At 29.6% G+C, this 57,671-nt stretch carries 50 protein-coding genes and 3 pseudogenes (1 of these 53 running past the window's edge); 3 read left to right on the forward strand and 50 right to left on the reverse strand.

What is annotated here, in order from left to right; translation table 11 throughout:
- Window positions 1–246: 246 nt before the first annotated feature.
- From VIM70_RS00800 to VIM70_RS00855, 12 genes are all read right to left on the reverse strand, one after another.
- A complete protein-coding gene (locus tag VIM70_RS00800; RefSeq protein ID WP_331943144.1) occupies window positions 247–738 on the reverse strand; it encodes an NUDIX hydrolase in 492 nt (163 codons plus the stop codon).
- Between the two features lie 256 nt (window positions 739–994).
- Window positions 995–1,471 (reverse strand): hypothetical protein, encoded by a 477-nt coding sequence (locus VIM70_RS00805; protein ID WP_331943146.1) that lies wholly within the window; start codon window positions 1,469–1,471, stop codon window positions 995–997.
- A gap of 487 nt (window positions 1,472–1,958) precedes the next feature.
- Complete coding sequence (locus VIM70_RS00810; RefSeq protein ID WP_331943148.1) at window positions 1,959–2,135, reverse strand: hypothetical protein; 177 nt, start codon at window positions 2,133–2,135, stop codon at window positions 1,959–1,961.
- A gap of 37 nt (window positions 2,136–2,172) precedes the next feature.
- On the reverse strand, window positions 2,173–2,409 hold the full coding sequence (locus tag VIM70_RS00815; RefSeq protein ID WP_331943150.1) for a hypothetical protein: 237 nt from the start codon (window positions 2,407–2,409) through the stop codon (window positions 2,173–2,175).
- Between the two features lie 398 nt (window positions 2,410–2,807).
- Window positions 2,808–3,392, reverse strand: coding sequence for a GNAT family N-acetyltransferase (locus VIM70_RS00820; RefSeq protein ID WP_331943152.1), 585 nt, complete (start codon window positions 3,390–3,392; stop codon window positions 2,808–2,810).
- Between the two features lie 580 nt (window positions 3,393–3,972).
- On the reverse strand, window positions 3,973–4,131 hold the full coding sequence (locus VIM70_RS00825; protein ID WP_331943154.1) for a hypothetical protein: 159 nt from the start codon (window positions 4,129–4,131) through the stop codon (window positions 3,973–3,975).
- A 140-nt stretch (window positions 4,132–4,271) separates the two neighbouring features.
- On the reverse strand, window positions 4,272–4,463 hold the full coding sequence (locus VIM70_RS00830) for a hypothetical protein (RefSeq protein WP_331943156.1): 192 nt from the start codon (window positions 4,461–4,463) through the stop codon (window positions 4,272–4,274).
- A gap of 181 nt (window positions 4,464–4,644) precedes the next feature.
- Window positions 4,645–4,893 (reverse strand): hypothetical protein, encoded by a 249-nt coding sequence (locus tag VIM70_RS00835; protein ID WP_331943158.1) that lies wholly within the window; start codon window positions 4,891–4,893, stop codon window positions 4,645–4,647.
- Window positions 4,894–5,411: 518 nt separating this feature from the next.
- Entirely contained in the window at window positions 5,412–5,834 is a 423-nt protein-coding gene (locus VIM70_RS00840) for a GNAT family N-acetyltransferase (protein WP_331943160.1), read from the reverse strand.
- Between the two features lie 118 nt (window positions 5,835–5,952).
- Window positions 5,953–6,342, reverse strand: coding sequence for a carboxymuconolactone decarboxylase family protein (locus VIM70_RS00845; protein WP_331943162.1), 390 nt, complete (start codon window positions 6,340–6,342; stop codon window positions 5,953–5,955).
- A 258-nt stretch (window positions 6,343–6,600) separates the two neighbouring features.
- On the reverse strand, window positions 6,601–8,700 hold the full coding sequence (locus VIM70_RS00850) for a hypothetical protein (protein ID WP_331943164.1): 2,100 nt from the start codon (window positions 8,698–8,700) through the stop codon (window positions 6,601–6,603).
- A 75-nt stretch (window positions 8,701–8,775) separates the two neighbouring features.
- Complete coding sequence (locus tag VIM70_RS00855; RefSeq protein WP_414648638.1) at window positions 8,776–9,687, reverse strand: glycosyltransferase family 2 protein; 912 nt, start codon at window positions 9,685–9,687, stop codon at window positions 8,776–8,778.
- A 355-nt stretch (window positions 9,688–10,042) separates the two neighbouring features.
- Between VIM70_RS00855 and VIM70_RS00860 the strand changes: the two genes are divergently transcribed.
- Window positions 10,043–10,627, forward strand: a complete 585-nt coding sequence (locus tag VIM70_RS00860; protein WP_331943168.1) for a flavodoxin family protein — start codon at window positions 10,043–10,045, stop codon at window positions 10,625–10,627.
- A gap of 90 nt (window positions 10,628–10,717) precedes the next feature.
- On the opposite strand, the gene VIM70_RS00865 is transcribed toward VIM70_RS00860, so the two are convergent.
- The 5 genes from VIM70_RS00865 to miaB all read right to left on the reverse strand — a co-directional run bounded on the left by VIM70_RS00865 (window position 10,718) and on the right by miaB (window position 18,664).
- Entirely contained in the window at window positions 10,718–11,611 is an 894-nt protein-coding gene (locus VIM70_RS00865) for an MYG1 family protein (protein WP_331943170.1), read from the reverse strand.
- Window positions 11,604–12,560, reverse strand: coding sequence for a tRNA (adenosine(37)-N6)-dimethylallyltransferase MiaA (gene miaA, locus VIM70_RS00870; RefSeq protein WP_331943172.1), 957 nt, complete (start codon window positions 12,558–12,560; stop codon window positions 11,604–11,606). The genes VIM70_RS00865 and miaA overlap by 8 nt, the downstream gene beginning before the upstream one ends.
- A gap of 14 nt (window positions 12,561–12,574) precedes the next feature.
- A complete protein-coding gene (gene mutL / locus VIM70_RS00875) occupies window positions 12,575–14,512 on the reverse strand; it encodes a DNA mismatch repair endonuclease MutL (RefSeq protein ID WP_331943361.1) in 1,938 nt (645 codons plus the stop codon).
- A 44-nt stretch (window positions 14,513–14,556) separates the two neighbouring features.
- Window positions 14,557–17,247, reverse strand: a complete 2,691-nt coding sequence (mutS, locus tag VIM70_RS00880; protein WP_331943174.1) for a DNA mismatch repair protein MutS — start codon at window positions 17,245–17,247, stop codon at window positions 14,557–14,559.
- A gap of 79 nt (window positions 17,248–17,326) precedes the next feature.
- Entirely contained in the window at window positions 17,327–18,664 is a 1,338-nt protein-coding gene (miaB, locus tag VIM70_RS00885; protein ID WP_331943176.1) for a tRNA (N6-isopentenyl adenosine(37)-C2)-methylthiotransferase MiaB, read from the reverse strand.
- A 275-nt stretch (window positions 18,665–18,939) separates the two neighbouring features.
- Here miaB and VIM70_RS00890 point away from each other — a divergent pair, with 275 nt between their 5' ends.
- Both VIM70_RS00890 and VIM70_RS00895 read left to right on the forward strand, forming a co-directional pair.
- Entirely contained in the window at window positions 18,940–19,098 is a 159-nt protein-coding gene (locus tag VIM70_RS00890; RefSeq protein ID WP_331943178.1) for a hypothetical protein, read from the forward strand.
- A gap of 36 nt (window positions 19,099–19,134) precedes the next feature.
- Window positions 19,135–20,331, forward strand: coding sequence for a pyridoxal phosphate-dependent aminotransferase (locus VIM70_RS00895; protein WP_331943180.1), 1,197 nt, complete (start codon window positions 19,135–19,137; stop codon window positions 20,329–20,331).
- Between the two features lie 49 nt (window positions 20,332–20,380).
- Here VIM70_RS00895 and VIM70_RS00900 read toward each other — a convergent pair whose 3' ends face one another.
- The 33 genes and pseudogenes from VIM70_RS00900 to VIM70_RS01060 form a co-directional block, all read right to left on the reverse strand.
- On the reverse strand, window positions 20,381–21,250 hold the full coding sequence (locus VIM70_RS00900) for a GNAT family N-acetyltransferase (protein ID WP_331943182.1): 870 nt from the start codon (window positions 21,248–21,250) through the stop codon (window positions 20,381–20,383).
- A gap of 126 nt (window positions 21,251–21,376) precedes the next feature.
- A pseudogene (locus VIM70_RS00905) lies at window positions 21,377–22,213 on the reverse strand (4-hydroxy-3-methylbut-2-enyl diphosphate reductase); the annotation flags it as partial.
- A gap of 41 nt (window positions 22,214–22,254) precedes the next feature.
- The gene (cmk, locus tag VIM70_RS00910) at window positions 22,255–22,917 is read right to left on the reverse strand and encodes a (d)CMP kinase (RefSeq protein WP_331943184.1); all 663 of its coding nucleotides are present in this window, start codon (window positions 22,915–22,917) and stop codon (window positions 22,255–22,257) included.
- 40 nt (window positions 22,918–22,957) lie between these two features.
- Complete coding sequence (locus VIM70_RS00915) at window positions 22,958–24,184, reverse strand: NAD(P)/FAD-dependent oxidoreductase (protein ID WP_331943186.1); 1,227 nt, start codon at window positions 24,182–24,184, stop codon at window positions 22,958–22,960.
- Between the two features lie 231 nt (window positions 24,185–24,415).
- The gene (locus tag VIM70_RS00920) at window positions 24,416–25,297 is read right to left on the reverse strand and encodes a MurR/RpiR family transcriptional regulator (RefSeq protein WP_331943188.1); all 882 of its coding nucleotides are present in this window, start codon (window positions 25,295–25,297) and stop codon (window positions 24,416–24,418) included.
- Window positions 25,298–25,532: 235 nt separating this feature from the next.
- The gene (locus tag VIM70_RS00925) at window positions 25,533–26,243 is read right to left on the reverse strand and encodes a pseudouridine synthase (RefSeq protein ID WP_331943190.1); all 711 of its coding nucleotides are present in this window, start codon (window positions 26,241–26,243) and stop codon (window positions 25,533–25,535) included.
- 215 nt (window positions 26,244–26,458) lie between these two features.
- Window positions 26,459–26,935 carry a peptide-methionine (S)-S-oxide reductase MsrA gene (msrA, locus tag VIM70_RS00930; protein WP_331943192.1) on the reverse strand — a complete coding sequence of 159 codons (477 nt, stop codon included), beginning with the start codon at window positions 26,933–26,935 and terminating at the stop codon, window positions 26,459–26,461.
- A 163-nt stretch (window positions 26,936–27,098) separates the two neighbouring features.
- On the reverse strand, window positions 27,099–27,428 hold the full coding sequence (locus VIM70_RS00935) for a single-stranded DNA-binding protein (protein ID WP_331943194.1): 330 nt from the start codon (window positions 27,426–27,428) through the stop codon (window positions 27,099–27,101).
- 277 nt (window positions 27,429–27,705) lie between these two features.
- Window positions 27,706–28,950: a UV DNA damage repair endonuclease UvsE gene (gene uvsE, locus VIM70_RS00940; RefSeq protein ID WP_331943196.1), complete on the reverse strand. Its 1,245-nt coding sequence runs from the start codon at window positions 28,948–28,950 to the stop codon at window positions 27,706–27,708.
- Between the two features lie 293 nt (window positions 28,951–29,243).
- Window positions 29,244–30,221: a tyrosine-type recombinase/integrase gene (locus VIM70_RS00945; RefSeq protein ID WP_331943198.1), complete on the reverse strand. Its 978-nt coding sequence runs from the start codon at window positions 30,219–30,221 to the stop codon at window positions 29,244–29,246.
- 92 nt (window positions 30,222–30,313) lie between these two features.
- Window positions 30,314–30,574, reverse strand: a complete 261-nt coding sequence (locus VIM70_RS00950) for an HPr family phosphocarrier protein (RefSeq protein WP_331943200.1) — start codon at window positions 30,572–30,574, stop codon at window positions 30,314–30,316.
- Between the two features lie 101 nt (window positions 30,575–30,675).
- The gene (locus VIM70_RS00955) at window positions 30,676–31,866 is read right to left on the reverse strand and encodes a pyridoxal phosphate-dependent aminotransferase (RefSeq protein WP_331943202.1); all 1,191 of its coding nucleotides are present in this window, start codon (window positions 31,864–31,866) and stop codon (window positions 30,676–30,678) included.
- A 110-nt stretch (window positions 31,867–31,976) separates the two neighbouring features.
- Window positions 31,977–33,533 carry a ribonuclease Y gene (gene rny / locus VIM70_RS00960; protein WP_414648635.1) on the reverse strand — a complete coding sequence of 519 codons (1,557 nt, stop codon included), beginning with the start codon at window positions 33,531–33,533 and terminating at the stop codon, window positions 31,977–31,979.
- Between the two features lie 207 nt (window positions 33,534–33,740).
- Window positions 33,741–34,796, reverse strand: coding sequence for a recombinase RecA (gene recA, locus VIM70_RS00965; RefSeq protein WP_331943204.1), 1,056 nt, complete (start codon window positions 34,794–34,796; stop codon window positions 33,741–33,743).
- Between the two features lie 162 nt (window positions 34,797–34,958).
- Window positions 34,959–35,504, reverse strand: a complete 546-nt coding sequence (pgsA, locus tag VIM70_RS00970; protein ID WP_331943206.1) for a CDP-diacylglycerol--glycerol-3-phosphate 3-phosphatidyltransferase — start codon at window positions 35,502–35,504, stop codon at window positions 34,959–34,961.
- Complete coding sequence (rimO, locus tag VIM70_RS00975) at window positions 35,491–36,825, reverse strand: 30S ribosomal protein S12 methylthiotransferase RimO (RefSeq protein WP_331943208.1); 1,335 nt, start codon at window positions 36,823–36,825, stop codon at window positions 35,491–35,493. Before rimO ends, pgsA begins: the two co-directional genes overlap by 14 nt.
- A gap of 97 nt (window positions 36,826–36,922) precedes the next feature.
- Window positions 36,923–39,220 carry an FtsK/SpoIIIE family DNA translocase gene (locus VIM70_RS00980; protein WP_331943210.1) on the reverse strand — a complete coding sequence of 766 codons (2,298 nt, stop codon included), beginning with the start codon at window positions 39,218–39,220 and terminating at the stop codon, window positions 36,923–36,925.
- Between the two features lie 193 nt (window positions 39,221–39,413).
- Window positions 39,414–40,100, reverse strand: a complete 687-nt coding sequence (locus VIM70_RS00985; protein ID WP_331943212.1) for a ClpP family protease — start codon at window positions 40,098–40,100, stop codon at window positions 39,414–39,416.
- Between the two features lie 56 nt (window positions 40,101–40,156).
- On the reverse strand, window positions 40,157–41,347 hold the full coding sequence (dapG, locus tag VIM70_RS00990; RefSeq protein ID WP_331943214.1) for an aspartate kinase: 1,191 nt from the start codon (window positions 41,345–41,347) through the stop codon (window positions 40,157–40,159).
- A gap of 15 nt (window positions 41,348–41,362) precedes the next feature.
- Entirely contained in the window at window positions 41,363–41,638 is a 276-nt protein-coding gene (locus VIM70_RS00995; RefSeq protein WP_331943216.1) for a YlmC/YmxH family sporulation protein, read from the reverse strand.
- 85 nt (window positions 41,639–41,723) lie between these two features.
- A complete protein-coding gene (locus VIM70_RS01000; protein ID WP_331943218.1) occupies window positions 41,724–42,998 on the reverse strand; it encodes a pitrilysin family protein in 1,275 nt (424 codons plus the stop codon).
- 97 nt (window positions 42,999–43,095) lie between these two features.
- Window positions 43,096–45,222 carry a polyribonucleotide nucleotidyltransferase gene (locus VIM70_RS01005; protein WP_331943220.1) on the reverse strand — a complete coding sequence of 709 codons (2,127 nt, stop codon included), beginning with the start codon at window positions 45,220–45,222 and terminating at the stop codon, window positions 43,096–43,098.
- A 93-nt stretch (window positions 45,223–45,315) separates the two neighbouring features.
- Complete coding sequence (rpsO, locus tag VIM70_RS01010; RefSeq protein ID WP_331943222.1) at window positions 45,316–45,579, reverse strand: 30S ribosomal protein S15; 264 nt, start codon at window positions 45,577–45,579, stop codon at window positions 45,316–45,318.
- Window positions 45,580–45,710: 131 nt separating this feature from the next.
- The gene (locus tag VIM70_RS01015) at window positions 45,711–46,634 is read right to left on the reverse strand and encodes a bifunctional riboflavin kinase/FAD synthetase (protein WP_331943224.1); all 924 of its coding nucleotides are present in this window, start codon (window positions 46,632–46,634) and stop codon (window positions 45,711–45,713) included.
- Between the two features lie 11 nt (window positions 46,635–46,645).
- The gene (gene truB, locus VIM70_RS01020) at window positions 46,646–47,515 is read right to left on the reverse strand and encodes a tRNA pseudouridine(55) synthase TruB (protein ID WP_331943226.1); all 870 of its coding nucleotides are present in this window, start codon (window positions 47,513–47,515) and stop codon (window positions 46,646–46,648) included.
- Entirely contained in the window at window positions 47,512–48,474 is a 963-nt protein-coding gene (locus VIM70_RS01025; RefSeq protein ID WP_331943365.1) for a bifunctional oligoribonuclease/PAP phosphatase NrnA, read from the reverse strand. Before VIM70_RS01025 ends, truB begins: the two co-directional genes overlap by 4 nt.
- 55 nt (window positions 48,475–48,529) lie before the next feature.
- Window positions 48,530–48,886, reverse strand: a pseudogene (gene rbfA / locus VIM70_RS01030) (30S ribosome-binding factor RbfA); the annotation flags it as partial.
- Between the two features lie 21 nt (window positions 48,887–48,907).
- Entirely contained in the window at window positions 48,908–50,983 is a 2,076-nt protein-coding gene (gene infB / locus VIM70_RS01035; protein WP_331943228.1) for a translation initiation factor IF-2, read from the reverse strand.
- Between the two features lie 98 nt (window positions 50,984–51,081).
- Window positions 51,082–51,381, reverse strand: a pseudogene (locus VIM70_RS01040) (ribosomal L7Ae/L30e/S12e/Gadd45 family protein); the annotation flags it as partial.
- A complete protein-coding gene (gene rnpM / locus VIM70_RS01045; protein ID WP_331943230.1) occupies window positions 51,374–51,640 on the reverse strand; it encodes an RNase P modulator RnpM in 267 nt (88 codons plus the stop codon). The gene rnpM and the pseudogene VIM70_RS01040, both read right to left, overlap by 8 nt.
- 11 nt (window positions 51,641–51,651) lie before the next feature.
- A complete protein-coding gene (gene nusA / locus VIM70_RS01050) occupies window positions 51,652–52,767 on the reverse strand; it encodes a transcription termination factor NusA (RefSeq protein WP_331943232.1) in 1,116 nt (371 codons plus the stop codon).
- A 13-nt stretch (window positions 52,768–52,780) separates the two neighbouring features.
- A complete protein-coding gene (rimP, locus tag VIM70_RS01055) occupies window positions 52,781–53,242 on the reverse strand; it encodes a ribosome maturation factor RimP (RefSeq protein WP_331943234.1) in 462 nt (153 codons plus the stop codon).
- 203 nt (window positions 53,243–53,445) lie between these two features.
- A protein-coding gene (locus VIM70_RS01060; RefSeq protein ID WP_331943367.1) for a PolC-type DNA polymerase III crosses the window boundary here: on the reverse strand, window positions 53,446–57,671 show its 3' portion. The gene runs 76 nt beyond the window's last position; the window shows 4,226 of its 4,302 coding nt (coding positions 77–4,302); the start codon falls outside the window, past its right edge — the gene reads right to left on this strand; it ends in the stop codon at window positions 53,446–53,448.

The raw sequence follows: 57,671 nt of genomic DNA on the forward strand, positions 1-57,671 counted from the left end.
TATATAATATTTTACAGCATCTTCTTTAAATTGTTTATCGTGTTGTTTTCTCATGATTAAGTCCCTCCATCTATTATTTTCATTGTAATACTTATTAGGAACTTTCTCAATTTCTATTGTACTATTTTTATTCTATCACCAAGTTTATCTGATTTCTTTAGTAATTCTAATCTTGTTTATGACGAACTTTAAGAATAATCCTTATATATTAATAGAGTATATTAATATATAAAATTTACAAACTCATTATAAATTTTTCGATTTAATTTCAATTATGTGTTCCATAGTATTAGGTAACTTCATAATCTTTTCTTTCAAAAAAAGAGGATAAATGAATAAATTCTTAATGTCTTCTAAAGGCTTCCAAGTAAACATAAGCGTGTGCTTTCCACCTTCGTCCATGACAAATTCACTACCATTTCCAAGAACATTCTCATCTTTCAACTCTAGCAGATAATATAATCCTAATTCATGAAACTTCTCACCACTTTGTTCCTCAGTAAAGAAATTCTCAACTATCCAAAGCAATCTCTTTACATTAACATCTATTTCTACCTCTTCTCCAATTTCTCTCATTATTGCATCTTCACTTGTTTCATTCATTGCTACTCTACCACCAGGAATATAATAATATGGAGAATTTTCATCTTTCATTACAAGTAATTTATTATCATGAATTAAAATCCCTGCAACTCTATAATTAAAGCGACCAATCTCTGTATTAAATGTAATATCCATTAATACACCTCCAATCAAACTCATATAGGTAATCTCTACCTCACCCTTTAGGAAACATGCGAACTATTGATGCTCTACTAATCATTTTATATATATTCTTTTGAATTTTTAAATTGTATATTAGTTATACTCTCCTTTTTTATAAGCTCCTCAAATTGGTTTAAATCTAGACCAGGCTATATTTAATAATAATGTTGAAAATACAATGATTTTTAAGAGAAGCCAAATAGCTTCTCTTAATTCAATTATCCCCAAATTATTTTCTCATCATAAGTACTTCCTTATAATTTATCTCCTTATATATTCTCTCCAATTCATTAATAAGTTTTGGGTCCTTATAGTCGTATATAGATATAGCAGTGTTTGTACCCCTTCCATAGAAACAAAGCTGATTTTTAGATACTTGAATTGAATATATATATTTACCCTTGTCATCTCTTAAACGAATCGAGTAATCACCATCGTTTGCTTCTTGAGTACTTTCTGTACAACTTAGGGTCTTAATATACTTCACTATATTTCCCATGTCTTGTTTTTTTGTGACTGTTTTTATCCTACCTAATTCTTTATTTTCACTTCTTATGGTGTAATTTGTAAATTCAATACTTTTAGCTGAAGCTATTGGAATATTCTCAAATGGTATTACCATTTGTTTAATCTCTTGTTTTGCACATGCAGTGAGTAATAAAATTAACCAAGCACTAATTACAAGAAGCGTATACCTCTTTTCCAAAATAACCTCCCCTCAATTTTGTATTTTTGAGTAACCTTATTCAATTATAGAGTATATTAATATAATTATTCAAATATTTAACATAATTATATATAAATTGCTTCCCCTATATTAAAATCCTTTAACTTTGTGTTACTAAAAGATGCATGTGTCTGAACTAACAAATGCTTGGTTTTCACAGTATCCTTCTCTGTCTTGAAGAACTCTAACCATTTAAAACAGTACATGTTTATCAATACCTAATTTAAAATAATAAAATAAACACCCCTGGAGTGTTTGTGAGGGCTTGCCTGAGCTTGCTAAAATCCATAGAATTATATGCAATTTAACACCTCCTAGGTACAAAGTAAAAAAAGAACTTCTCAGCATACCTACTGGAGTAAATTAAAATCCTATAATTAAACAGTGCATATTACATCAATAGTACTTCTTCGGAAATCATAGCCTTTATTTGTAATTAATAATATAATTTTCTTATCACATGCAATTACTCTGGTATTACACCAATTTTTTTTAATGCTACTAATAGTGCCACTATTATTATTGATATTACTAAAAATAATAATCCTAATTTCAGATTAAAAGCTTGTCTTTCATCTGCTGTCTTCATGTAATTAATTGAACAGACAATAATGAAACACATAACAATAATTAAACCAAACATTAGAATGTACCCTCTAAATTTTAACAACTCAGGATATTTATATAAAATAAACTGTTCCGTACGTATCTTTTTCTAAATCGGGAAATTGTATTTTGGTGAAAGTAACTTGTTTTTCACTTACTTTAGTTGCCTCACCAATAATTCCAATACTTAACGCCCCAATATCATACTGATTTGTTTTTACTGATTGTGGTTTACTACAAGCTGTAAGTATAATAAGCATTGTGAGTATACTTATTATACTTAACAAAAAATAACCTGGAATTCTTTTCATACTCAAAACTACCCCCTAAATTATTTCCATTTTTCGTTTAAATAAGGTGTAAACCAAATTATTCCTTCTATTGCATACTTTTGAATTGTTTTAAACCCTACTTATTCAACTTCTTTTTGTAATCCGATATCGCTGATATGACCTAACCCTATCAAGTTTTACACATCTTTTGACTTCCAATTATAGGCAAACTCAGTATATGGATAATGTAATACTGATTAATTCTTTGTTTTTTAAATATTTCTCTTATATATAGCTCTATTACACTTATACTTAATCCTTAACTATCGTTTGCATTAAATCTATAAACAACATTTTCAAAATGGTACCTGTATAATCACTGACAATTCTTTATTTGCAAATGAAGAATTGTCAGTTAATATATCATAAGCTATATATCATAGGTAATATCTCATAATAGGTTTAGAATTTGATCTCCTTTCTGCAACAACAAATCCTACTTTTTCAAAGGTAGTTGGCATTCCTTTCCACATAAATGCATCTGGAACCTTGCTACTATATGGTACAACTGGGTATGCTTCTATTATTGTAGCACCATTTGTTTTACAATAATTAATAGCTCCCTTGATTAATAAAGCTGATATCCCTTTTCTTCTGTACGCCTTTGTTATAAATAAACAAGAAATTGACCATACCGGTTCGTCATCAATTCTTTTTAACACTCTAGATTTTTCTAGCCTTAAATATACCTCTCTAGGCGCTACTGCACACCAACCAATTACATCTCTACCTATATATGCTAGCACACCTATACTCTCATTTTGTTCAACCAATCTTTTCATTGCTTCTTTGTTCATAGTTCCCTTTTGTTTTTCAAACTCTGACTTCCTTAACCTCCAAGACATGCACCAACATCCTCCGCAAGCTCCTCTTTCTCCAAACAGTGTCTCAAAATCCTTCCACCTTGTAATATCCAAAGTGTAAATATCTATATTTTTCTCCTTATTACTATATAATTTCATTTTATATCTCCTTTTCTAAAAAATTTATAAAAATCTATACAACCACACTTACTACAAATGTTAAATAAAAGATACTATTAATCTGCTTTAACAAACTGAAATTCTTCATATTTCATATAATGTCCAGCACTCAAGATACCCACATTGTTCTTGTCATTTTATATGATATGCCAACTTTACATACTTCACATTATTTAAATAACCTGTCCAGTTTATCTTATTTATTTAATAATTCTTAACGTTATTTATGACGCCATTAAACATGGGTTTGACATATCCCCGTTATTTTTTAACCAAGAGAGATCTATACGTTCCCCTTACATAATTCAACAAACATTTATAATTTTCCTTTTACCTTGTAGCAAAAAGTATAAAACCGCTTTATATAGGCTGTATAAGTGGATCATGTTATTTGATATACTCAATGATACACTTTATAATAAAGCCAAGGTAAGTCTATTTTTATTCAAACAAAAATCACAGGTTATATATAAAATCACCTGTGATTCTTCTTAGTAATGAAACTTAATAAAAAAGGAACCGTTATCTAAAAGATCGGTTCCTTTACATTAACTTTCTATTATCCTACTTTTACAACAGTTACTGTTGTGTCTATGAATCCCATAATTTGCACGCTTGTACTTATTAAAGTTAAGGATAAGTTTCTAGTAGTTACGAGAACAAGAACTGTCTTAGCTAAATTTGATTTTTGGTTTTCCACAGGCTGTGGTGTTAACACTTGAACTCTAGTTTCTGAACCATCTAATAGCGTTTGATTAAGCTTTAATTGGATTATCGCCTCGTTGGTTCCATAGGGAAGTGTGGTCCATACTGCAGATGAGCTATAAGTTACTAAATATAGCCCTGGTGCACTGAAAATTAATCTATTTCCAGTTGTATATTCCTACCTGTTTTTGTTCCATCAACTATTGAACCTAAAAATATTGGATTATTTGAAACTATATTCTGTAGACCTGGATATGATGTTTCTATTGTATCCAGGGATCTATAATGTCTATCGTTACAGTGCTTATCATAACCTAAACATTCATAAGAACTTGAAGTACCCATTTATTTCTACACCCATTAAATTTAGAAGATTTAGTAGTCACTGTAAAGTATGCGACATTGCTAATATTGGTTACATATAAAGCAACCTAATTACATTTCTTATAAACTAAATCGTGTAGAGTAGGTAGAGATCCCTTAATTAATGTGAAGCTCTTTAATTATATCTTGTTTTGATCTTTAACTATAGAGATTCGTCTGAAACATTAATTTCGCCCTTATACTCTATGAGAGCTACGTTACAACCTGTACCTATTGTAATATTGTTTCCTCTTACTATTTTCACATTGGTGTTTTGAATATATATATCATCCCCTTCTATTAGCTCTGTATTTAACTCACCTCTAGAATTAAAAATTTTATCAATTACTTTTCTATATATAGAATTATCAATAGGGTTAAAGATGCCGGCTAAAAGTAGTTTACCCTTCAATAATTTTTTTCTGTAAGTAAACAATTAAATTATTTTGCAAAAAAACACCCTAGAACAAAGTTATAGCTTTGTTCTAAGGTGCATAAAGAACTTGAAAAGAAATTTAATTATATATATTATCTATTTACTGCTTACAAATAAAGATATTATAAACCCTAATACAAAAATAGGGAAATAAGAGAAAATTGATACTTTCAAAAATGTTAGAAAATTATTCCCAAATTGTTTTGAATATTTTATATTAAAAATTGAACAACAAATAAAAGGTAATATACTAAAAATCAAAGCACATGAAAGTCGTGATAACCATATATTTTGTATATAAAACGATATAAAAAACATAGAAATTGCACCAATAGTTATAGAGATACATATAGAGATAATTAGTATAATAAAAAATAATATATTCCTTTTATAAGCTTTAAAAAGTTCTTTAATTCTAATCACCTACTTTTTATATTTTACAAATGTTATATATAAAAGTTAACAAAGATATGCTATAAGTAATTATGCAGCATCTAATTTTCAACATATTTCGATTCAAATGGATATTTTGAATAAGCGGTTTTATGCTTTTTAAATCCTAATTTTTTATAAAATTCTTCGTTTCCAAATGTTGAAGTTAGGTGAATAGTCATAAGTTCTTCCTCTTTTAATAATAAATTCATTAACCCTTTCCCAACACCTATTTTCTGATATTCAGGTAACACTGCTACATCAAACACAGCACCATAACATATACCATCAGATAACATTCTGCAAGAACCTATCAACCTTTCTCCGTCACATGCTGTAACGACCTTATAGCTTTTTTGAAATGCTGATTGGATCTTGTCAAATTCTCTATTTTCTATAAAACGTTTTAACATTCCTACCTTTTTATACAAATCAAAAAGTTCAGACCAATTAATATATTCTAATCCGAGTTTATAAGAAATCATTTCTATCTACCCCTTATTTAGATTTATAGTACGCGCTTTTTATAAGTACGACATAAAATAAATATTTTGCATTGCAACATTTTACTAATTCGATATAACATACACAGTTAACAATTTTTTATTGTTGGTCCTCTTTAGGTAAACTCATCTCATAAAATCTTTTCTCTGCTTCTTTTATTGCTTCAACACCCGTTTTGCACAACACATTAACACCTTTAACAATAGTTACAATTACAAAAGCTTCTACTAATTCTTCCATGGTTAACCCTGCTTCTATGGCAGCAACAGCGTGTGCCTTTGCACCAATTACCTCATCATCTAAACTATCCAATATTGTAAAAATTAATTCACTTGTCTTTTTAGGCAAATGTCCTTCCTGAACTGATTGCCGCATTCCCAAATATCCCTTTAATCCTTCTGGTGAATATTTAGAAAGTATTTCCGCAAAAGGCGGATTCCACTTTAATTCGTCCTTATAATATTTAAGTATACTTTTAGAATCATCCACAGCTAAATTTAACCTCCCTTTTTTCTAACTAATTATATTTCAATTTGAATTAATTCTACTTCTGTTTTACTATTCAGAACTAGAGTACTTATATTTCTACATTTATCTTATATTAATTCAATATAAACCTATCTTTTCCTTTAATATCTGTAAAAGTAGGTAAAAATAAAACCCTGAGATTATCCCAGAGCTTCATTAACTTTTCTTTAACTTTCTAACTACTGCTTTAATTATAAATGTCTGTAAATATAATAAAAATCAATTTACCTTATAAATGACCATATCTGAGTTTTCATAAACTTTATTAAAATAAGAAAAATCATCATTAATTTTATAATCACTGAATTTTGAAACTAAAATATAGTTTATTTTATATTTATTGACCACAATTATTTTTTCTTTTAAACTACCTTCATATAACTTTTTATTATATGCTTTTCGTGAATTTATTTCTTCCTTTGATATCGTTCCATAAGAGTAATTATATCCCTCGATAAAAAAATTTCTTTCTGATATTGCTGAATAATAAAAAAATCTAGCAGAATTATCGCTTATAATTTTAAATAAATATACCCTATTTGAAGAACATACATCATTTATAGTTGTATTATTCTTAAGCCATATAAGTGCGTCATATTCTTTTCTTGAAATCCCATTATAGTGAATATCTTTTGCACTACTTTTAGCTTTAGTTATATATAATTTTTGATTTCTATACGTCTTTAACCCAGTTTGAGCATAAATTTTGCAACCATTATAGGTTGTTAAAATTCCAATAATTACACCTACAATTAAATATGTAGTAAGTATAATTTTATTTTTATGCATATTTATATATACCAAACTCAAATATACAATAAATGGTATAGCTATAAATAAAAAATACATTTGTGAACTACCTGCTTGGTAAACTATATAATATCCAAAACATCCGATAATAGATATAAGTGATGTAAATAATATATCATAATCAAGTTTCTTTATACTTGAGCCTAATAATGACCCAATAAAATACCTAATAAAATAAAAGATCATTAAAATAAATGGAATAGCTACAACCCCAAGAGCTATTAGGAAATGAAATGATATTCCTAGTATATAATAATAATTAGGTATATCCCCAAACATAGGAATCGTAAGTTTGCCCACTATCGACATTTTAACCACTTGAAATATTGTGTTTAAAGTAATACTTGCAGAAGTTGCACTACTACTTAATAAAAACTTATATACAAATAAAAAGGAACAACCTGTACATAATCCCAGTATAATTTTATCATTAGTTAATTCCCTATTAATAGCAATAATTATTAGTGTTCCAATTAGTGCTGCAACTAATACAACTGCAAACGGACCCTTTAATCCAGTTGCTAATGCAGTTAAAACGCATATTGCAATTAGCATTTTTTTCTTATTATTCTTCAATGTAAAATAATGTCTTATACATATATAAAGAATTAATATGCATGGCAATGCTACTGTAACCCCATTTACATTTGTAACAACCTGTGTAAAATAAGTATTTACAGATGGATAAAGAGATGTATTTTTAAATATATAGTCATAATTACCAACAAGTGTACACAAAAGTGTAAATGCTAATGCTAATTTGGTACTTTTTAAAAGCTCTAATCCAAAATAATACATAGAATATACAAAAATAAATATATTAACAAAAGCGGAATAATAATAAATCAAACTAAAACCATCTATCCCAGTTATTACTTTCGCAATAGCATACAATAAATCATTAAAATAGTGATAATTAAATATTGAATTTAGTAACCTTGGATCTTGTACTGGAAATGTTTGCGAAAGTGTATTTATATTTCCTATATGCCATATAAAATCTTGACGATTTATACTATAAGCAGAAATTGCTGGATGTGGATTTGCAATCATAGTTGCCATAAATGCTATTGCTAAAAAAACAAATCCTATATCTAATGTTACTAAATTAACATTACATAGCAACTTTCTAATTTTAATTTGTTTTATTTTTCTTATAAATATAGCTAAATACAATATAGAAATACCTATTGAAATATATTTTATCAAAAAAAATAACTTTAATAAGTTTAATAAATAATATTGTATAATAAGCGTAGAATATCCAATAAAATACGCTACTAAAAACCTTAATCCTAATTTTTTAATATTTATTTTTAATAATTTAATATAAAATAATCCGGGCAAAGTTAAATAAATTATTATAAAAGCTATGTATTTAACCTGCTTAATTATACTGTACTTATATATGTCCTTAATATAAATTCCTGCTAAAATAGAAATAAATATTATGGCTAAAAAACTTAATAAATTTAATGTTTTATTTTTGTTCTTCTTGTGAATTTTCATAAATCTCCTTATTTAAAGCTAAACTATTATCGGCACTTGAAAGCTTATTTCTAATTGTTTATTTTAATTTTAAAACTAATCCCTCTCCCTAAAATTTATCTTTTGCTTTACAATATAAAGTGGCCTATTCTTACTCTCATCGTATATTCTAGATATATACTCTCCTAGTATTCCCATGCATAATAATTGAACACCACTAAAAAAAGTTAGTGTAACCATTAATGAAGTCCACCCTGGAACAGTATACTTTCCAGTTAGCTTTACATATAATGAATAGATAAAAATTATTATAGCAATTACTATGGTAACGCTACCCAATCCTAACAGAAATCTTAGAGGTTTAGAAGAGAAAGAAATTATTCCATCTGAAGCAAACTTCAACATCTTAAATAATGGATATTTTGTATTACCTGCAAATCTCTCCTCTCTCTCATATTCAATATAAGTTTGTTCAAAACCAACCCAACTAATCATGCCTCGTATAAATCTATTTCTTTCAGGCATACTTTTAAAAGCTTCTACCACTTTTTTGTCTATAAGTCTGAAATCTCCAGTGTCCGTTGTTATATTCACTTCAGACATTAATTGCAAAAATTTATAAAAATATTTAGCAGTAAATAATTTAAATAAGGTTTCACCTTTTCTATTCTTTCTCTTGGCATAAACTACATCAAAACCTTGTTTCCATTTATCTTTCATATCAATTATTAGTTCTGGAGGATCCTGAAGATCTGCATCTATTATTACAACAACATCCCCACTTGCATTATACACTCCGGCAGAAACTGCAACTTGATGTCCAAAATTTCTTGCAAAATCAATTATTTTAACATTGTTATCTTGATTAGCAATTTTCTTTAATATTTCTAAAGTTTTATCCTTACTTCCATCGTTAATAAAAATTAATTCATAATTTAAATTGTTGTCGGTAAGAACCTTCTTTATTCTGCTATAACATTCATTAGCAACTTCTTCTTCAAAATACATAGGAATTACCACAGAAATAAGATTTACATTAGTCAAAGAATAGCCCCCTAAAATATTATATGTTTTTTACACCTCATTTCCAAACATTTTATAATCACAAAAAACATTACATTTAAATATTACCATATAATGGGTATAGAATCTACTAACTCTAATAAATTTTATATTGTGTATGAATCCGAGGATTGTTATAAACCTAGAAGATACATAGTATTGACTTAAACACATTGAAATCCTATAAAAAATATAGTGTGTTGTATTATGAAATATATATATAGATATAAAATGGTTGAAATCTCAGGGTAAGAGATGTATATTAAATATTAGGAAAATAAAACAAAAGGGGATAAACTATATGAAATTATGTATTTTGATGGGAAGCCCAAGGGTTAATGGTAATACAGTTTCTTTGGTTGAACCGTTCGTTGATGAGCTTAAGAGACAAAACGTAGAAGTAAAATTAATTAATCTTTTTGATAAAAGTATTAAACCATGTATTGCTTGTAGAATATGCCAAGATACTGCTAATGTATTTGGCTGTCCACAGAAAGATGATATGCAATATATCTTTGATTCAGTATTAGAAGCAGATTGCTTTGTTCTTGCAACTCCTATTTATTCTTGGTATTGTACCCCACCTATGAAAGCTGTATTAGATAGACTAGTTTATGGTATGAACAAATTTTATGGCGAAACGTTAAAAAAAGAGTCTCTTTGGGAGAATAAAAAATGTGCTATTATTTCAACCTGTGGCTATAAAATTGAAAATGGAGCTGACTTATTTGAACAAGGCATAAAAAGATATTGTAAACATTCTAATTTAATTTATGGTGGTATGATTTCGGTTAGAGATAAAGGTTATAAAGTAAAATTCATGAATGATGAAAGAATTGATCAAGCAAAAACATTTGCAAACAAAATTATTGATTTGTTGAAATAAATAAAAGAGAGTTCAAGAGCATTTTTCTGCTTAATGAATTCTCTTTTATTTTTAAAAATATTTTTTTAAAATTTCTTTATTAATTAGATTTTAGATTGATAATTTTGCTATTTTCAAAGCACTTTCTATACTTTTAGCTGAAGCTATAAACCCTGCTTTATGACAAAAGATAGCATCATCTATTTTTATTATAGAATTTATTTCTTCACTTGATTTTCCTCTAATTGATTCTAATATATCTTTCCTTGCCTCAAAAGTATCAGCGGTTTTCTTTACAGTAAGAATCTTATAGTCTGCATTATTATCATCTGGAGAAATAACAAATAATACCTCATTATTTATATCTATTTTAAGTAACTGTTGGAGCCAAGGGCAACCTTTTTTTAAAACCATTATTTCATTAATATTTCTATTTTGAAAGGCCTCATTTACTATTATCCTTGCGTTTATAACAGCAACTTGTCGACTTATTATTCTTTTTATAACTTCAGTAGCATATCCTACAGCTTCTTCAAATGCCTCATCTTTGGAATCAGATGAATCCCATGTTGGATTAAAACTTTGAATAATATCACTTATTGAAGTTACTTTAATTTCTGATTTTATATCTATACCATTATCTATAGCGTCGATACCTTGTATTAAATTTTTATCAACAGAATCAAAAATCGAGATTATGTCATCTTCATCAAATTTAGAAACAAATTTTTGTATTACTCGATGCCCAAACTCTCTCCAAACTAGACCACAAGCAGCATACGGAATATCATTTTCTCTTATTTCTTTATTTAATTGGTGATGGTCGAATTCTCCTAGTGATATGTCATAAACAAAGTCAAGTTTTTTAAGTATATCTTCATCCCTGGTTCTTGTTACCTTAATTTCACCCAGTAATAGACTTAGTATAGCAGTCGCCATAACATCATCTGCATGAAATTTCCCGTTATGTGTTCCTAAAGTTTTAATAATCTTTTCATTAATCATTATTTACCTCTTTCGTATTTATATTATAGATACATTGAGCTTGTATATAATCTACAATTTCATCATCACCGCTAAAATCATCTTTATTAACCCAGTTTACTCTTGAATCTTTTCTAAACCATGTAAGTTGTCTTTTAGCATAATTTCTACTTCCTTGTTTAATCATTTCAACAGCCTCATTTAAGGATATTTCATTATTTAAATAGTATAATATCTCTTTATAACCTATACCTTTCATTGACTGCATGTCTGAATTATAGCCCATTTGTTTTAATTTTATAACTTCTTCTATTAAATTGTTTTTCATCATTATATCTACGCGCAAATTTATCCTATCATATAGTTTTTGTCTATCCATATTTAGAACAAAATAATGTACATTAAAGGGAATATCCAAAATGTTTTGCTCTGCCGCATATGAGCTCATAGGTTTACCACTTACTTTGTATACTTCTAGGGCCCTAATAACTCTTTTTAAATCATTAGGATATAGTTTATTATATGATTCGTCATCAATGTCAATAAGCAAGTCATGTACATATTCTTTTCCTTTTTCATCTGCAAGTTTTGTAAGATACTCTCTGTATAATTCATCTTTATTGGTTGATGCAAAGCTATAATTATATATTAGCGAATTTATATAAAACCCAGTTCCACCAACTAACATTGGGAGTTTATCTTTATTAGATATTCTCTCAATAGCACCTTCAGCTCTTGCTTTAAATTCAGCAACACTAAACTCTTCACTAGGTTCTATTATATCCACTAGATGGTGAGGCACTCCCTGCATCTCTTCTTTTGAAATCTTTGCAGAACCAACATCCATATATTTGTATATTTGCATCGAATCAGCCGATATAATTTCTCCTTTCAACCTTTGGGCAAGTTTTATTGAAATTTCTGTTTTGCCTACGGCTGTAGGCCCGGCCAAAATAAATAAATCCTTCATATTTCCACCTTTTTCTACTGTATTCTTTTAAATCTTTTTTCTAGTTCATTAAGTGTGATTTTTATTATTGTAGGTCTTCCATGTGGGCAAGTAAAAGGTTCCTCAATATATCTTAAATCGTTAATTAATTTATTCATTTCCAAATCAGATAGTGAATTATTTGCTTTCACTGCTGCTTTACATGCAAGCGAGGCTATCCGATTATATTTAATTTCCACTGTTTCTCCTGTTCCCATATTTTTCAAATTATCTAATATCTCGTTAAAAAGGTTTTTAATATCTGGTTTACCAAGTATTATAGGAACTTCTTTTATACTTATTGTATTTTCTCCAAATTCAATAATATGGAACCCAGTTTTGTTAAATATAACTTCATTTTCTATGTAATAAGAGTAGTCATCGAAACTTAATTCTATTACTGTCGGTATTAATAGAATTTGAGATACTACTTCAGAGTTTATAATTTCTTTTTTATATTTCTCAAACAACACTTTTTCATGTGCAGCATGTTGATCAATTAGATAGAGTTCATTATAGACTTCACCTAATATGTAGGTTTTATTAAATTGTCCTATAATTCTTAGCTCTGGGAACTTTGAAATTTTAGAAATTTCATTTAATGATCTGACCACACTTTTATCATAATTGATATCAGCATTTTCTTTAACATTTTCAGTTATTCGTGGTGTTAATAATTCATCAGAAGCTTCATTTCCATAATTGCTGGTGCTTTGTGGAACATTCGAATATTCATGAGGTTGATTTTTAGAATTATCTGTTTCATTATTTATTGACTTATAGCTAAAATCTATTGGAATTTGAATTGTCTTTTCTAATTCCTCTTTGACTTTTTCGTCTACAACTATCTTGTTAAAATCATAAATATCTTTTCTTAAACTATGTTTTTCTACTTCTTTTTCACTATCATCCTCATTATCTTCTTGTGATATTTCAAAATTGCCTCTTAAGCTATTACCAATTGCTGTATGCACTGCATCAAAAACAAGCTTAAAAACAGCTTTATCTTCCTGGAATTTAATTTCAGTTTTTTGTGGATGAACATTTATATCAATATACTCTGGAAAGATGTCTAAAAATATTACAAAAAAAGGAAACTTATGAACGGTCAAAAAAGATTTAAATGCATTTTCAACAGCTGCTGTAATTAAGCCACTTTTTATATACCTTTTATTCACAAAAATACTTTGTCTATTTCTGCTTCCACGACTTATCTGCGCATTCCCAATATAACCATGAACAGACATTATATCATTGTACTTTTCAAAACTTGTAATGTTATCTACAACCTCTTTACCATATATGTACCTAATAGTATCACAAAGATTAGTAGAGCTGTATGTTGAAAAAACCTTTTTATCATTGTTTATAAGTTTAAAAGAAATTTCGCTATTAGCGAGTGCCAGCCTTCCTAAAACATCTGATATTAAAGCTGATTCTCTTTGAGGTGTTTTTAAAAATTTTTGTCTTGCAGGGACATTAAAAAATAGATCCTTAACTTCTATTGTTGTACCAACATTACATCCTATTTCCTTAATGTAGAGTATATCCCCTGAGGACTGAGATATCTCCATACCAGATGTTGATTCTTTAGTTCTACTATTTAGTTTAGTGCGAGATACTGAAGCAATACTTGGTAATGCTTCTCCCCTAAACCCTAAGGTATGTATTTTATAGATGTCTTCAACATATTTTATTTTACTAGTTGCATGAGGCAAAAAGGCTTTTTCGATATCATCTGCATGTATTCCAGCTCCATCGTCAATTACCTTTATATTCTTTTGACCACCATCAAGAATTTCTATGCTAATATTTTTAGCCCCTGCATCTATACTATTTTCAACTAGCTCCTTTACTACAGACGATGGCCTCTCTACCACCTCTCCTGCAGCAATTTTATTGGAAGTTTCTACTTCTAATAGATTAATTCTAATGATAACTCACATCCTTTGCTAGTCTATAGCAACTTGCGCTATTACTATAGCAACTTAGCCCTTTTTACTAAATCATATAACTTATTAAACCCATCCATAGGAGTTAGATTAAGAATATTAATATTTTTAATTTCCTTTAGCATGTTTTCCTTTTCTATATCTGCAAAATTAATTTGTATGACTTCATCTTCTTCTATGTTAGATTCATAAGTTGCGGCTGCCTCTCTCTGCACAATAGCTTCAATGTTTTTTTTATCACTAGCCTTATTGGATTGTTTATTTTTCAAAATTTTCTTATCAATTAAATCAATTTCCGTAGTCTTATTAAGGCTTTCTAGTGATGTTAAAATTTCATTTGCCCTATTTATTACAGCTTTTGGAAGCCCCGCAAGTTTTGCAACTTCAATGCCATAAGATTCATCAGCTCCACCAGGTACGATTTTTCTAAGGAACACAATTTCATTCTCAATTTTCTTTACAGCTACAGAATAATTTTTAACACCTTTAATCATACCCTCAAGCTTTGTAAGTTCATGATAATGCGTAGCAAATAATGTTTTGCTTCTTAAATTAGAATTCTTGCAAATATACTCAATCACTGACCAAGCAATACTTAGTCCATCATAAGTACTAGTACCTCTACCTACCTCATCAAGTAAAACCAAACTTTTATTGGTTGCATTTTCTAATATATTGGATACTTCCCACATCTCTACCATAAAGGTACTTTTACCTGCAGCAAGATCGTCTGATGCACCTATTCGTGTAAAGATTTTATCACATATAGATATATCTGCTGACACGCTTGGAACAAAACTTCCCATTTGAGCCATAATAGTTATTAAAGCTACTTGACGCATATAGGTAGATTTACCTGCCATGTTGGGACCAGTTATTAATAGTAATTGATTATCCATAGTATCCATATACGTATCATTTTCAATGAAAGTATTTGTAGGCATCATTTTCTCAACTACAGGGTGCCTTCCCCCTTTTATGTTCATTATACCCTTTGTATTTATTTTAGGTTTAGTATAATTATTCTCAAGAGCAATTGTAGCTAGTGAACTTAAACAATCTACTTCTGATATTAACTTTGCAGTATTTTTCATTCTCTCAATATGTTTTTCAATTTCTTCTCTTATACCAGTAAATATTTCATATTCTATATTTACTAATTTTTCTTCTGCTCCTAATATCTTATTTTCCATTTCCTTAAGCTCTGGAGTAATATATCTCTCCGCATTAGATAAAGTTTGTTTTCTTATATACCTTCCCTCAGGAACTGAAGTTATGTTTAATTTAGTTACTTCAATATAATAACCAAACACTCTGTTGTATCCAACTTTTAATGATTTTATTCCAGTTATTTTTCTCTCGTCATTTTCTAATGTGGCAATCCACTGCTTACCGTGTGCCTTCGCCCGTCTAAGATCATCTATTTCACTATTAAAACCTACCTTAATGATATTTCCTTCTTTAATAGAAATAGAAGGGTTTTCGATTATGGAATCATTGAGTGTTATAAATATATCTTGCAAATCATCTAATTCTGAATATACCTTTCTCATAAGTTTACTATTTAACTCAGCTAAAATTGATTTAACCTTTGGTATTTTTTCTATAGAATTCTTAAGAGAAATCAATTCCTTTGCATTAACATTTTTCGATGAAATTTTACCTACAAGTCTTTCTATATCATATATATCCATAAGCACTTCTTTTAAATCTTCGTGAAAGGTAGTAGTATTTTTCAATTCTTCTACGGCCTCTAATCTTTCATCTATTAAGTTTTTATTTATTAAAGGTTGATCTAGCCATTTACGGAGTCTTCTAGCCCCCATGGCAGTGCTAGTTCTATCTAACACCCATAGCAGCGAGCCTTTCTTAGTTTTATCTCTTAAAGTTTCAGTGAGTTCTAAGTTTCTCCTAGAATTTGCATCTAAACTTACATAATCTAAAATATCATAATGATCTATAGTATCTATGTGAGAAAGAGAATTCTTTTGTGTATCTATAATATAACTAAGAAGTCCTGAAATGCCCCTAAGTAAAGTTTGCGAGAATGTGTTATCACGAAAATTATGAAACTGATTTATAATTAAACTATCATCCCTCATAATAAAATAATCATTTGGATAAGCAGAATATGTAACATTAAATTTTTCTTTTATAACGGACAATATTCCCTCTGATAAATATTCTGAGATAATAATTTCTTTTGGGGTAAACTTTGAAATTTCATCTAATATGGTAACAATGTTAACTTTAGTTTCTGTGCAAGTAAATTCACCAGTTGATACATCACAAAAACACAATGCACAGAAATCAATTATTTTGTCAATGTATATGCTCATTACATAATTATTTTTGGTTTCTTCCAAAAACCCGGAATCAGTATAAGTTCCTGGCGTAATTATTTTAATAATCTCTCTTTTAACAATGCCCTTTGCAAGTGCCGGATCTTCTACTTGTTCGCATATAGCAACTTTATATCCTTTTGAAATTAACCTTCCTACATATGTATTTGCAGCATGATAAGGAATTCCACACATAGGCGCTCTTTTTTCCAGACCACAATCTCGTCCTGTTAGAACAAGTTCCAGTTCTTTTGCTGCAACCTCTGCATCTGTAAAAAACATTTCATAAAAGTCACCTAATCTAAAAAATAATATACAGTCCGTACATGTTTCCTTTATTTCAAAATATTGTATCATCATTGGAGTTAATGCCATTTTAATTCCACCTTGCTTTTACTGTGCGTAGAAATAAATCCTAACTTAAATCTACTCACAGAAATTAAATTATTATAGTTTAAATACTAACTAATATTTCTTCACCCATAAGTGAAAAAGAGTGTGCATCAGTTATTAGAACTGAAACAAGATCTCCAATTGCTTTATTGTTTCCGTCGAAGTTCACTACTTTCCCATTTCGAGTCCTTCCTGTTAATTTACTTTTATCATTTTTACTATGACCTTCTACTAGAACTTCTACAATTTTACCAATGCAATCTTTATTTCTTTCAGCGCAATTTCTATTAACAACCTCAATTAATCTATTAAATCTTTCATGTTTAACATCTTCTGGTATTTGCTCTAGCATTTCATCTGCCGGTGTTCCTTTTCTTTTAGAATAAAGGTACGTAAATGCTAAATTAAATTTCACCTCTTCCATAAGGCTTAATGTCTGCGCAAAATCTTCCTCAGTTTCCCCTGGAAATCCAACGATAATATCTGTACTGAGTCCAACATTTGGTATTGTATTTCTAATATTTTCAACCAATTTTAAATATTCTTCTCTAGTATAATGTCTATTCATTTTATGTAGAAGATTAGATGAACCTGATTGTACTGGCAAATGAATTTGCTCACAAATTTTATCACCTTCAGCAATTACCTCTATTACATCATTGGATAAATCTTTAGGATGAGATGTCAAAAATCTTATTCTCTCTAAATCCTCAATGTTGTTAATTCTCTTAAGTAACTGCGCAAAATTTATTTCAGGACTTAATCCCTTGCCGTAAGAATTAACATTTTGACCAAGTAAAGTTATTTCTTTGTACCCTTTTGCAACCATGGCTATTATTTCATTTATAATATCTTCTGGATTTCGACTTCTCTCACGTCCTCTTACATAAGGTACTATGCAATAAGTACAAAAATTATTGCAACCATACATAATTGTAACAAAGCCTTTTATATTATTTTCCCTATCTATTGGAATTCCTTCTATGATAGCTTCTTCCTTATCCCAGATTTCTACAATAGATGACTCTCCGCCTTGTATTCTTTTTAAGTACTCTGGAAATTTATAAGCATTATGTGTCCCAATAATAATATCTACAAATGGAAATTTAGTAATTATATGTTTTGCCATACCATCTTGTTGCATCATACATCCAATAACCGCAATAATAAGGTTTGGATTTTGTTTTTTCAATGTTTTTAAGGCACCAATATTCCCATCAGCCTTTTGCTCTGCGTTTTCTCTAACACAACAAGTATTGAATACAATTATGTCAGCATCTTCTTTATCCGTAGTTCTTTTATATCCCACTGGTATTAACATACCGGATAATTTTTCAGAGTCTTCCTCATTCATTTGACAACCCCATGTTTCTATATAATATTTAAGTATCTCATTCATTAGTGCATTCTCCTTTATAAAAAAAGTATTACTATCTATCATTATATATAATTTCCAAGCTTTTTTAAAGCTATTTTTAATATTTGGATATATTTAATCATTTTTTAAATTTACTTGAAATATATGTCCCAGTTAGACTATAATATTATTAATTTCTTTTGCAGTATAATATGGAAAAAAATTCATTAAAATATTTTTTTTTATGTTATATATCATTTTATGATTTAAATAAATTTCTGTTTTTAGGATAAGCTACCTAAAAGGAGTGATTTTATATGTATGATGCAAAAAAAGATGAAAATGTTAGGGATACAAAATTGCGATATAATTGTATAGGTGATAGAGGTTATTATTGTATGTGTAAGCATAATAATATGGTGAATATGCAAGTATCCTCTGTACCTGTTCAGATTATAACAAAAGAATTTAATTAATTTTTAATTTTTATTGATGATGGGGAGGGTAACATTATGAAATTATCTAACAGACTTGAATCTATGCAATTTTCAACCATTCGTAAACTATCTCCTTTTGCAGAAGATGCAACAAAAAGAGGGATTAGTGTATATCATCTTAACATAGGTCAACCAGATATACATACTCCTGATACTTTTATGAAAGGGATAAACAGCTACACTGACAAAGTACTTGGATATGTTAATTCTCGGGGAATGGATCCATTAATTGAAAGTTTTATAAAGTATTATAAAGAATGGGATATAGAATTTTCAAAAAATGATATTATGGTAACTAATGGAGGTTCAGAAGCTATAATGTTCGCACTTATTGCTATTTGTGACCCAGGTGATGAAATTATAGTTCCTGAACCATTTTATACAAATTATAATAGTTTGGCTGATTTAGCTTCCGTTAAAATTGTTCCATTTATTACAAAGGCAGAAGATGGTTTTCACTTACCCTCCAAAGAAGAAATTACAAATAAGATTACAAATAAAACTAGAGCAATAATGGTATCGAATCCTGGAAATCCTACCGGTGTTGTTTATACAGAGGAAGAAATAAGAATGCTTGCTGATATTGTTAGTGAAAATGATTTATTTCTAATTTCTGATGAAGTATATAGAGAATTTGTTTATGACGGTTTAAAACATACTTCTGCCTTATATATGAAGGATATTGAAGAAAAAATAATATTAATTGATAGTATATCTAAACGTTACAGTGCTTGTGGTGCTAGGGTCGGATTAGTCGCATCAAAACATAAAGATCTTATGAATCAGATACTAAAATTAGGACAATCTAGGCTTTGTGTACCAGTTATCGAGCAAGTAGCAGCAGCTAATTTAATCAACACGCCTAAATCATATTTTATAGAAGTGAAAAAAGAGTATGAAGAAAGAAGGAATATTTTACATAAATACCTATCGAAAATACCTGGGGTTATTTGTCAAAAACCAACAGGAGCATTTTATGTAGTAGCAAAGCTTCCAATAAAAAGTGGAGAAGATTTTGCAAAATGGTTACTAACAGATTTTAATTATAATAACAAGACAGTAATGGTAGCCCCTGCCGAAGGCTTCTATGCAACTAAAGGCCTTGGCATAAATGAAATTAGATTATCTTACTGTTTAAATACAACTGCATTAAAAGATGCTATGGAAATACTCGGAATAGCTCTTGAGAAATATATAGCATTAAATAGATAAAAATAATATAAAGGGAATAGATGTAACACCATCTATTCCCTTTATATTATTAAACTATAGTTTTTTGCCAAGTGTAGAATTCTTTTTTAACCTTAAATCCTACAGACTGATATAATTTTAAAGCAACAACATTATTTGAATCTACCCTTAATAAGACTTTAGAAAAGTCATTATCCATAGCTAGATTAAGTAAATAATGTAAAAGTGATTGTCCATATCCTTCTTTTCTATATTTTTCTATTATTCCAAAATTTACTATAATAGCCTTTTTATCTTCAACTATAATTTGACCATATCCAATTGGTATACTATCAAATTCTATAAATATCGCACCTTTATCTAAGTAGTATTCTTGTGCTTCATCATAATAGATATCTTCTATATTTATCGGAATCCTATCATCATTTTTAAATATTTCATTTTGCAAAAGGCAACGTATTTTTTCATCTTTATCCTTTTTCACTATAGAAAAAGTAATCTTTTCAGAAGCAAATGTATTAAGATACTCCGTGTTATCTTTTTCAAGTTCAATATATCCCTTAGCCCTATTAAATCGTAGTTTTTTCAAAATATCTATGCTTAATTCATTCTCTTCACACTCATAAGTTATTAAACTATTACTAACTAGTGATTTGATTAAAATATCATAATAATAAATCAAATTTTTATCCTCTAATACATTTAGTGCATAGATAGAACTATGATATTTATTCTGTTTTTCATACCATATATAACCTAAATAATCTTTTTCTTTTATTAGTAAATTTACATTTTTTCTCAAAAACAATTTTTGAATAATATTACTACTATCATATTGCTCAAAGAAATCTTTGTTTGATAAACTAAAGTTAGTATTAAATTTATTAATTTCTCTAAAACTATCAATATTTTTTAAAGTTAGACTTATTGATTTACACATTTAACTTAACTCCATTAATTTTTATTTTTACATAATTTTAATTTCCAAACTAATCTTATTTTTAATATAAGCATAATAAGTTCTCTTCTTTAATAGTTTTTTGTTTGTAATTTTAATTTATATTTAATTGAGTTTTGAAATTGCTTCCTTGATAATCCAATCTGGTGTGGAGGCTCCAGCTGTAACCCCTATACTTTTAATGTTTTTGTCTTTTAAAAATTCATCCGGAATACCTAAGAAATTTTCTACATGTACTGTTTTTTCACAATTCTTCTTACATATTTCGTAAAGTTTTGTAGTATTGGAACTATTAAAACCACCAATAACAAGCATAACATCCACTTTTTTTGAAAGTTCCTCTGCTGATTTTTGACGTACTTCTGTTGCACTACAAATAGTGTTGAATGCAACAATCTCCTTACTGGTTTTTATAATCTTAGTTAATACAGCTTCCCAAGTAGATTGTCTTTCAGTTGTCTGAGACACTACACATACCCTATTTGATATTACATCAAATTCCTCACCAGTCTTAAGTATTAATGCAGAATTATTACACCATCCATTTATTCCAATAACCTCAGGATGATTTTTATCTCCTACAATAATTATTTGATATCTTAAATCGTAGTATTTCTTCACTTTCATATGAATATTCCCTACATAGGGGCATGTTGCATCTACTATATTAAGTCTAGTTTTCTTTAAAATATTTAACGTTTCTTCAGATACTCCATGTGATCTTATGATGAGTGTATCATTTTCTTTTAATATGGCAATATCATCAAGTTCTATTGGATATATTGAATTTTCTTTTAAAAAATTAACAACATCATTATTATGTATAAGTGGTCCTAGTGTATATATCTTAGTCTTGTACTTTTCTTTCATATTTAAAGCGGTTTCTACTGCTCGTTTAACCCCAAAACAAAAACCAGCGCTGTTCGCAAGTGTTATTGTTTTCATTATTTCGCCTCCTTAAATAAAGTAATTAAAAAAACACTGAATTATTTTATTTTGGTCTTAGAATTAATACATGACTCTATGGCTTTCACTACTCCATTAATATCTAATGCTGAAGAGTCTATTTCTATAGCATCTATGGCCTTTGTCAGAGGGCTAACTGCCCTGTGTGAATCAATATAATCTCTTTTTATAATATCTCTTAAAATGGCATTGTAATCGACATCTATTGCCTTTAAAATTAATTCTTCATATCTTCTTTTCGCTCTTTCTTCACTGCTAGCGGTTAAGTAAAATTTAAAAGTAGCATCTTTTAATACAACTGTTCCTATATCACGACCATCCATAATAACATTGAATTTTTTAGCTATGTTTTGCTGTAACATAACAAGAATTTCTCTAATTTCAGGCACGGCTGCGTACTTTGAAACATTATTGCTTATAATAGGCATATTTATCATATCTGTCAGATCTTCATTATTAACAAATAAATTGTCCTTTTCAAAATGCATTTCTAAAGATTTCACTAGTTTAACTAAGTCATTCACATCATTTTCTGAAACATTTGCATTCATAGCCTTTAAAGTAACAGCTCTATACATTGCTCCTGTATTTATGTACATAAGATTGAACTTTTCACCTATGATTTTGGCAATAGTACTTTTTCCAGCACCTGCGGGTCCATCTATGGCAACAGATATATTCATTATATTCCACCTTTCATTTGTAAAATCACTACATCTAGCACTAGTCTACTCCTACATTATTTCCAGCTAAATAACCCGTTGATAATGCTATTTGAAGATTATAACCACCGGTATATGCGTCTACGTCTATCATTTCACCTGCAAAATAAAGATTATCTATTAACTTTGATCTCATAGTCGAAGCATCTATTTCCAAAGTATCAATCCCACCACTTGTTATGATTGCTTCCTCTATTGGCCTAAGACCTTTAATGTGAAGGGGTAAATTCTGAAGTAAATTAACTACGATTTTTCTTTCTTCTTTAGTAATTGAATTCACTTTTTTATTTTCATCAATATTAGATAATTGAATTATTGTATTAATCATTTTACTTGGAAGTAAATCATTTAATGAATTTTTAAAATCTTTGTTTGCGTACTTTAAAAAATCACTTTGAATTCGTTTATCTAGCTGAATTTCGCTTAATGCTGGCTTTAGATTTATAAAAGCCTTTAATTTTTTCCCTTCACTTACAAAACAACTGCCACTTAAAACAATTGGACCTGAAATACCGTAGTGAGTAAAAAGCATTTCTCCAAATTCTTTATATATATTCTTATTCGCACTGTCTGTAATTTTAAATTCCACATTTTTTAGAGAAAGACCTTGTAAATCTTTAATCCAATCTTCTTCTATTTCAATTGGTACAAGTGAAGCTTTAGGTTTAATTATATTGTGACCTAATAAGCGAGAATAAGTTAACCCTTCACCGGATGAACCTGTTTGTGGATATGATAGACCACCAGTACATAATATAATGTAATCTCCATTCACTGTGCTTCCATTTGCAAGTTCAACTCCAACAACTCTCTGATTATTCCTAATTAATTTTTTCACTTTTGAATTTAATAAAACTTCAACATTTTTATTTTTTAATTCAATATTAAAAGCTTTTATAATATCTGAAGACTTATCTGATTCAGGAAATACTCTATCTCCTCTTTCTACTTTAAGGCTAACTCCGAGCTCTTTAAAGAAATTCATTGTATCTTCATTTGTAAAGGAATATAAAGAACTATATAAAAAATGAGGATTACATGGTATATTTTCAAAAAAATCACCAATATCCTTCGCATTTGTAATATTGCATCTTCCTTTGCCAGTTATAAAAAGTTTTCTTCCCAATTTTTCATTCTTTTCAATGAGTACCACATCGTGTTTAGATGAAGCTGTAACAGCCGCCATCATTCCCGCTGGTCCTCCTCCAATAATAATTATTTTTGACACCAAATCACTCCCTAATAATACTTACTAATATAATTTGAATTTGTTAAACCATATTTAAACATAAATATAGTTATTTTGATTTTTTATAGCATAATTACTTTTATAAGTAATACTGCAAAATTAAAAGAGAATCCTAAGTAAGAGGATTCTCTTCGAAATATTTACTCAAGAATTAATTACCTCCTTGTGTCTTCATATCTTCTACAATGAGGTAACCCCCGCAATTTAGCTCTATTGTCTTTCATCCTTATCTTTATAAGAATAAACTTGATATTCTTCCCATATATCTTCTAAAGTAGAAAATGTACTTGAAATTTTTTCTTTTTCTCTTAATCCAACTGCAATTATTAAAGCATTTATTACACTAAGTGGTGCTACTAAAGAATCAACAAATGAAGCCATATTACTTTGGGCTATTAATGTATAATCTGCTCTAGCCGCTAGTGGAGATAATAAGCTATCTGTAATTGCTACTACATTAGCATTTCTACTTTTTGCAAAAGCTAAAGCTTCAATTGTTCTTGTAGTATACCTTGGGAAACCTATTCCTATTACTACATCTGCTTTTGAAACATTAAGCATCTGCTCAAATATATCACTAACACCATATGCCACAACCTTAACATTATCTAAAATAAGATTTAAATAAAAAGCTAAAAATTCTGCTAATGCAGATGAGCTTCTAAGTCCAATTATGTATATTTTTTCAGCTTTAAATAATGAATTTACTATATCTTCAAAAGTTTGATGATTAATCTTTTCAAGAGTAGCTCTAATATTTTCCATATCAGCTTTTAATACACCCTTTAGTGCATTTTCTTGAGTAATAAAATCATTAGATAGCTCAATTCTTTGCACAGTAGTTAATTTATTTTTAATCAATTCTTGAAGGGCTTTCTGTAATTTTGGATAACCACTAAATTCTAATTCATTAGCAAATCTTACAACAGTAGATTCACTAACTCCTACACTACAGCCTAATTTTGCTGCTGTCATAAATGCTGCCTTATCATAATGCTTTAAAATGTACTCTGCTATTAATTTTTGACCTTTACTTAAACGTGGAAACTTTACTTGAATAGCCCTCATTAAATCTTGTTTGTTATTTTCCATAATCAACTCAATCCTTTCTATGATAACCCCAATAATGAAATAAAAATTTCAATAGATGATAAAATGAATTTTTTATTTCATTTTATCATCTATTGAACATAGTTTCAACGAATTATTCATTTTTCATAATATTAATTTCTATTTTTCATAATATATAACAAAAATAATATTAATGTTTCCATAATTCATTCAAATTCTTTTTTTCTTTCATGTCCAACATACACTATTTCTTTAATTATAGATTTTTTAAATATTTTATTTCATCTTCAGTCAAGTTTCTCCATGATCCTTTTTCCATATTTCCAAGTGTAATATTACCAACAGAAACCCTTTTTAAGGCTATTACTGGATGCCCTATAACATCACACATTTTTCTAATTTGACGATTTTTTCCTTCATGTATAGTAATTGTAACCCAACAATTGAATCCAATCCGCTTATTTACTTCGAAATCCGCTTTCGCTGTTATGTAACCGTCAATATCCACCCCGTTACAAAATTCAGATATTTCTTCATCTGTTGGACAACCTTCTATTATTGCTTTATAAACTTTATTAATCGCCTGTCTTGGATGAATCACCTTATTATATATATCTCCGTCATTAGTTAATATAATTAAACCACATGTATCATAGTCCAAACGTCCAATTGGATATATTCTTTCTTTTATATTCACTAAATCTAAAATAGTTTTTCTTTCTTTCTCATCCTTTACAGTAGATACTACCCCTTCAGGTTTATTTAATGCAATATAGACCTTATTTTCTTCTATATTGATAATTTTATTATCTACATGTACTTCATCTTTTTCAGGGTCAACTTTGTGTCCAAGTTCTGTAACTACCAAATTGTTTACTTTTACCCTCCCGGCAGTAATTACTTCCTCACACTTTCTTCGTGAAGCAACACCACATCGTGCCATAAATTTTTGCAAACGTTCTTCCACTATATCACTTCCTAATATTATTTTATATACTATGTATTTACAAAAAGTCTTCATTAAGAATTATATAAGTATATCAATAAAAAATCAATATTATAGAGTATATTCCCTTTTTACTTTTATCCAAATGAAAAATTAGTTAATGCTTGAATATTCCTTGGACTTCCAAGGAGTATTCAAGCATTAACTAATAAATTTATACTTCTTAAAATTTAAACTTAAATGTCTAAATTGATATGACAATAACCTCCAGGATTTTTTTGTAAATACTTTTGGTGGTATTCTTCAGCATCATAAAAACAAGAAAGAAGTAGTATCTCTGTTACTATTGGCTTATTGTTTCTACTTTGAACTTCATTTTTTGTTTTTAATATAATGTCTAAATCCATATCATCATTATAATAAATTCCACTTCTGTATTGATTACCTATATCTGGTCCTTGTCTGTTTGAAACAGTAGGGTCTATTATACCCCAAAACTTATTTAATATTTTTTCAAGTGATACAATATTTTCATCATAACTTATCAAACATGCTTCTGCATGCCCTGTATTTCCAATACAAACCTCATTGTATGTAGGATTTTTTTTTATTCCGTTAGCATATCCAACCTTTGTTTCAATAATACCATTTATTCTTGACATATAAGCTTCTACACCCCAAAAACATCCTCCTGCTACAACAATACTTTTCATTAAATCATCTCCTGCGGAGTTGCAAAATTAACGACTTCAGAAGGAGACTTTAACTCCCACTTATAGAAGAGGGATACTTTACTTCTGAAATGTCGTTAAAATACCTCACCTTTTATATTATTACCGATATCTAAATTATACCACAGCAATAATTTTTTGAAAACTATACGACTTGTTGTTTATTATCCAGAAATTTAAAATCTTCTGCTACAACTTCCATACTATATTTTTTATTTCCATCTTTATCTGTGTAACTACTACTAGAGAGTCTGCCAGTTATACCGATTTGACTACCCTTTTTTAAATATTTACAGATATTCTCTGCAGCGCCATTCCACGCCACAATATTTATAAAATCAGCTTCGGGCTGTAAATCCTTATTTGATACTTTATTAATTGCTAATGTAAATCTTGTATAAAAACCTTTGCCCTCATTAAAACTTTTTAGTTCCAAATCTCTTGTTAATCTTCCAATTATTGATACTGTATTCATATACATCTCTCCTTTTTTGTTTAATAACTTTTTAAATTATTGACAACAAAACAAATCTTATACAAACAAATGTTCTTTTTTTTAAAATATAATATTATTTAGAATATTTATGTTACTATTTTTGATTATTTCAAAGGTTTAAATTATCATTTTAGTTTACATTTTAATATTAGTTTACATAATCCTAGTTATGTCTATTAAATTAATTTATAGTTATACCTAAAAAAAACATATGTAATCATATGTTTTTCTTAAATTTGCATATATGTTTATTCAATTAATAATTAAAGTAATATGATTCAATCATGTATTGTGCATTATACCTATCACATAACTTTTTCAAATAAAGCTTAACCTTATCCTTGTGATCCGTATCCAAAAGAAGTTTTTCAAAATGATTTTTTTCTTTATCAGAAGCATGATTTTTAACATATCCCCATACATGTTCTGCAGTATTTATAAAACTCCCACTCCCTACAGCAAGGCTTATTATTTCATCAGTATACTCATAAAATTCTTCAATATTGCAATTTTCCTTTACTAGTTTACTGCAATGTTTATAATATTTATAATTTCTTTCCATCAACACATATTTATATTTTGCCCATTGCTTTTCAATCAATGTAACTTTTAATTTTTTATTCATGTTGTTAACAATAAGATTACATTTTATAGCCGAAATATCCTTATCTTTTACTTCAAGCATAATATCGAGGTTAAACTCTTTAACGACCTCGTAGTATTCTAAAAAATTCTTAACTATTATAGTATTAGAATGTGCTCCTATTTGTTTAATGGGGTTTTGCTGACTATAATGGACTTTTACATTACCATCTTTCTTCTGCCACGTTTTAGCTACCTTTTTCATTATTTCTTTTATAGGCATCTCTATCTCATGATTACACTGATGGTGAAGGTTATCAAAGATTACAGGTATATTAATTTTTCCACTTACAAAAAGTATATCCTCTATATTAAATATTTTATCATCGTTTTCAATTACAAGCCTATTCTTAACTGAAGTTGATAATCTTTTATAATTTTCAATAAACCTATTCATAGCAGCATTTTTATCTCCATAACCGCCACCAATATGAAGTATAATTTTATTACTTGAATCCACACCTAGTGAATCGAGTAATCTAGCATGATATTCCAAATCCTTAATAGCCTTTGCTACAATCTTTTCTTTTTCGGCATTGAGCACTGTATATTGACCTGGATGCATAGAAACTCGCATCTCACATTTTTTTATATATTCTCCTATCTCATTTAATTCCGATTGAAAATATTTATGCCATGGAATTTCATTAATACTATGGCTTGCTAGTGGCACTATATCTGAACTTATTCTAAATAAGCTTATATCATTTTCCTCATTATTTTCTAATATTCTTCTTAAATCTATTAAATTTTGCTCTAGTATCTCTAGAAACATATTTTCAGAAAATTTTTTTATCGTTAACCTTCTATTTGTTCTTGCATTTGTTGTTAGTGGTATACATGCATATCCTATTTTCATAATTCACTCCTGTTCATATTATAAATTCTTTGTAGTTTAAATAAATAATTTCTTTAACATTTTTATTATAGATATAGTTAACTTATCAAATTTCATTTCTACTTTATAAAGAACCAGCAATTATCAATTTAAACTAGCACTACACCGTCTAAAAAGCCTCACTAATGGGTAATGGTAGAAAAGGGTTCACAGTTCTTGTTTATTAATGTAGCACCACTATCGTTGTTTTCTATAGACATTTAGCTATGCGGATAATTTAATTTAAACCTCGGGCTTAAAAACAAAACTTGTTGTTAAAATACATCAATTAGATCTCCCGCATTGTTTTTAAGCTTATCTACTGAGTGAATATACCTGTTAGTAGTGGCAAGATTTTTATGTGCCGCAAAATCCCTAACTTTCTCTACAGTAGCCCCTGCTAAAATTGCTAGTGTAATTGCTGTATGCCTAGTAGAATGAACTCTTATATTTTTATTTATGCCAGCATTTTTACATACTTTTTTTATCATGTAATTTAATGTACTGGCATTAAGCTTTTCTTTATTTTTCCCATTAGTAGAGTGACCAATAAATAGATATTCCTCACAACTCGCTAATTTATTTCTTTTAGTCAACTTGATATATTCATTAATCATTGCAAGAACATTTCCTTGAAGTTTTACTATATCTTCTTTACCGCCTTTTCTCATTACTTGTACTACATCATAACCTGTGTATGTAGTAATATGCTTTATTTTTATATTTATAATCTCAGATTTTCTTAAAGCAGTTGTTAGAGCAAGTACTAATATAGTTTTATTTCTATATCCTAATATAGTGGACGTATCAATACTATTCAATAAAATTTTGCATTCTTCTTTAGTTAAAAACTCAGTTTCCCTATTATTTATCACCGGTTTCTCTTCTTTTAAATTTCCAAAAGGATTATATTTGATTATATGGACATCTGTAGAATTGTCTTGGTATTTTAGTAACCATTTATAAAGCGCACTTAATGATGATATTTTTCGATTTATAGTAGCAGAAGACATACCTAAATCCATTAATCTCATTATAAAATTTTGTGTATTCAAGATAGTAACCTTTTTAATATCCTCCATGCTGATATTAGAAATAGAACTTACACAAAAAAAATCTTTTATATCACGTTCATAACTAATAGATGTATATTTACTTTTCCTAGATTTAATTTCAAGAAAATGAGATATAAAATTTTTGTTGTCTAAAATTATATCTGAATTACAATTAATCTGTATAAGATTATTTATCATACATATTCTCCTTTAATGTTCTTATAATTTCTATAAATTTTAAAAAGCTGCAAACAGTATGTTAGCAGCTTTTTAAAATTCACAGGATATAATTATTCTTCTAAAGAGTTGATTAGTTTTATTATTTCTTCTAATGCTAATTTTTCATCATCACCATTTACTATAACGTTTACAGTTGTATTAGGTCCAACTCCTAGAGATAAAATACCTATTAAACTCTTAATATTAGCTTTTTTGCCCAAATACTCTATACCTATATCCGATTTAAATGAAGCGGCTTTTCTTACTAATAATGTTGCTGGTCTAGCATGCAATCCCTTAGAATTACTAACTAAAACTTCTCTTGTTACCAATTAACTTCACCTCAATACTTTAATAATAGCATGAGCTATGATAAAACAATTAATATTAACTCATGCTAATATAATATCATTAAAAAGTATGTAAATCAATTTTAAATATTCTCAACAAACCTTTGAATTCTATTAAGTCCATTTTCTATATTTTCCATTGAAGTAGCATATGACAATCTAACAAAATTATCAGTTCCAAATGCAATTCCTGGTATAACAGCAATTTTTTCTTTTTCAAGTAAAAAATCAGAAAAATCAAATGAATTCTTTATAATTTTTCCGTCAATTGATTTATTCAAAATATTTGATATATTCATCATAACATAAAAAGCACCTTCAGGTTTTATGCATGATAAACCATTAATACTATTAATTCTTTCAACCATATAATCTCTTCTTAACTTAAATTGTTCAATCATTTTATATGTATCAAATTGCTCTCCATTTAATGCTTCAACAGCTGCATATTGAGCAATTGAATTTGGATTAGACGTAGTATGACTTTGAATATTAGACATTAATGCTACTATTTCAGTGGAACCTGCAGCATACCCTATTCTCCATCCTGTCATAGCATATGCCTTAGAAAGTCCATTAATTACAATAGTTCGTTTGTAGGCATCATCTGAAAGGCTTGCTATACTAATATGGGTTTTAGTTCCATACAATAATTTTTCATAAATTTCATCTGATATTATAATTAAGTTTTTCACTTTTGCAAAATCAGCAATCTCCATAAGTTCTTCCTTTGAATATACTGTTCCTGTAGGATTATTAGGACTATTTAATACTATCGCTTTAGTATTAGAAGTTACTGCCGCATTAAGACTATCAATTGTTAATTTAAATTTGTTAATCTCTTTTGTTTCTATGTACACAGGTTTTCCATCTGCTAATTTGACTAATTCTGGATAACTAACCCAATATGGAACTCCAATCAGAACTTCATCTCCCGGATTTAAAATAGCTTGAAAAACATTAGCTAAACATTGTTTTGCTCCAGCTGAAACTATAATTTGAGACGTAATGTATGTTAAGTTATTTTCTTTCTTAAATTTTTGAATTATTGCCTGTTTTAACTCGATAATACCTGAAGTAGGTGTATATCTTGTCCTACCATTATTAATTGCTTTTATAGCCGCTTCTCGAATATTTTTGGGTGTATCAAAATCAGGCTCACCAGCACCAAATCCTATAACATCTATTCCATCAGCTTTCATTCTTTTTGTCTTTGCCGTTATATCTAATGTTAAAGAAGCTGATATTTGCTTCGCTTTTTTAGATAATACCATGTTTATTACCTCCGATACTTATATTGTATTTATTATTTCTACTAAACAATTAAAACCTCTTAAGATTTAGAAATATTCTAGATCTTAAGAGGTTTTAATATTATATTGATCTATTTAGCATAATCAATAGCTCTTGTTTCTCTAATCACATTTACTTTAATTTGACCTGGATATTCTAGTTCATTTTCAATTCTTTTAACTAGATTTCTTGCCATTTCAATAGCACCTGCATCATCAATTATTTCTGGTTTAATCATAATTCTAACTTCTCTTCCAGCTTGAATAGCATACGACTTTTCTACACCTTCATAGGAGTTAGCAATTTCTTCTAATTTTTCTAACCTTTTAATGTAAGCTTCCAAAGTTTCTCTTCTTGCTCCTGGTCTTGCAGCTGATATAGCATCTGCCGCTTGAACTAGTATTGCTTCGAGAGATTGTAACTCTACATCACCATGATGCGCTGCAATAGCGTTTACCACAATAGATGATTCATGGTGTTTTTTAGCTATTTCTGAACCTATGAGTGCATGTGGTCCTTCAACTTCATGATCTACAGCTTTACCTATATCATGAAGTAGTCCACATCTTTTAGCAAGGGTCGGGTCAATTCCAAGTTCAGATGCCATAAGTCCAGCTAAATATGAAACTTCTATAGAATGCTTTAATACATTTTGACCATAACTAGTTCTGTATTTAAGTCTTCCAAGTAGCCTAACAATTTCGGAATGAAGTCCATGCACTCCTGTTTCAAAGGTTGCCTGTTCTCCTTCTTCTCTTATATCGCTATCAACTTCTTTTTTAGCTTTCTCTACCATTTCCTCGATTCTAGCAGGATGAATTCTGCCATCCACTATTAATTTTTCAAGTGCAATTCTAGCGACTTCGCGTCTTATAGGATCAAATGCTGAAAGAATTACTGCTTCAGGTGTATCATCTATTATTAAATCTACACCTGTAAGTGTCTCTAGTGTTCGGATATTTCTACCCTCTCTACCTATTATTCTTCCTTTCATCTCATCATTAGGAAGAGAAACCACATGAACTGTTGTTTCTGCAACATGATCAGCTGCACATCTTTGAATAGCATAAGTAATAATTTCTCTTGCTTTTTTATCAGCTTCTTCTTTTGCTTTAGTTTCAATTTCCTTAATCATAATTGCAGCATCGTGTTTAATTTCTTTTTTAATTTCATCTAACAAAATTTGTTTTGCTTCTTCAGCTGTTAATCCTGATAGCCTTTCTAATTCTCCTCTTTGCTTTGTGTATAAATCTTGTACACTAGCTTCTAACACCTCAATGTCCTGTTGTTTTTTATTAAGATTATCTTCTTTTCTCTCTAGCACATCACTTTTTTTATCTAAAGATTCTTCTCTTTGGATATTTCTTCTTTCCAACCTTTGAACTTCATTTCGTCTTTCTCTTGATTCTTTTTCTAAATCAGTTCTAAGTCTGTGAACTTCTTCTTTGGCTTCTAAAATAGCCTCTTTCTTTTTTGATCCAGCTTCTTTTTCACTGTCATCAAGAATTTTTTTAGCTTCTTTTTCAGCCTTAGAAATATTTGCTTGAGATATATTTTTTCTAATATAAATTACAACAAAAATACCTACTAAAACAACAACCAAAATAGCACAAACTACTATGAGCATTGTTTGACCTTTAGCATCCATTGATAATCAACACCTCCTTTTCCTATTTTCAAATCTATTTAAGAGTAAACATGAAAATTAGAAAAGGTACTATATTTATTAATTGGTAGCAATTAAAATATGCTAAACCAGTATTTGTATTTATTTTATATTACTTTTCAATTAATGTCAAGATTATAACATTTAAATTAGTTATTAATTTAAAAAAAAGCAAGTAAAAACTTGCTTTTATGCTTCCTTCTTTATACCTTCTTTTTTAGCAACTTCTTTTTTGCTAATTTCTGGATTGGTGTATAATGGTAAATTATATTTTTCTCTGATTTTGTTTTCAATTTCTAACATGACCAAAGGGTTTTCTTTAAAATATTGTTTTGAATTTTCTCTTCCCTGTCCAAGACGCGCATCTCCATATGAGAACCATGCTCCACTTTTTTGCACAATTTCTTCTGAAACTCCTATATCTAGAACATCTCCCTCGCGAGATATGCCATGTCCGTACATAATATCAAATTCAGCTTTCTTAAAAGGAGGGGCTACTTTATTTTTAACTATTTTTACTCTTGTTCTATTTCCCATAAATTCGTCGCCTTGTTTAATTGTATCTATTTTTCTAATATCAAGTCTAACGGACGCATAAAATTTTAACGCTCTACCACCAGGTGTTACTTCTGGACTTCCAAACATTACTCCAACTTTTTCTCTTAACTGATTTATAAATACAAGAACACATTGAGATTTATTTATAGATCCTGCAAGTTTTCTTAAAGCCTGAGACATAAGTCTTGCTTGTAGTCCTATATGAGAATCTCCCATTTCGCCTTCAATTTCAGCTTTAGGCACTAATGCAGCTACTGAATCCACAACAATAACATCAATAGCTCCAGAGCGAACTAATGCCTCTGTAATCTCTAATGCCTGCTCACCAGTGTCTGGTTGGGAAACTATTAGATTATCAATATCAATTCCTAGTGCTTTAGCATATTGAGGGTCTAAAGCATTTTCTGCATCTATAAATGCTGCTGTGCCACCTAATTTCTGTGCTTCTGCCACTATATGAAGTGCAATTGTAGTTTTACCTGAAGATTCTGGTCCGAAAATTTCAATCATTCTTCCTCTAGGTACACCACCTATTCCTAGTCCTATGTCAAGTCCTAAACAACCAGTGGAAATAGCATCTATATTTAATTTACTATTTTCTCCAAGTTTCATTACAGAACCTTTACCAAATTGTTTTTCTATTTGACCCATAGCTACTTCAAGTGCTTTTAACTTTTCATTATTCATAAATTTCCCCTTTGGGTTCACCACCCTTCTATTAACGAACATTTGTTCTAAATTAAGTATACACCATTTATTTTGTATGGTCAACATCCAAAATAAGAGTTACCGTTTTTATCCACTTTAAAACCCTTTTAATTGTATTATTAACAATACTCAATAATTTAATCACCTATCCACTCTAATTGTACCTTTGTTTTTCACAAAATAGTCAACACCAGATATTATTGTAATAATTACTGCAGCAGCCATAAGAATATTAGTTAACATATTTATAGTTGTATTTACGTAAGATAAATTTATCAATGCTGAAATTATAGCTACTATTTGAATAACTGTTTTTAATTTTCCCCACTTACTAGCCGCAATTACTTTTCCTTCAGCGGCCGCTATTGTTCTAAGTCCTGTAACTGCAAACTCTCTTGCAATTATAATCATAGCTACCCAGCCGTATACAATATGAAGTTCAACTAATGATACAAGAGCCGCAGTTACTAATAATTTATCAGCTAGAGGGTCCATAAATTTTCCGAAATTAGTTATTTGGTTTCTACTTCTAGCTATATATCCATCCAATTTATCTGTAAGTGATGCCACTACAAAAATAATAGTAGCCAATACACTCCCATAAGGTATACCTTTAACAGCTATAAATAGTAAAAATACAGGTACTAAAAAAATTCGTATCATTGTAAGTTTATTAGCAAGATTCATAGCACTCAACTCCTATTAAATCATATTCTAAAGCTTTGGCAACCTTCACATTAACAAATTCTCCCTTGTTATAAAGTTTATCAGCTTCAAAGAAAATAGTTCCATCAACTTCTGGTGCCATTTCATAGTTTCTACCAAAATAAGTTTTACCATCAAACCCCTCAACCAAAACTTTGTAGATTTTTTCTATTTTTTTACTATTTATTTCTTTGGATATACTTTGTTGTACTATCATTAATTCTTCTTCACGTTTCACTTTTATTTCTTCTGGAATTTGATTTTTCATTTCTGCAGCTACAGTTCCATCTTCCATTGAATACTTAAACACTCCTAATTTGTCAAATTTAATTTCCTTAATAAACTGTTTTAATTCTTGAAAATTTTCCTCAGTTTCTCCTGGAAATCCAACAATTAGCGTTGTTCTAAGAATTAATCCATTTATATTCTTTCTCATCTTATTTATGTTTTCTATTATAATATTTTTTCTTCCTTTTCTTCTCATTGATTTAAGAATCTCATCACTTATATGTTGAATTGGTATATCTACATATTTGCATACCTTATCGTTTGTTGCTATTTCATTAATAATTTCATCAGTTATTTCTTCTGCATAACAGTAAAGTACCCTTATCCATTCAATTCCACTTATTTTGGAAATTTCATTTATCAACTTATGTAGTTTTTTTTCACCATATAAATCAATTCCATACCTAGTGGTATCTTGAGCAACTAGAATAATTTCTTTACAGCCATGTTCACTTAAATCTTTAGCTTCTTGCATTATATTTTCAATTTTCCTACTTCTATATTTCCCTCTAATACTCGGTATTGCACAATATGTACAAGTATTATCACAGCCCTCAGAAATTCTAATATATGCAGAGTAGGTTCCTGTAGTTAATACCCTTTGTCCCTCATTAATATTCTCATCACTATAACTACAATGCTGAACTTTTACTTTTTTTAAGAGTACCTCTTCTATACTACTTAATAACTTGTTATAATCATTAACACCCAACATTATATCAAGTTCTGGCATAAGTTCAAGCAATTCCGCGCCATAACGCTGAGTGAGACAACCTGTTGCAATTAATACTGAACACTTGTATTTTTCTTTGTATTTTGACATTTCCAGAATAGTGTCTATTGATTCTTGTTTCGACGATTCTATGAATCCACAAGTATTGACCAAAATTATATCTGCTAGTTTAGGATCATTTGTTATATCATATCTTTCACTTAAACTGCTTATTATAATCTCACTGTCAATTCTATTTTTATCACAACCTAAATTAATTACTCCAACTTTAAATTTTTCCAACAGTCATCCTCCTACATTTGTATACATAAATTATTGTAAATGCGATTGGCAAATTAAACAAGGGTATTTACAACTTTTTTTTCAAAAAATTATTTCATTAACTGTCTAACTCACTATCCCTTAATAATATTTCTCTTGGTTTACTTCCATTTCTACCTGAAATAATTTTGCTTTCCTCCATTTGCTCTATAATTCTTGCTGCTCTATTATAACCTATTTTTAACTTACGTTGCAATAAGGAAGTGGAGGCTTGGCCATTTTCAACTACTATTTTTATTGCTTCATTTAGTAATTCATCAACATCATCATTTTTATCTTTATTACTAGAACTACTTTCTATTTCATCTATAATTTCTTTTTCATAGTTTACTTCTGTCTTCTGATTTTTTATAAAATCAACAACTCTCTCAACTTCTTCTTCGGACACAAAAGCCCCTTGTATTCTAATTGGTTTAGCTTCTCCAACAGGATAAAAAAGCATATCACCTTTACCCAGTAATTTTTCTGCACCAGATGAATCCAAAATTGTTCTTGAGTCTATTTGACTTGAAACTGCAAAAGATATCCTTGAAGGTATATTAGCTTTTATTACCCCTGTAATAACATCAACTGATGGTCTTTGCGTAGCAATTACTAAATGCATTCCCGCAGCTCTTGCCATTTGTGCGAGCCTTCCAATGTATTCCTCTACATCATTGGCACAAACTGTCATTAAGTCAGCTAACTCATCAATTATAATTACAATCCAAGGTAATTTATTTTCAACAATACCTTTATTAGCTAATTCATTATATCCTTCAATACTGCGGACATTATTGTCAGCAAAACTCTTGTATCTCCTAGACATTTCATTTACAGCCCAATTCAAAGCGCCTGCTGATTTCTTTGGATCAGTTACAACAGGTATTAATAGGTGAGGTATCCCATTATAAATGTTTAACTCTACAACTTTAGGGTCAATTAATAATAATTTAACATCCTCAGGAGAATATTTATAAAGTAAACTTATTATTAATGAATTTATACAAACACTCTTTCCAGACCCTGTAGCACCAGCTACTAGCAAGTGCGGCATTTTTGTTAAATCTGAAACAACACAATTACCACCTATATCTTTTCCTAAACTAAATGATAGATTTTTATTTGTTTCTAGAAATTCATTAGACTCTATTACTTCCCTTAAGTATACTGCGCTTAACTCTTTATTTGGTACCTCTATCCCCACCGCTGCCTTACCAGGTATTGGTGCTTCAATTCTTACCCCCGAAGACGCCAAGTTAAGTGCAATATCATCTGCTAAGTTCACAATTTTACTCACCTTAACGCCTGCATTTGGTTGAAGCTCAAATCTTGTAACTGAAGGTCCTTTTGTAACTTGAATAACTTTTGCTTCAACTCCGAAGCTACTCAATGTTTCTTGTAATTTATTTGCATTATTAAGTAATTCTTTTTTATCATTTTTATTCATTTTAGCAGTAGTATTTTCATTTAACAACTCTAGAGTGGGATATTGATATTTATAGTTTGGTTTTGTTCTTGTACTATTTAATTGAATTTCTTGCTCTAATTCTTGCTTTATAGAATTGTCTATGTGATTTCCCTTTGATTCTCGTACATTATCACTCTTATTATTAATAGTTTCTTCTTTATTAAATTCTTCCTCTTCAGCGGCAATTTCATTTGATTTTATAAAATCTATTATCTTAATTTTATTACTAATATCTTTAATAAATTTATTTTTACCTTGGTTTACTAATTCCTCTTGCTTATCATTATTTTCTACATATAACTCATTGTTATCATTTGTCTCTCTAGTCTTTTTGATTATAATTTTATCTTTTAAATAAGAAAAGATATCATGGAGCGATATGTTTAATATTAAAATTAAACATATAACATAAATAGCTATAAAAATTATACAACTTCCCACACCACCAAATAGTGTATGCATTGGTACATCAATTGAATAGCTAATAATCCCCCCATGTAGCGTTGTTTCCGAATTATATATTTTATTTATTCCAAGCAAAAAATTTCCTTTAGTATAGTACTTATCTAAACATAACATTTGTATAAATAGCAATGTATTTATTATAAAAAGTATTATTCCGTAAAACTTCTTACTAAAATTTATCTTACCTTTTTTAACTATGTAACAAACACCAATAAATATTATCAAAAAAGGTGAAAGATATGCACCAACTCCAAAAATTGTAAAAAGTACATTATTAACAAAATCACCAATCATGCCTGATATAGAATTTGAACTTGAAATGTTTGTTGAAAATATACTTAATAAAATTAATATTCCTATTGTTATTAAAATAATTCCAAAAATTTCACTATTAGAATCTATACCCTTAGAAGTTTTGGATTTAATTCTTTTTCTAGCCAAAGTATCACCACTTTCTTTATTATTTATATCTTTATTATTTCTACAAAGTTTAGAAATGTCCTCTAACTTTCAATAGATTTATACATAAATCTTACCCTAACACTTTAAAAGATATTAAATTCTATTAGTATTAGTTAAACCCAATGAAAATAGATATAAATAGGTCACTCTGACCTATTTATATCTATTTTTATTATTTATCAATCATTTCGTTTAATTTTGATAATGCTTCACTAATGCCACCAACCTCATCTATTAAGCCATTATCAACTGCCTGTTTTCCTATAAGTATAGTGCCCATATCATTTAAAAGCTCATCAGTTTGAACCATTAGTCTATTTACAGTTTCCTTATCAATCTTTGAGGTTCTAATAATAAATTCAGTTATTCTTTCTTGCATTTTATTAAAATATTCAAAAGTTTGAGGTACACCTATTATTAAACCATTCATTCTTATAGGATGAATTATCATAGTTGCAGATGGGGAAATGAATGAGAACTTAGCAGCTGTTGCCAGTGGTATACCTATTGAATGACCTCCTCCGACAACTAATGATACAGTAGGCTTACTTACACTTCTAATCATCTCTGCTATTGCAAGACCTGCTTCTACATCCCCTCCTACAGTATTTAGAACTATAAGGATACCTTTTACTTTTTCATTCCTCTCCATAGCAATAAGTTCTGGAATAACATGTTCATACTTAGTAGATTTTGTTTGAGGAGATAACATTATATGTCCTTCTATTTGACCTATAATAGTTAAAACCTGAATTTTATCATCTTGAGTTGGAATATTAGTTGTTCCCAGTTCTTTGATATTTTCAATCTGCTCATTTGAATCGCTATTATCTTCTTGGTTTTTTTCTGTTTTTAACATTTACATTCCTCCTAATCCATTTTATTTTGTGCATTAAGAGAAACTATATGCATTTTTTATCCTAATTTAAATTCTTTGTGAAGCGCATTAATTGCTTTTTTAACATAACTTGTTTCTACAAGGCACCATATAGTCATATGAGAATCTGCTGTTTGTAGCACTTCAATTTTTTCTCTAGTTAAGGCCTTGAGTATTCTCGCCATAACACCAGGAATGCCTCTCATTTTTGAACCTATAATTGAAATTTTACTACAATCCTTCACAAAAGAACAGGACATATTAAGTTCTTTTATTAAATCAGAAAATTTAGTAAAGTCTTTTTCATCAATAGTAAATATCTTTTCTTTAGGGAAGATATTTATAAGATCAATGCTTATAAGATTTTGTGCTAAAATATCAAATAGATCATCGTAGCTACATCCTGAATTTTTACAAATTTTTATTTGTACTCTATTATTCATGTGTGTAATACCTGTAATTATATTTTCATAAACTTCACTTTCGAAATTACTAATTACTGTTCCAGTGCATTCATTCATAGTATTCTTTATTACTAGAGGTATATTGTATTTTCTTGATATTTCAACTGCCCTTGGGTGTATAACCTTTGCCCCTTGATCTGCGAATTGAAAGATTTCATCATAACTAATTTCTTTTATTAAAGTTGCTTCAGAAACTATTCTTGGATCTGCTGTCATAATTCCATCAACATCAGTGTATATTTGAGTCTCGCAGGCATTAAGCCTTGCTCCTAGTATTGCAGCAGTAACATCACTACCACCTCTCCCTATGGTAGTAAAATAGCCTTTTTCATCCATGCCTTGAAATCCTGCTACTACTGGTGTTTTTCCATTTTGCAAAATGCTTAATATTTTTTTAGTTTCCACATTAAGTATCGCAGCATTTGTGTAATTAGAATCGGTAATTATACCTGCTTGTCCTCCAGTTAAGGGAACAGTGTCAATTCCATTATTATTTAATTCATTACACATTATTACAGTACTTATAATTTCACCACAACTCACTAATAAGTCCATTGCTAGTGGATTTGAAACTTTTAAATTATCATCTACCAAGGATAACAATGTATCTGTAGCATAAGGTTCACCTTTCCTTCCCATGGCTGATACTACTACCACGGGAAAATATCCTAAGGATTTAGCATTTAAAATTTTTTTTACTACAAGTTTTCTTTTTTCCTTGGTTGAAACAGATGTGCCTCCAAATTTTTGCACTAATATTTTCATTTCTGTCCTCCAAAATTAAATATGAGATTTTTTTAAGAATTCATTATCAACATCAATTATTATAGTTCTTGAGCCAATTTTTTTAACATACTCCCATGGCACTTCAATGATATCATTGTTGCGAAAAAAACTAAATTTAGAGCTGCCTTCATTAATAATCAAAAATTTCAGGTAACCATTCTCATCAATAACTACATCATTACTACCTAAATTACTATATTTATCACCATCATTAATATTGATAATTTCATATTTTTCCATTTCACTATACATTTTTATATTAGGTTCCATCTAAACATCTCCTTAAAGATTCTCATAAAATAATATGGAATATATTAAGGATTTATGCATAATTTATATGTTTTTATAAATAAATTTACTTATACATAGAAATAATGTCCCTTTTAAAAACTTTCTCAAGCATTTCTTTTTCTTTGCCTACAAATGCTGAGTTTATTATACCATTTTTAAAAGTCTTTTCCATTACAGAATTTACCCTTGTCATATCTATATCGTTAATTTTTTTAAGTACATCTTTAGGAGTATTAATTTTATTCATAAACATGACAGATCTACCATTACTAAACATTCTACTGCTTGTGCTTTCAAGGCCTAGAATATAACTACCTTTTAATTGTTCTTTAGCCTTATATAATCTTTCATTGTCAATTCCTAATTTAGCGAATTGATTAACCTCTTCTTTTATTGCATTAATAGCAGCTTCTGCATGCATTGGATTGAGCCCTGCATAAATGCTTACTACTCCTGTATTTTTAAAAGCTGAAATATAAGAATAAATTGAATAACATACACCTAACTCTTCACGAATTTTTTGAAATAATTTGGATGATGCTCCTCCACCTAATATATTACTTAGTAATATTAGTGTATATGTATCATCATCTCCAATCTCGATACCAGGTATTCCTAAACTTACATGAAGTTGTTCAATATCTTTTTTTCTAAAATAATGATGATTTAGTATCTCAGGTCTGCTATATTTAGTAATCTTCTTATTTTTACAACTCCATTTTCCAAAATATTTTTCTACCAGTGATTGTATATTTTCCATATTAAATTTACCTGAAATAGATATAACTGAATTTTCTGGTATATAATATGAATCTTTATAATCTACTAATATTTTTTTACTAAAGGATTTAACAGTACTCATGGTTCCTAAAATAGGGAATGAAATTGAATCTGTATTCCATATTGCTTTTGTGTGTAAATCCGCTAAAACATCTTCAGGTGAATCTTCACTCATATTTATTTCTTCAATAATTACACTTTTTTCTTTTTCAATATCATCATCTGAAAAATTACTATTGAAAAGCATATCGGATATAATATCTAATGATAATTCTAAGTGTGTTTCCAATGCTTTTATATAAAAACACGTAGCTTCTCTACCTGTAAATGCATTAATTTGCCCACCAACATCTTCAATAGCTTCAGCAATTTGTTTTACAGTTCTACCATGCGTTCCTTTAAAAAGCATATGTTCAATAAAATGTGATATTCCACTATTAGTTTCATTTTCATTCCTTGAACCATTTTCCACCCACAAACCTACACTCACAGAATTTACATATTCAATGTCCTCAACTACAACTCTTAAACCATTATCTAACTTAAACAAGTTATACATATGCGCCTCTCCTTAATGAGAATTTATATTTACTATGTGCATATTAGTGTGATTTTATTTAAAAAAAAAATAAAAAGGCATCTAAGCCCCTCTATTATTATTCATTTAATTTTTTTTCATTCTCTTTTTTTTCATTTTCACTATCTTTCATAGCGTCTCTTCTTGAAAGGTTTACTCTTCCTTGGTTATCTATTTCCATTACTTTTACTAATATTTCATCACCAACTGACACAATATCTTCTACTTTATTTACTCTGACAAAATCAAGTTTAGAAATATGCACTAATCCTTCTTTATTAGGAAGTATTTCAACAAAAGCTCCAAAAGCAGCAATTTTTGTTACTTTCCCTAAATATATTTCGCCTACTTTAACCGATTTAGTTAGCTCCTCAATAATCTTTACAGCTTTATTTGCACTACCGCTATCACTAGACATAATAACAATTTTTCCATCATCATTAGTATCTATTTTAACGCCGGTTTCAGCTATAATTTTCTTTATAGTTGCTCCGCCTTTGCCTATTACATCTCTAATCTTGTCAGGTGCAACATTAAGTATATACATCCTAGGAGCATAAGCTGACATTTCACTTCTTGGTGCTGGTATACATGCGTTCATTTTTTCTATTATATGAAGTCTTGCTTTTTTCGCATCTATAATTGCTGTTTTAATGCAGTAATTAGATAACCCGTGAAGTTTTGTATCAACTTGTATAGCTGTAATACCTTTAACAGTTCCAGCTACTTTGAAATCCATATCACCAAAGAAATCTTCTATGCCTTGAATATCAGTTAATACCTTTTCTTTAGATAAATCTGCATTTGTAATTAAACCCATTGCAATTCCTGCTGCCGGTCTCTTAATTGGAACACCTGCATCTAATAATGCTAAAATACTTGCACTAACGCTCGCTTGAGATGTCGAACCATTAGAACTTAATACTTCTGATACAACACGAATGGCATATGGAAATTCTTCTATAGATGGTAATAGTGGTTCTACTGCTTTTTCTGATAACGCACCATGACCAATTTCACGTCTTCCAGGTCCACGCATTGGCTTAGTTTCTCCTACACTATAAGCGGGGAAATTATAATGATGCATGTATCTTTTAGTATCTTCATCACCTATTCCATCTAACATCTGAGCTTCTTTTAATGATCCTAATGTAGCAACTCCGAGTACTTGAGTAAGTCCTCTTGTAAAAAGACCTGTTCCATGAGTTCTTGGAAGTATTCCAACTTCACAACTAATTGGTCTAACCTCATCAAAAGCTCTTCCATCTGGTCTTCTGTTTTCATTTAACATCATATTTCTAACTATTTCTTTTTGAATATTATAAAAAACTTCACCTATATCTGATTTTTTATCAGCATATTTTTCATTGAATTCAACCTTTATTTTTTCTTTTATTTCATCAACCATTAAATTTCTCTCATCTTTATCAGTTATGTACATTGCTGTTTTTACCATATCAAATGAGAATTCTCTAACTTCACTTTGGAGTTTTTCATCTATTTCCTCAAATACAGGAATATTTTTTTTCTTTCCAAATTTAGCCACAGCTTCTTCTTGGAAAGCTACTATTTCCTTACATGCTTCAAAAGCAAAGTCGATTGCAGCAATCATTACATCTTCAGCAATTTCATCCCCACTAGCTTCTATCATTGTTACGTTGTCTTTTGTTGCACAAACTGTAAGCTTCATAGAACTTGCATTTCTCTCGCTCTGCGTAGGACTTAATATAAACTCACCATTAACTAAACCAACCGAAACTGTTGCAACAGCATCAGTAAATGGTATACTTGATATACATAGTGCTAGTGAAGCTGCGTTCATAGCAAGTATCTCAGGTGAATTATCTTGTTCAACTGATAGTACAGTACAAACAATTTGAACATCATTTTTATAACCTTTAGGAAACAGTGGTCTTAATGGCCTATCAATACCTCTTGCTGTTAAAATCGCCCTTTCTGATGGTCTTGCTTCTCTTTTTATAAATCCACCAGGAATTTTACCAACTGCATAAAGTTTTTCTTCATATTCTACACTTAGTGGAAAAAAATCAATTCCATCCCTTGGTTTTTCTGAAGCATTTGCATTAACTAGAACTACTGTTTCGCCATAACTCATGAATAGTGCACAGTTTGATAGCATTCCAACTTTACCATATTCAACTTTAAGAACTCTACCTGCTACAGTAGTTTCCATAATATGAATCATATATTTGCCTCCCTTCAATTTATATTAATATTATTAATAATTGTATATATTCTTTCCCAAACTAAAATAATAGAGCGGCTAAGCCGCTCCCAATTATTTTCTTAGTCCAAGTTCTGCAAGAATTGCACGGTATCTTTCGATATCTTGATTCTTCAAGTAACCTAACATACCTTTTCTTTGTCCAACCATCATTAACAGACCTCTTCTTGAATGGTGATCTTTTTTATGAATTTTTAAGTGTTCATTCAACTCTGTAATTCTTTCAGTAAGTAGTGCGATTTGCACTTCTGGAGAACCTGTATCTCCTTCATGTCTCGCATGTTTAACCATTATTTCTTGTTTTCTAGCCTTTTGCATTTTACAACACCTCCGAATATAATCCCCATATTCCAAGTACACCGTTGGCGATTCGGTGAACTTAGCATAAGGTTCACACCAATTATAACAAACTAAGATTAAATTGTAAATTATTTTTTAAATTTTAATTATTACTTTTCAATTTCTTGCTTAAAAGCATAGTCCTTATCCATCACAAGCTGCTGTTTTAATTCATCAATGGTATCAAATTTAACTTCATCTCTTATTCTGTTTATAAAATAAATTTTAACTACTTCATTATAAATTTGTTTATTAAAGTTTAAAATATAAGTTTCTACTGATAACTTTCCACCAGCTACAGTTGGATTATATCCTATATTTGTTATAGCTTTATAAGACTTATTTTCGTATTCAACTATAGTAAAGTATACCCCTCCCTTAGGAAGAATATATTTCTTATTGTAATCTAAATTTATAGTTGGAAACTCAATAGTTCTCCCAAACTGTTTTCCCCTAATTACTTTCCCAGTAATAGTGTGTGGACGTCCTAAAAGCTCATTTGCTTTAGTAATATTCCCCTCCGCAATGAGATGACGTATTTTTGAACTACTAACAATTTCATTGTTAATTCTAATTGCTTCACAAACGTACAGTTCATACCCTAGTATATTACTATATTTTTGAAGCATTTTTACATCGCCTAAATTCTTATATCCAAATCTATAGTTAAAACCAATAACTATTCCTTTTGCATTATAGCACTTCACCATATTTTTTATAAACTCTTCTGGGGTTAATTTCATAAAATCTTTATCAAAAGTTGCTAAATTAACTATGTCAATACCAGTGTTTTCTAATAACTTTATTTTAGTATTATTATCCATTATAAGTTTTGGACAAATTTCTTTATTTATAACAGACAATGGGTGATTGTCAAAGGTACAAATCATACTTTTAGCATTATTTTCTTTTGATAATTCTACGGTTTTATTTATAAGACGCATATGCCCTAAATGTAACCCATCAAAACTTCCCAGTGCTATATATGTCTGATATTTGAGTTTCGTTTTAAAATTATCTTTTATAACTAACATTCTATTAACTCCTATATAAATGATTTTATTAGTTTGACACCATCATTACCCCTATCTGCAATTCCGATAAAAGCATTTTCATTATTATATATATTATATATAATGTTGGCTTCAAACTTACAATTTAGTGCTTTATCCTTTACTACAACACCATTCAATAAAAACTTAACAAATCTATCCTCTATAGTGATTTTAGTATTCTTTTCGAAAATTTTTTCTATTGGCATAATATATTTCTTTATATTTCCCTCATTTAAATCCTCAATATTTATAGAATCTTCAATATGAAATTGGCCTGTAGCAGTTCTTTGTAGGTTCCACATCATACCACCACATTTTAATATTTCTCCAATGTCATAACACAGACTTCTAATATATGTACCCTTAGAACATTTCACCCTAAACTTTACATAAGGAATTTTAATATTCAAAATGTCTATGTCATAAATAACAATAGGTCTAGCTTCTCTTTCTATTTCTATTCCAGCCCTTGCTAATTCATAAAGTTTTTTGCCATTAACCTTAAGCGCCGAGTACATAGGTGGAATTTGTTTTATTTCTCCAATAAATGAATTAATAACGCTCGTAATCTCATCAAAACTAGCATTAACTTCACATTCTCTTAGGATTTTACCTTCTCTATCATATGTATCTGTAGTAACACCCAACTTTAATTCGGCTTCATAAATTTTAAAATCACCCATTATATAATCAATAGCTTTTGTAGCTCTTCCAATACAAACAGGTAAAACCCCGCTAGCCTCTGGGTCCAGAGTGCCAGCGTGGCCTACTTTTTTTACATTGCTAATTTTCCTTATTGTGCGAACTACATCAAAAGAAGTAATCCCTGTAGGTTTAAATACATTTAATATACCATTCATTTCATCAACTCTTTTTCTAAAATTTCCATCAATTTAATTTTAGTATTTTCAAAATTTTCTTCAACATAAAAACCTGAAGCTCTAACATGACCACCACCATTAAAATCTTCTGCAATTTTGCTAACATCAACTAAAGATTTAGATCTTAAACTTACTTTAACACCATTTTCAGCCTCTTTTATAATCATAGTAACTTCAACAGAATCTATTGACGAACCAAAACTAATAATATCCGATGTATCAGCTGTTAATAAATTATATTTTTCTAGTAGATTATTAGATATGTACATAGTACAGACTTTACCATCAAGTTCTACTGACATATTACTTAAAACTTCTCCAGAGAATTTTATTTTTTCAAATTTGTTATTTTCAAAAATTTTTCTGTGAATGTTATTAAAATCTATACCCGTACTAATAAGTTTACCTGCTATGTTATGAGTTACTGCTGTGGTATTTGAATGCCTAAAACAACCCGTATCTGTAAGAACTGAAGTGTACAAACATGTACTTATATCTGTGTCTAATTCTATATGGAGAAATCTAAGTACATCATATACTATTTCACCCACTGCAGAAGCCTTTGTGTCAACAAAATTTAAATCTCCATATAAATCATTAGATAGATGGTGATCTATATTAATTAATTCAAACTTCTTATTTTGCAATTTTAAATTTGCATTAATTCTTTTAAAATCACCACAATCTACAACTATCACACACTCTGTACCCTTTGAGGGTTCACTTATTTCACCATTGATTTCATTTGAGCATGGTAAAAATAAAAAAGTCTGTGGAATAATCTCTTTTGAAATTATATACACTTCCTTTTTTATTTTTCTCAGACCAATAAGTAAAGCCAATGCACTACCAATCGAATCACCATCTGGAGAAGTGTGAAAAGTTATAGCAATTTTCTTAAATGTCTTTACTTTTTTAATGATATCATTAATCTCCATTGCTATTTTCGTTGCCTTCATCTTCCTCATTTATATCATCATGATTCTTTTCTTCATCATTTTCATCTTTTGCCTTTATTTGATGAAAAATACTTTCTAAATGTATTGCACGTTCTATAGTTTCATCTACCTCTATGATTACTTGAGGAACATGTCTAAGTTTGACATGAATTCCTATTTCTTTTCTAATAAGGCCAGTCGAACTTTTAAGTGCCTGAAGAGTTTCTTTTTTTGCAAGTTCGTCACCAAATATACTAACATAAATCTTTGTATAGCTTAGGTCTTTTGTTGTGTCTACTTTTGTTACACTAACCATAGCACTTAATCTTGGATCTTTTATCTTGTTTTGAATTGTATTGCTTACATCCTTTTTAATTTCTTCATTTATTCTACCATTTCTATAACTAACCATACAACCCACTACTCCTTATACTTATGATAATTTAGGTTTTACTTCTTCCATTATAAATGCTTCAATAATGTCGCCTTCTTTAATATCATTGAATTTTTCTACACTTAATCCACATTCAAATCCAGCAGCAACTTCTTTAGCATCATCTTTAAATCTCTTTAATGAAGCTAATGTTGATTCAGTTATTACTATTCCATTTCTAAGTACACGAACACTACTATTTCTCGTAATTTTACCGTTTAATACATAAGATCCTGCTATTGTTCCTACATTAGAAACTTTATATATTTGTCTTATTTCTACTCTACCCAAAACAACTTCTTTATATACAGGATCGAGCATTCCTACCATTGCAGCTTTTATGTCATCAAGAGCATCATAAATTATTCTATAGGTTTTAATTTCTACGCCCTCTTTTTCTCCAATTGTTGCAGCATTATTATCTGGTCTTACATTAAACCCAATAATTATTGCATTTGATGCAGCAGCGAGTACAACATCTGTTTCTGTAATAGCTCCAACTCCAGAATGAATTACCCTTACTTTTACATTATCAGTTGATAATTTTTCAAGAGATTGTCTTACTGCCTCTACAGACCCTTGAACGTCAGCTTTAACAATAACACCAAGTTCTTTAACAGATCCTTCTTGTATTTGATTATATAGATTTTCCATAGAAACTCTATTACTAGATTGAAAGTGTTCTTCTCTTAAATTTGTTTTCCTAGTTTCAGCCATATTTCTTGCAGTTTTCTCATCTTTAACTACATTAAATCTATCTCCAGCTGCTGGAACATCAGATAATCCAAGTATTTCTACTGGCATAGATGGGCCTGCTTTTTTTATCTTTTTACCCTTATCATCAAACATTGCTCTTATTCTTCCATAAGTTGAACCAACTATTATAGAATCACCAGTGTTTAGTGTGCCATTCTGTACAAGTAACGTAGCAAGAGGACCGCGACCTTTATCTAATTTCGCTTCTATTACAGTTCCTTTAGCGCGTCTATTAGCATTGGCTTTAAGTTCTAACATTTCCGCAGTAATAACAACCATTTCAAGCAAGGTATCTATGCCTTCTTTAGTATGAGCTGATACTGGAACACAAATTGTATCTCCACCCCAATCTTCTGCTACAAGCCCAAATTCTGTTAATTCTTGCTTAACTTTATCAGGATTAGCTCCTGGTCTATCTATCTTATTTATAGCAACTATTATTGGTACATTAGCAGCCTTGCAATGATTTATTGCTTCTTCAGTTTGTGGCATAATACCATCATCCGCAGCTACTACAAGTATAACTATATCTGTTATTTGAGCACCTCTTGCTCTCATTGCTGTGAAAGCCTCATGTCCAGGTGTATCTAAGAATGTTATTTTTTCACCATTAACGTCAACAGTATATGCACCTATATGTTGTGTAATTCCGCCCGCTTCTGTTTCGGTAACTTTAGATTTTCTAATACAGTCAAGGAGTGATGTCTTGCCGTGATCTACGTGGCCCATTACTGTAACAACCGCTGGTTTTTTATCTGTACCTATTTCTGCGTCATTGTCTTCAATATCTTCATCTTCGGCTATTTTTCCTTCTTCTACTTCTCTGAGTACTGCAAGTGCACCATATTTTTCTATTACCTTTTCAGCTGTAGCAAAATCTATTTCTTGATTCATTCCAGCCATAACACCTATAAAAATAAGTTGTTTTATTACTTCAACATAAGGTCTCTTTAATGTATCAGCTAAATCTTTAACAGTAATTGTACTGTCAATTACTACAACTTCGTCATCTATTGCTTCAACACTGTTATTGCCATTTCCTAATTCATCTCGACCTTTTCTTCCTCTTTTTCTAATGATAACTTTATTAGCATCTTCATTAGCTAAATTTTCATAGTGTTCTACCGTTTCGTTTTTATCATCTTTAAGGCCTGAATTTTCATCACTATAAAGTTCCTTTATTAACTCAGCATCCTCTTCCTCAATCACACTCATATGATTTTTGGCTTTTATACTAAATTCTTCAAATAGTACATTAATTAATTCTTTACTTGACACTTCTAACTCTTTTGCTAATTCATATATTCTGACTTTTGCCAAATCATTCACCCCCGAAATTTAATTTATTCATTGTTTTCCTTACTTTCGACACTTTCGATACTTTCAGTACTTTCAATGCTTTCGACACTTTTATTCATTTCATTCCATAAGCTTAATAGCTTATTAGTCATTTTTTTATCACTTACGCACACAACATTGATTTCTGCCCTGCCTAAGTATTTACCTAAAATTTCATTGGATACTCCTTCTATAAGAGGTATAACATTCCTACTAGCTAATCTTTTAAATTTATCTTTAGTATTTACAGCACTTTCTTCTGATAAAATTATAAGGGTTCCTCGTCCATGTGATAGTGCTTCTTCGCATTGATTGTAACCTTCAATAAGTTTACCTGCCTTTTTAGTTAAACCCAAAAATTGAAAAAATTTATTATTCATGTTCTATCTCATCCTTCAAGTTACCATAAATTTCTTCGCTTATTTTCCCACCTAAATTTCGTTCCAACCTCTTAGTCTTAAAAGATTTTTCAAAGCATTCTATATTTTTACAAACATATGCACCTCTGCCTGGCTTTTTCCCTGTTAAATCTATAGAAATTTCTCCTTCTTTACTACGAACTATACGTAATAACTCTTTTTTACATTTCATTTCCATGCACCCAGTACACATACGCTGAGGTATTTTTTTAACTTTCATAAAGCTATCACCTACTCCTGCGTAATGGTTTCAATTACTTTATTTTCAATATCATCACTAATTTCATTAACTTCCATGTTGTATTGAGCTTGAGTTCTACTTTTAATATCAATTTTCCAGCCTGTTAATCTTGCGGCCAATCTAACATTTTGACCTTCTTTTCCAATGGCTAAAGATAATTGATTATCTTCCACAATAACCTTTGCAGATTTACATGCTTCATCAACTACCACATTCAATACCTTTGCAGGACTTAAAGCATTTGAAATATATTCTTCAGATTTTTTGCTCCACTTAATAATATCAATCTTTTCATTTCTTAATTCATTAACTATATTTTGAACTCTAATTCCTTTAGGCCCTACGCAAGCTCCCATAGCATCAACATTTTCATCATTAGAGTATACTGCAATTTTAGTTCTTGAACCAGCTTCTCTTGAAATGCTTTTTATTTCAACTATTCCACCAAAAACTTCAGGTACCTCTAGTTCAAATAATCGTTTTACAAGACCCGGATGAGTTCTCGATACCCCTATTTGAGCACCTTTAGTAGTATTTTTAACCTCAACAATGTATAGTTTCAATTTTTCATTGAAATTATATTCTTCACCTGGCATTTGCTCATTAGCTCCAAGAACAGCTTCAATTTTGCCTAAATCTATAAATACATTTCCTCTATCTTTTCTTATAACACTTCCTGTAATGATATCAAATTCTTTGGTTATAAACTCATTGTAAATTATATTTCTTTCAGCTTCTTTAATTCTTTGAATAACCACTTGCTTCGCAGATTGCGCCGCTATTCTTCCAAATTTCCTTGGAGTAACTTCAATATCAACTATATCGTCAATTTGATATTTAGGGCTATATTCTTTAGCTTCCTCGAGTGATATTTCATTTACATCCTCAACTACTTCTTCTACAACAGTTTTTTGACCATAAACATGTATCTCGCCTGTTTCTCTATTCATTGTTACTTTTACATTTTGACTATTATTAGATAGAGTAGCAAAATTTTTCTTATATGCTGCAACTAATGCATCTTCAATAGTTTCAAAAAGTAGATCTTCACTAATTCCCTTTTGGTCTACAATTTCTCTCAATGCTTCAATAAATTCCTGATTCATTTTAACTTCCTCCTTACAGCACCGGCTTTAAACTCACACTGGAAATATTTTCTCTAGCAATAGATATATTATTCCCATCATATTGAATTTCTATTTGTACATCAGAAAATCCTAATAAATTACCTTCAAGTTTTTTAGTGCCTTCATATAGACTATTTAAATTAATTAGTACATTTTGGCCTATGTATTTATTTAGATGATTGTCATCGTATAAAGTCCTCTCAATTCCTGGAGAGGAAACTTCTAAACAGTAACTATCAGCTATTGGGTCTTCTACATCTAATATTTCACTTACAGCTCTACTTATCTTTTCACAATTTTCTAAAGATATTCCATTAGTACTATCTATATAAATTCTCAGGAAATTTTCTCCTGCTTCTTTTACATACTCCAAATGATATAATTCACAATTATTTTTTTTTACTATTGGTTGAGTTATTTTTCTTAGTCTTTGTAACAAGGTATCATTTTTCATTTTAACACCCTCCTTTTATAAATATTTTATACAATTATTAGCATAATTAAACATAATATTATAATTAAAACGCAACCATGAGTTGCGTTTCAATAAATAGAGAGTAGGCGGGCCTACTCTCGTGCAATAAAATTACCAACGGTAACTAATATATATCATTCTATCATATAAAATTTGCTAATTCAAGGGTTAATTGCATTTGCCTAAAAAAACGACAGCTGATTTGTATCAGGAAGTTCCTTCAAACACCCATGATTATCTAATGCTTCAATTACTGTTTTTGAAACTTTACAACGAATTCTTAAATCTTCTTTTGATATAAACTCACCTTCAGGTCTTAATAAAACTATACTTTTAGCAGCATTTTCACCTACACCTTCAAGACTATTTAATGGAGGTCTTATTGCATCTCCTTCAATAATAAATTTAATTGCCTCAGACTTATAAAGATCTACATTTAATAATTTTATCCCTCTTTTATACATTTCATAAGATAACTCAAGCGCTGTAAGAAGACCTTTTTCTTTCATTCCTATATCCTTACCCATAGCTGTTAACTCATCCATTTTGACTTTTATAGCACTATCACCTTTTACAATCAAATTTGCATCAAAGTCATCTGCTCTTATTGTAAAGAATGTAGCATAATATTCCTTTGGATAATAAACCTTATAATATGCTATTCTTACCGCCATCATTACATAAGCAACTGCATGACCCTTAGGAAACATATACTTTATCTTTTTACATGACCCTATATACCAATCTGGAACATCATGTTCTCTCATTACTAGTTCATCATCTTCTGTGAGACCCTTACCTTTTCTTACTCTCTCCATTATAGTAAAAGCAGTCTTAGGTTCAAGATTTTTCTGCATTAGATAAACCATTATATCATCTCTTGTAGAAATACAATCTTTAAGTGTGGTAAATCCTTCTTTAATATAATATTGTGCATTATTAATCCATACATCAGTACCATGAGACAGTCCAGAAATTCTAACTAAATCTGAAAAAGATTTAGGTTGCGTATCTAAAAGCATTTGTCTAACAAATTTTGTTCCGAATTCTGGAACACCATAACTTCCAACTTCACAACCCAATTCTTTAATGGTTAGCCCTAGAGCCGCTGGAGACGTAAATAAACTTATAACCTTAGAGTCTGATAGTGGAATAGTTATAGGGTCAAGTCCTGTTAAATCTTGAAGCATTTTTAGCATTGTAGGGTCATCATGTCCAAGAATATCAAGCTTTAATAACCTGCCACTTATGGAATGATAATCAAAATGTGTTGTAACAATATCCGAATTTGGGTCGTCAGCAGGGTGTTGCACAGGGCAAAAATTATATATTTCATTATCACTTGGGACAACCATAATTCCACCCGGATGCTGACCTGATGTTCTTTTGACCCCTGTACATCCCATGACTAGTCGCTCTATTTCTGCTTGAGGTACCATAATGTCTTTTTCACCTAAATATTTTTTCACATAACCATAAGCAGTTTTATCAGCAATTGTTCCAATTGTCCCCGCCTTGAAAGTATGCCCCTTACCAAACAGCACCTCTGTGTATCTATGTATATCCGCTTGATTTTCACCTGAGAAATTCAAATCTATATCTGGCTCTTTATCCCCTTCAAACCCTAAAAAAGTTTCAAATGGGATATCATGGCCATCTTTCACATATTGAGTTCCACAACTTGGACACTCTTTATCAGGTAAATCGGCGCCCGAGCCAACCGATCCATCTAAAATGAATTCACTCTTTTTACAATTAGGACATATATAATGAGGGGGAAGTCCATTTACCTCAGTTATATTAGACATATTAGCTGCAAAAGAAGATCCAACTGAACCTCTCGAACCTACTAAATAACCATCTGCGAGAGATTTTGCTACTAATTTTTCAGCTATTAAGTAAAGTACAGCATATCCATTACCTATAATAGAATTTAATTCCTTATCCAATCTTTTTTGAACTATCTCCGGTAATTTTTCGCCGTATATAGAATGAACTTTATCTGAGGTCATCTTTCGAATATCATCTTCTGCGCCTGGTATTGTAGGTGTATACGTCCCGTCAGGTATTGGTTTTATAACTTCTATCATATCTGCGATTTTATTTGGATTATAAATTACAACTTCTCTACATTTTTTTTCACCTAAATATGAAAATTCTTTTAACATTTCATTAGTAGTTTTGAAATATAGCGGTGGTTGATCATCCGCATCTGAAAACCCTTTACCAGCCATTAAAATTTTCCTGAAAACCTCATCAGAAGGATCTAAAAAGTGTACATCTCCTGTAGCAACTACCGGTAAATTGTTTTTATCCCCTAAATCACATATTTTTTTATTAATATTCATTAATTCATTTTCATCTTTTACCGTACCATTTTTAATCATAAATTTGTTATTTAGAAGAGGTTGTATTTCTAAATAATCATAGAATTCTATAATCTTCTTAAGATCTTCTTCAGATTTCCCTTGAAGCACTTCCTTATACACTTGCCCAGCTTCACAAGCTGAGCCAACAATAAGACCATTCCTATATTCTTCCACTAAGGTTTTAGGAAGCCTAGGTCTTCTATGGAAATAATCTAAATTTGAAAATGAAATAAGCTTATACAAATTTTTAAGCCCTACAAGATTTTTAACCAAAATAATAACATGATAGCTGTTTGCTTTCTTTACATTAAAATCTCCTAGAAATTCTTTATTTAAAGTATCTAAGTTCAGAATATTTTTTTCTCTAAGCAGTCCAAAGCAATGTAATAGTATATCCGCAGTAGCTTTAGCATCATCTACCGCTCTATGATGATTTTCCAGGGAGATGCCTAAATGCTTAGCTATTACATTTAGCTTAAATGTTTTAAGGTCTGGTAGTAAATATTTAGCTAGTGGTATTGTATCCATAATTGCATTTTCAAACTTTAAATTAATCCTCTCTGAGTTTTTTTTGATAAAAGATGCGTCAAAGTCAGCATTATGAGCTACTACTACGCTACCACTAGCAAACTCTAAAAACTTAGGAAGTATTTCTTCAATTGGTTCTGCGCTAGAGACCATATCATTTGTAATTCCCGTTAATTCCGTGATCTTATAGGGTATGTCCATTCCCGGATTTACAAATTCATTAAATCTATCTACTATTTTTCCATTTTCGATTTTAACTGCTCCAATTTCAGTAATTCTATCATTTTCGCTTGAAAGTCCTGTTGTTTCTAAATCAAAAACTACAAAAATATCATCTAAACTTTCATTTTTATTATTAATAACTATTGGTTGACCATCATCTACAAGGTAACCCTCTACACCATATAAAACCTTTATTTTATTTTTTTTAGCAGCATCCATAGCTTCCGGAAAAGCTTGGACTACACCATGATCCGTTATCGCCACTGCTTTATGTCCCCATTTAGCTGCTCTTTCAACAAGTTTAGAGACAGGACTTATTCCATCCATAGCACTCATTTGTGTATGCAGATGAAGCTCAACTCTTTTCTCATCTGCAGTGTCCATTCTTTCTATTTTCTTAAGTCTTACTATATCCCTTGCCATTATAACAACCTCTTTTGCATAGGTGTCATAACTTGCTTCTCCACGTACCTTACAAAAAAGTCCTACTTTAATTTCATCCATTATCTTTTCCACATCTTTAGGTTTTGGAAAACATTTCACTGTAATTGAACTTGAATAATCAGTAATATAAAATGTAATAATTATTCTACCTGTTTTAGTTTCAATAATTTTAATTTTAAAGATATCCCCACAGATGCTGACTATTCCTGAAGCCTCATCTATTTCGTTTATTTCTATACTATCGCTTTTTATATTTCTTCCCATTATAGTATTTGCATCAGCGGCTTCATCTTTTCTAAATCCTGGTCTGCTAAATTTATTAGCTTTTTCATTGTTTTGACTACTACTTTGAGGTTTATCTTTCTTTTCTGTACTAATATTCTTAATAATTTCTTTTATTATAACCTCATTTTCTTTTTCTTTTTTACCAAAAAAATCTTCTTTAGAAAGTTCACTATTATGTTCTAATTTCACCTGTGAATTAATCCCAAACATATCATTTATAGTATTTTTTATTAGAATTTCTATGTTTTTATCCCTTAAAATTTTGCACATAAAATTATTGCCGCATTGAATCTTAAACATTCCATTTTCAATTATCCTAGAAGATTTAAGTAAGCTATCCTTACTTGACGGTTCTGATATAGCTATTACATTGACGACATCTAACCAAAACTTATCTTTTACATCTTCTATAGTAGCGTTTGAAACATCTCGATAACAAATTAACTGTATATCTTCAAAACTACATAATCGCTTTGAAATAATTTTTTTAATATGTAGTTTTTTATTATCATCTATATCCTCAAAAGATTTGATTAGCACCCTTAACTTATTGCTTTTTT

The organism is Clostridium sp. (assembly GCF_036569345.1).
In the GTDB taxonomy this organism is placed as follows: domain Bacteria; phylum Bacillota; class Clostridia; order Clostridiales; family Clostridiaceae; genus Clostridium_AD.

Coding starts and splice junctions, on each gene's coding strand:
- VIM70_RS00850 (WP_331943164.1), bottom strand. CDS start 8,700: ATGAAAATTCACAAGAAGAACAAAAATAAAACATTAAATTTATTAAGT.
- VIM70_RS00855 (WP_414648638.1), bottom strand. CDS start 9,687: ATGTATTTTGAAGAAGAAGTTGCTAATGAATGTTATAGCAGAATAAAG.
- VIM70_RS00810 (WP_331943148.1), bottom strand. CDS start 2,135: ATGTTTGGTTTAATTATTGTTATGTGTTTCATTATTGTCTGTTCAATT.
- VIM70_RS00800 (WP_331943144.1), bottom strand. CDS start 738: ATGGATATTACATTTAATACAGAGATTGGTCGCTTTAATTATAGAGTT.
- miaB (WP_331943176.1), bottom strand. CDS start 18,664: ATGAATGAGATACTTAAATATTATATAGAAACATGGGGTTGTCAAATG.
- VIM70_RS00890 (WP_331943178.1), top strand. CDS start 18,940: ATGTATGATGCAAAAAAAGATGAAAATGTTAGGGATACAAAATTGCGA.
- cmk (WP_331943184.1), bottom strand. CDS start 22,917: ATGAATATATCTGTTGCCATAGATGGACCCGCAGGTGCTGGAAAAAGT.
- VIM70_RS00935 (WP_331943194.1), bottom strand. CDS start 27,428: ATGAATACAGTATCAATAATTGGAAGATTAACAAGAGATTTGGAACTA.
- rpsO (WP_331943222.1), bottom strand. CDS start 45,579: ATGCAAAAGGCTAGAAAACAAGAAATAATGGTTAAACATGCGAGACAT.
- VIM70_RS00985 (WP_331943212.1), bottom strand. CDS start 40,100: ATGTTAAAAACAGAAAAAAACCAAGAAGATAATAGCGATTCAAATGAG.
- VIM70_RS01025 (WP_331943365.1), bottom strand. CDS start 48,474: ATGGAGATTAATGATATCATTAAAAAAGTAAAGACATTTAAGAAAATT.
- recA (WP_331943204.1), bottom strand. CDS start 34,796: ATGAATAATGAAAAGTTAAAAGCACTTGAAGTAGCTATGGGTCAAATA.
- VIM70_RS00900 (WP_331943182.1), bottom strand. CDS start 21,250: ATGTGTAAATCAATAAGTCTAACTTTAAAAAATATTGATAGTTTTAGA.
- VIM70_RS00955 (WP_331943202.1), bottom strand. CDS start 31,866: ATGGTATTATCTAAAAAAGCGAAGCAAATATCAGCTTCTTTAACATTA.
- VIM70_RS00860 (WP_331943168.1), top strand. CDS start 10,043: ATGAAATTATGTATTTTGATGGGAAGCCCAAGGGTTAATGGTAATACA.
- nusA (WP_331943232.1), bottom strand. CDS start 52,767: ATGAATCAGGAATTTATTGAAGCATTGAGAGAAATTGTAGACCAAAAG.
- VIM70_RS00995 (WP_331943216.1), bottom strand. CDS start 41,638: ATGGAACCTAATATAAAAATGTATAGTGAAATGGAAAAATATGAAATT.
- truB (WP_331943226.1), bottom strand. CDS start 47,515: ATGAATGGTATATTAAATGTATTTAAACCTACAGGGATTACTTCTTTT.
- rny (WP_414648635.1), bottom strand. CDS start 33,533: ATGGATGCTAAAGGTCAAACAATGCTCATAGTAGTTTGTGCTATTTTG.
- VIM70_RS00920 (WP_331943188.1), bottom strand. CDS start 25,297: ATGGAAAATAACAAACAAGATTTAATGAGGGCTATTCAAGTAAAGTTT.
- VIM70_RS00830 (WP_331943156.1), bottom strand. CDS start 4,463: ATGGGTACTTCAAGTTCTTATGAATGTTTAGGTTATGATAAGCACTGT.
- VIM70_RS00840 (WP_331943160.1), bottom strand. CDS start 5,834: ATGATTTCTTATAAACTCGGATTAGAATATATTAATTGGTCTGAACTT.
- rimP (WP_331943234.1), bottom strand. CDS start 53,242: ATGAAAAATGATACCTTGTTACAAAGACTAAGAAAAATAACTCAACCA.
- rnpM (WP_331943230.1), bottom strand. CDS start 51,640: ATGAAAGTTAAAAAAATACCTCAGCGTATGTGTACTGGGTGCATGGAA.
- VIM70_RS00820 (WP_331943152.1), bottom strand. CDS start 3,392: ATGAAATTATATAGTAATAAGGAGAAAAATATAGATATTTACACTTTG.
- VIM70_RS01015 (WP_331943224.1), bottom strand. CDS start 46,634: ATGTTAGTTATAAAAGATAATTTTAAAACGAAACTCAAATATCAGACA.
- VIM70_RS00945 (WP_331943198.1), bottom strand. CDS start 30,221: ATGATAAATAATCTTATACAGATTAATTGTAATTCAGATATAATTTTA.
- uvsE (WP_331943196.1), bottom strand. CDS start 28,950: ATGAAAATAGGATATGCATGTATACCACTAACAACAAATGCAAGAACA.
- VIM70_RS00815 (WP_331943150.1), bottom strand. CDS start 2,409: ATGAAAAGAATTCCAGGTTATTTTTTGTTAAGTATAATAAGTATACTC.
- msrA (WP_331943192.1), bottom strand. CDS start 26,935: ATGAAAAGTATTGTTGTAGCAGGAGGATGTTTTTGGGGTGTAGAAGCT.
- pgsA (WP_331943206.1), bottom strand. CDS start 35,504: ATGAATCTTGCTAATAAACTTACAATGATACGAATTTTTTTAGTACCT.
- VIM70_RS01005 (WP_331943220.1), bottom strand. CDS start 45,222: ATGATTCATATTATGGAAACTACTGTAGCAGGTAGAGTTCTTAAAGTT.
- mutS (WP_331943174.1), bottom strand. CDS start 17,247: ATGGCATTAACTCCAATGATGATACAATATTTTGAAATAAAGGAAACA.
- VIM70_RS00865 (WP_331943170.1), bottom strand. CDS start 11,611: ATGATTAATGAAAAGATTATTAAAACTTTAGGAACACATAACGGGAAA.
- dapG (WP_331943214.1), bottom strand. CDS start 41,347: ATGAAAATATTAGTGCAAAAATTTGGAGGCACATCTGTTTCAACCAAG.
- miaA (WP_331943172.1), bottom strand. CDS start 12,560: ATGAAGGATTTATTTATTTTGGCCGGGCCTACAGCCGTAGGCAAAACA.
- VIM70_RS00895 (WP_331943180.1), top strand. CDS start 19,135: ATGAAATTATCTAACAGACTTGAATCTATGCAATTTTCAACCATTCGT.
- VIM70_RS01000 (WP_331943218.1), bottom strand. CDS start 42,998: ATGTATAACTTGTTTAAGTTAGATAATGGTTTAAGAGTTGTAGTTGAG.